54 protein-coding genes, 1 tRNA gene and 1 riboswitch (2 of these 56 cut by a window edge) are annotated in these 56114 nt (G+C 70.3%); of the genes, 25 read left to right on the top strand and 30 right to left on the bottom strand.

Features of this window, described 5'->3' with window-relative positions; translation table 11 throughout:
* The 4 genes in view from ABGB11_RS27200 to ABGB11_RS27185 are tightly spaced (each overlapping or abutting the next) and all read right to left on the bottom strand, a layout consistent with a single transcriptional unit that may run on beyond the window.
* Positions 1–606 carry the 5' end (the start) of a D-alanine--poly(phosphoribitol) ligase gene (locus ABGB11_RS27200; RefSeq protein ID WP_347637104.1) on the bottom strand. 990 nt of this gene lie to the left of the window's left edge, so 606 of the gene's 1596 nt are visible here — the first part of the coding sequence; the start codon lies at positions 604–606; its stop codon lies beyond the left edge, outside the window.
* Entirely contained in the window at positions 603–2534 is a 1932-nt protein-coding gene (locus ABGB11_RS27195; protein ID WP_347637102.1) for an aminotransferase class I/II-fold pyridoxal phosphate-dependent enzyme, read from the bottom strand. The genes ABGB11_RS27200 and ABGB11_RS27195 overlap by 4 nt, the downstream gene beginning before the upstream one ends.
* Positions 2531–2791: an acyl carrier protein gene (locus ABGB11_RS27190; protein ID WP_347637100.1), complete on the bottom strand. Its 261-nt coding sequence runs from the start codon at positions 2789–2791 to the stop codon at positions 2531–2533. The genes ABGB11_RS27195 and ABGB11_RS27190 overlap by 4 nt, the downstream gene beginning before the upstream one ends.
* The gene (locus tag ABGB11_RS27185; protein WP_250357312.1) at positions 2788–3036 is read right to left on the bottom strand and encodes a phosphopantetheine-binding protein; all 249 of its coding nucleotides are present in this window, start codon (positions 3034–3036) and stop codon (positions 2788–2790) included. The genes ABGB11_RS27190 and ABGB11_RS27185 overlap by 4 nt, the downstream gene beginning before the upstream one ends.
* Before the next feature lie 623 nt (positions 3037–3659).
* Between ABGB11_RS27185 and ABGB11_RS27180 the strand changes: the two genes are divergently transcribed.
* The 4 genes from ABGB11_RS27180 to ABGB11_RS27165 all read left to right on the top strand — a co-directional run bounded on the left by ABGB11_RS27180 (position 3660) and on the right by ABGB11_RS27165 (position 8640).
* Positions 3660–4379: a response regulator transcription factor gene (locus ABGB11_RS27180; RefSeq protein WP_347637097.1), complete on the top strand. Its 720-nt coding sequence runs from the start codon at positions 3660–3662 to the stop codon at positions 4377–4379.
* A 234-nt stretch (positions 4380–4613) separates the two neighbouring features.
* Entirely contained in the window at positions 4614–6173 is a 1560-nt protein-coding gene (locus ABGB11_RS27175) for a cellulose binding domain-containing protein (protein ID WP_347637095.1), read from the top strand.
* Positions 6174–6503: 330 nt separating this feature from the next.
* On the top strand, positions 6504–7517 hold the full coding sequence (locus tag ABGB11_RS27170) for a chitinase (RefSeq protein ID WP_347637093.1): 1014 nt from the start codon (positions 6504–6506) through the stop codon (positions 7515–7517).
* Positions 7518–7527: 10 nt separating this feature from the next.
* Positions 7528–8640, top strand: a complete 1113-nt coding sequence (locus ABGB11_RS27165; RefSeq protein ID WP_347637091.1) for a chitinase — start codon at positions 7528–7530, stop codon at positions 8638–8640.
* Positions 8641–8852: 212 nt separating this feature from the next.
* Here the strand turns inward: ABGB11_RS27165 and ABGB11_RS27160 are convergent, their stop codons facing one another.
* Complete coding sequence (locus tag ABGB11_RS27160; RefSeq protein ID WP_347637089.1) at positions 8853–9503, bottom strand: nitroreductase family protein; 651 nt, start codon at positions 9501–9503, stop codon at positions 8853–8855.
* 144 nt (positions 9504–9647) lie between these two features.
* Between ABGB11_RS27160 and ABGB11_RS27155 the strand changes: the two genes are divergently transcribed.
* The gene (locus ABGB11_RS27155) at positions 9648–10919 is read left to right on the top strand and encodes an acyltransferase (RefSeq protein WP_347637087.1); all 1272 of its coding nucleotides are present in this window, start codon (positions 9648–9650) and stop codon (positions 10917–10919) included.
* A gap of 5 nt (positions 10920–10924) precedes the next feature.
* Here the strand turns inward: ABGB11_RS27155 and ABGB11_RS27150 are convergent, their stop codons facing one another.
* Both ABGB11_RS27150 and ABGB11_RS27145 read right to left on the bottom strand, forming a co-directional pair.
* Positions 10925–11449, bottom strand: a complete 525-nt coding sequence (locus tag ABGB11_RS27150) for a hypothetical protein (RefSeq protein WP_347637085.1) — start codon at positions 11447–11449, stop codon at positions 10925–10927.
* Positions 11450–11765: 316 nt separating this feature from the next.
* Positions 11766–13187, bottom strand: coding sequence for a DHA2 family efflux MFS transporter permease subunit (locus tag ABGB11_RS27145; RefSeq protein ID WP_347637083.1), 1422 nt, complete (start codon positions 13185–13187; stop codon positions 11766–11768).
* Between the two features lie 150 nt (positions 13188–13337).
* On the opposite strand from ABGB11_RS27145, the gene ABGB11_RS27140 reads away from it, so the two are divergent.
* A complete protein-coding gene (locus tag ABGB11_RS27140; RefSeq protein WP_347637081.1) occupies positions 13338–13910 on the top strand; it encodes a snapalysin family zinc-dependent metalloprotease in 573 nt (190 codons plus the stop codon).
* 140 nt (positions 13911–14050) lie between these two features.
* A complete protein-coding gene (locus ABGB11_RS27135; protein WP_347637079.1) occupies positions 14051–15997 on the top strand; it encodes a SpoIIE family protein phosphatase in 1947 nt (648 codons plus the stop codon).
* On the opposite strand, the gene ABGB11_RS27130 is transcribed toward ABGB11_RS27135, so the two are convergent.
* On the bottom strand, positions 15994–16845 hold the full coding sequence (locus ABGB11_RS27130; RefSeq protein WP_347637077.1) for an NAD(P)H-binding protein: 852 nt from the start codon (positions 16843–16845) through the stop codon (positions 15994–15996). The two genes, ABGB11_RS27135 and ABGB11_RS27130, sit on opposite strands and share 4 nt — an antisense overlap.
* 86 nt (positions 16846–16931) lie before the next feature.
* Between ABGB11_RS27130 and ABGB11_RS27125 the strand changes: the two genes are divergently transcribed.
* Positions 16932–17609, top strand: a complete 678-nt coding sequence (locus ABGB11_RS27125; protein ID WP_347637075.1) for a helix-turn-helix domain-containing protein — start codon at positions 16932–16934, stop codon at positions 17607–17609.
* Between the two features lie 117 nt (positions 17610–17726).
* Positions 17727–18392, top strand: a complete 666-nt coding sequence (locus ABGB11_RS27120) for a hypothetical protein (protein ID WP_347637073.1) — start codon at positions 17727–17729, stop codon at positions 18390–18392.
* A 58-nt stretch (positions 18393–18450) separates the two neighbouring features.
* On the opposite strand, the gene ABGB11_RS27115 is transcribed toward ABGB11_RS27120, so the two are convergent.
* Together ABGB11_RS27115 and ABGB11_RS27110 are read right to left on the bottom strand one after the other, a co-directional pair.
* Positions 18451–18645, bottom strand: a complete 195-nt coding sequence (locus tag ABGB11_RS27115; protein ID WP_347637071.1) for a DUF397 domain-containing protein — start codon at positions 18643–18645, stop codon at positions 18451–18453.
* Positions 18642–19469 (bottom strand): helix-turn-helix transcriptional regulator, encoded by an 828-nt coding sequence (locus tag ABGB11_RS27110; protein ID WP_347637069.1) that lies wholly within the window; start codon positions 19467–19469, stop codon positions 18642–18644. The genes ABGB11_RS27115 and ABGB11_RS27110 overlap by 4 nt, the downstream gene beginning before the upstream one ends.
* Before the next feature lie 89 nt (positions 19470–19558).
* Between ABGB11_RS27110 and ABGB11_RS27105 the strand changes: the two genes are divergently transcribed.
* Positions 19559–19987, top strand: coding sequence for an ATP-binding protein (locus ABGB11_RS27105; RefSeq protein ID WP_347637067.1), 429 nt, complete (start codon positions 19559–19561; stop codon positions 19985–19987).
* A 256-nt stretch (positions 19988–20243) separates the two neighbouring features.
* Here ABGB11_RS27105 and ABGB11_RS27100 read toward each other — a convergent pair whose 3' ends face one another.
* The 3 genes from ABGB11_RS27100 to ABGB11_RS27090 form a co-directional block, all read right to left on the bottom strand.
* On the bottom strand, positions 20244–20519 hold the full coding sequence (locus ABGB11_RS27100; RefSeq protein WP_347637065.1) for a hypothetical protein: 276 nt from the start codon (positions 20517–20519) through the stop codon (positions 20244–20246).
* 2 nt (positions 20520–20521) lie between these two features.
* Positions 20522–21595: an EcsC family protein gene (locus ABGB11_RS27095; protein ID WP_347637063.1), complete on the bottom strand. Its 1074-nt coding sequence runs from the start codon at positions 21593–21595 to the stop codon at positions 20522–20524.
* A 456-nt stretch (positions 21596–22051) separates the two neighbouring features.
* Positions 22052–22546 (bottom strand): macro domain-containing protein, encoded by a 495-nt coding sequence (locus ABGB11_RS27090; protein WP_347637061.1) that lies wholly within the window; start codon positions 22544–22546, stop codon positions 22052–22054.
* Between the two features lie 65 nt (positions 22547–22611).
* Between ABGB11_RS27090 and ABGB11_RS27085 the strand changes: the two genes are divergently transcribed.
* Positions 22612–23367 carry a hypothetical protein gene (locus ABGB11_RS27085; RefSeq protein ID WP_347637059.1) on the top strand — a complete coding sequence of 252 codons (756 nt, stop codon included), beginning with the start codon at positions 22612–22614 and terminating at the stop codon, positions 23365–23367.
* A gap of 2 nt (positions 23368–23369) precedes the next feature.
* On the top strand, positions 23370–23936 hold the full coding sequence (locus ABGB11_RS27080) for a DUF1877 family protein (RefSeq protein ID WP_347637057.1): 567 nt from the start codon (positions 23370–23372) through the stop codon (positions 23934–23936).
* Here ABGB11_RS27080 and ABGB11_RS27075 read toward each other — a convergent pair.
* The 6 genes from ABGB11_RS27075 to ABGB11_RS27050 all read right to left on the bottom strand — a co-directional run bounded on the left by ABGB11_RS27075 (position 23920) and on the right by ABGB11_RS27050 (position 28440).
* A complete protein-coding gene (locus tag ABGB11_RS27075; RefSeq protein ID WP_347637055.1) occupies positions 23920–24174 on the bottom strand; it encodes a hypothetical protein in 255 nt (84 codons plus the stop codon). The two genes, ABGB11_RS27080 and ABGB11_RS27075, sit on opposite strands and share 17 nt — an antisense overlap.
* Before the next feature lie 2 nt (positions 24175–24176).
* A complete protein-coding gene (locus ABGB11_RS27070; RefSeq protein ID WP_347637053.1) occupies positions 24177–25427 on the bottom strand; it encodes a hypothetical protein in 1251 nt (416 codons plus the stop codon).
* Positions 25428–25508: 81 nt separating this feature from the next.
* Positions 25509–26543, bottom strand: coding sequence for an SRPBCC family protein (locus tag ABGB11_RS27065; protein ID WP_347637051.1), 1035 nt, complete (start codon positions 26541–26543; stop codon positions 25509–25511).
* A 128-nt stretch (positions 26544–26671) separates the two neighbouring features.
* Complete coding sequence (locus ABGB11_RS27060) at positions 26672–27988, bottom strand: HEAT repeat domain-containing protein (RefSeq protein ID WP_347637049.1); 1317 nt, start codon at positions 27986–27988, stop codon at positions 26672–26674.
* 77 nt (positions 27989–28065) lie between these two features.
* Positions 28066–28293 carry a hypothetical protein gene (locus ABGB11_RS27055; RefSeq protein ID WP_347637047.1) on the bottom strand — a complete coding sequence of 76 codons (228 nt, stop codon included), beginning with the start codon at positions 28291–28293 and terminating at the stop codon, positions 28066–28068.
* 15 nt (positions 28294–28308) lie between these two features.
* Positions 28309–28440: a hypothetical protein gene (locus ABGB11_RS27050; RefSeq protein ID WP_347637045.1), complete on the bottom strand. Its 132-nt coding sequence runs from the start codon at positions 28438–28440 to the stop codon at positions 28309–28311.
* A 61-nt stretch (positions 28441–28501) separates the two neighbouring features.
* Here ABGB11_RS27050 and ABGB11_RS27045 point away from each other — a divergent pair, with 61 nt between their 5' ends.
* Complete coding sequence (locus ABGB11_RS27045) at positions 28502–28630, top strand: hypothetical protein (protein WP_347637043.1); 129 nt, start codon at positions 28502–28504, stop codon at positions 28628–28630.
* 99 nt (positions 28631–28729) lie between these two features.
* On the opposite strand, the gene rarD is transcribed toward ABGB11_RS27045, so the two are convergent.
* The 6 genes from rarD to ABGB11_RS27015 form a co-directional block, all read right to left on the bottom strand.
* Positions 28730–29713, bottom strand: coding sequence for an EamA family transporter RarD (gene rarD / locus ABGB11_RS27040; RefSeq protein WP_347637040.1), 984 nt, complete (start codon positions 29711–29713; stop codon positions 28730–28732).
* Positions 29706–30626, bottom strand: a complete 921-nt coding sequence (locus ABGB11_RS27035; RefSeq protein ID WP_347637038.1) for a branched-chain amino acid transaminase — start codon at positions 30624–30626, stop codon at positions 29706–29708. The genes rarD and ABGB11_RS27035 overlap by 8 nt, the downstream gene beginning before the upstream one ends.
* Positions 30623–31678 (bottom strand): Ldh family oxidoreductase, encoded by a 1056-nt coding sequence (locus ABGB11_RS27030; protein WP_347637036.1) that lies wholly within the window; start codon positions 31676–31678, stop codon positions 30623–30625. Before ABGB11_RS27030 ends, ABGB11_RS27035 begins: the two co-directional genes overlap by 4 nt.
* Before the next feature lie 47 nt (positions 31679–31725).
* Entirely contained in the window at positions 31726–32727 is a 1002-nt protein-coding gene (locus tag ABGB11_RS27025; protein ID WP_347637034.1) for a diiron oxygenase, read from the bottom strand.
* A gap of 24 nt (positions 32728–32751) precedes the next feature.
* Positions 32752–33486 carry a TauD/TfdA family dioxygenase gene (locus ABGB11_RS27020; protein WP_347637032.1) on the bottom strand — a complete coding sequence of 245 codons (735 nt, stop codon included), beginning with the start codon at positions 33484–33486 and terminating at the stop codon, positions 32752–32754.
* 255 nt (positions 33487–33741) lie between these two features.
* A complete protein-coding gene (locus tag ABGB11_RS27015; protein ID WP_347637030.1) occupies positions 33742–34470 on the bottom strand; it encodes a hypothetical protein in 729 nt (242 codons plus the stop codon).
* A 59-nt stretch (positions 34471–34529) separates the two neighbouring features.
* Here ABGB11_RS27015 and ABGB11_RS27010 point away from each other — a divergent pair, with 59 nt between their 5' ends.
* On the top strand, positions 34530–35303 hold the full coding sequence (locus ABGB11_RS27010) for a DUF2249 domain-containing protein (protein WP_347637028.1): 774 nt from the start codon (positions 34530–34532) through the stop codon (positions 35301–35303).
* A gap of 77 nt (positions 35304–35380) precedes the next feature.
* Here the strand turns inward: ABGB11_RS27010 and metH are convergent, their stop codons facing one another.
* The 4 genes from metH to ABGB11_RS26990 form a co-directional block, all read right to left on the bottom strand.
* Positions 35381–38992 carry a methionine synthase gene (gene metH, locus ABGB11_RS27005; RefSeq protein WP_347637026.1) on the bottom strand — a complete coding sequence of 1204 codons (3612 nt, stop codon included), beginning with the start codon at positions 38990–38992 and terminating at the stop codon, positions 35381–35383.
* A 24-nt stretch (positions 38993–39016) separates the two neighbouring features.
* Positions 39017–39099, bottom strand: a riboswitch (S-adenosyl-L-homocysteine riboswitch).
* 183 nt (positions 39100–39282) lie between these two features.
* Complete coding sequence (locus ABGB11_RS27000) at positions 39283–39663, bottom strand: DUF6221 family protein (RefSeq protein WP_347637024.1); 381 nt, start codon at positions 39661–39663, stop codon at positions 39283–39285.
* A gap of 50 nt (positions 39664–39713) precedes the next feature.
* Entirely contained in the window at positions 39714–40967 is a 1254-nt protein-coding gene (locus ABGB11_RS26995; RefSeq protein WP_347637021.1) for a lipase family protein, read from the bottom strand.
* A gap of 139 nt (positions 40968–41106) precedes the next feature.
* Positions 41107–42258 (bottom strand): glycosyltransferase, encoded by a 1152-nt coding sequence (locus tag ABGB11_RS26990; RefSeq protein WP_347637019.1) that lies wholly within the window; start codon positions 42256–42258, stop codon positions 41107–41109.
* A gap of 83 nt (positions 42259–42341) precedes the next feature.
* Here ABGB11_RS26990 and ABGB11_RS26985 point away from each other — a divergent pair, with 83 nt between their 5' ends.
* The 9 genes from ABGB11_RS26985 (at position 42342) to ABGB11_RS26945 (ending at position 51507) form a co-directional block, all read left to right on the top strand.
* Positions 42342–43709: a type I restriction-modification system subunit M gene (locus ABGB11_RS26985; protein WP_347637017.1), complete on the top strand. Its 1368-nt coding sequence runs from the start codon at positions 42342–42344 to the stop codon at positions 43707–43709.
* Entirely contained in the window at positions 43702–44739 is a 1038-nt protein-coding gene (locus ABGB11_RS26980; RefSeq protein ID WP_347637015.1) for a hypothetical protein, read from the top strand. Before ABGB11_RS26985 ends, ABGB11_RS26980 begins: the two co-directional genes overlap by 8 nt.
* 69 nt (positions 44740–44808) lie before the next feature.
* A tRNA-Leu gene (locus tag ABGB11_RS26975) sits at positions 44809–44880 on the top strand.
* A 20-nt stretch (positions 44881–44900) separates the two neighbouring features.
* A complete protein-coding gene (locus tag ABGB11_RS26970) occupies positions 44901–47057 on the top strand; it encodes a transcriptional regulator (protein ID WP_347637013.1) in 2157 nt (718 codons plus the stop codon).
* 504 nt (positions 47058–47561) lie between these two features.
* Positions 47562–48083, top strand: a complete 522-nt coding sequence (locus tag ABGB11_RS26965) for an ATP-binding protein (protein WP_347637011.1) — start codon at positions 47562–47564, stop codon at positions 48081–48083.
* The gene (locus ABGB11_RS26960) at positions 48080–48937 is read left to right on the top strand and encodes an SAM-dependent methyltransferase (protein WP_347637009.1); all 858 of its coding nucleotides are present in this window, start codon (positions 48080–48082) and stop codon (positions 48935–48937) included. The genes ABGB11_RS26965 and ABGB11_RS26960 overlap by 4 nt, the downstream gene beginning before the upstream one ends.
* Positions 48938–49050: 113 nt before the next feature.
* Positions 49051–50097, top strand: coding sequence for a hypothetical protein (locus tag ABGB11_RS26955; RefSeq protein WP_347637007.1), 1047 nt, complete (start codon positions 49051–49053; stop codon positions 50095–50097).
* Between the two features lie 26 nt (positions 50098–50123).
* Positions 50124–50885, top strand: coding sequence for a class I SAM-dependent methyltransferase (locus ABGB11_RS26950; RefSeq protein ID WP_347637005.1), 762 nt, complete (start codon positions 50124–50126; stop codon positions 50883–50885).
* 10 nt (positions 50886–50895) lie between these two features.
* Positions 50896–51507 (top strand): class I SAM-dependent methyltransferase, encoded by a 612-nt coding sequence (locus tag ABGB11_RS26945; protein ID WP_347637003.1) that lies wholly within the window; start codon positions 50896–50898, stop codon positions 51505–51507.
* On the opposite strand, the gene ABGB11_RS26940 is transcribed toward ABGB11_RS26945, so the two are convergent.
* Complete coding sequence (locus ABGB11_RS26940) at positions 51504–52322, bottom strand: exodeoxyribonuclease III (RefSeq protein ID WP_347637001.1); 819 nt, start codon at positions 52320–52322, stop codon at positions 51504–51506. The genes ABGB11_RS26945 and ABGB11_RS26940 overlap by 4 nt on opposite strands.
* Positions 52323–52546: 224 nt before the next feature.
* On the opposite strand from ABGB11_RS26940, the gene ABGB11_RS26935 reads away from it, so the two are divergent.
* On the top strand, positions 52547–53692 hold the full coding sequence (locus tag ABGB11_RS26935; RefSeq protein ID WP_347636999.1) for an FKBP-type peptidyl-prolyl cis-trans isomerase: 1146 nt from the start codon (positions 52547–52549) through the stop codon (positions 53690–53692).
* Between the two features lie 211 nt (positions 53693–53903).
* Positions 53904–56114, top strand: partial view of a transglycosylase domain-containing protein gene (locus tag ABGB11_RS26930; protein WP_347636997.1) — the 5' portion only. It continues 420 nt past the right edge of the window; the window shows 2211 of its 2631 coding nt (coding positions 1–2211); its start codon is at positions 53904–53906; the stop codon falls past the right edge of the window.

Below are 56114 nucleotides of genomic sequence, written 5' to 3'. Positions count from 1 at the left end.
CAGCTCGCGGCGCGACCAGCCGGTGAACGCCGTCAGGTTGCGGTGCGAGATCTTCACGCCCTTGGGCGCCCCGGTGGAGCCCGACGTGTAGAGGATCGCGGCGAGGTCGCCGGTCGTCACCCGCGGCGGTCCGGCCTTCCCGGCGCCGTCCAGGAACGCGCCCCACTCGACGACCAGGCCACCCGCCGCGGTGCCGCCCGCCACGACGATCGCCTTGACGGACGGCGGCGGCTCCGCGCCGGACAGCAGCGCGAGGTGGCGGGCGTCCGTGAACAGCACGACCGGTTCCGAGTCCCGCAGGATCGTGTCCGCCCGTGCCGCGGGCTGGCCGCCGTCGATCGGCACGTAGGCGCACCCGGCGCGCAGGGCGGCGAGGATGGCCTCGGCGTACTCCGGCCCCTTGTCCATCCAGACGGCGACGCGGTCGCCGAGGCGGGCGCCGAGCCCGAGAATCCCGGCGGACGCCCGCTCCACGGTCGCGGCCAGCTCCCGGTAGGAGACGGTCCGCCGCCCGAGGAGGGCCGGGCGGGCCGCGTGCTCCGCCGACTCCACGTCAGGGAGCCCGGCGAGGCCCTCGTCCAGGATGCCGAGCCGCCGCGCGCTCACCGGTCCGCCCCCCGCGGCAGGACGCCGGTCTCGCGCGCCGCGTCGACGAAGATCTGCGCGGCGAGGGCCAGGTCCTCGGGCGTGTGCTCGGAGGTGACGCTCACCCGCAGCCGGGCGTCGCCGAGCGGCACCCCGGGGAACACGACCGTCTGGCAGAACAGGCCGCGGGCGCGCACCGCCCGGCCCATCTCCATCGCCCGGCGCTCGTCCCCGACGACGATCGGCAGGATCGCGCTCTGCGTGTTCTCCAGGTCGAACCCGGCGTCGATGAGGTCGGTGCGCAGCCGGCGGATGTTCGCCCAGAGGGCGGTGAGCCGCTCCGGCTCCTCCTCCATGACGTCGATCGCCGCGATCAGCCCCGCCGCGACCCCGGCCGGGATCGTCGCCGCGAACACGTACGAGTTGGAGTAGAAGCGGAGGTACTCGATGACCTCCTCGTCGCCGGCGACGAACCCGCCCATGCCGGCGAGGGTCTTGCTCATGGTGCCGAGCTCCAGGTCGACCTCTCCCTTGAGGCCGAAGTGCTCGGCGGTGCCGGAGCCGCGCTCGCCGAGCACGCCGGTCGAGTGCGCGTCGTCCACCATGACCCGGGCCCCGTACCGGCGCGCCAGCCGGACGATCTCCGGCAGGTCGCACACGTCCCCGTGCATGCTGAACACGCCGTCGGTGACGATGAGCTTGCCGCGCACCTGGTCCCGGCACCGCTCCAGCACCCGCTCCAGGGCCCGCATGTCGTTGTGCCCGTAGATCTTGCGGACGCCGCCGGACAGCTTGCAGCCGTCCACGATGCTCATGTGGTTGAGCTTGTCGACGATCACCGCGTCGTGGCTCTTGACCAGCGCGGACACCGCGCCCAGGTTGGCCGGGTAGCCGCCCGGGTAGACGATGCAGGCGGGCCGGCCCTTGAACGCGGCGAGCCGGCGCTCCAGCTCCTTGTGGAGGTGGTTGGTGCCGCCGATGATGCGGCAGCCGGTGTTGGTGGCCCCGTAGGTCCGCGTCGCCTCGCAGACCGCGTCGATGACCCGCGGGTGGTTGGCGAGCCCGAGGTAGTTGTTCGAGGCGAACATGAGGAACTCGCGGGTGCGGCCCGTCAGCTCGTCGTGGATCCGCGCCCGGTTCGGGCACCGCGACCGCAGGGGCATCCCGTACCAGTACAGGTGCTCGGCCTCGCGCCCGCGCAGGTAGGAGGCGAACCCGCGGGCCTTCGCGAACAGGTCGGGGTCGCGGTCGTCCATGAAGTCGCGCATGGACCGGTCGTCCCACGTCGCGCTCGGGGCCGGCCGGACGGGGTCCAGCTCGCCGACCGCGAGCTCGCGCGGGCCGGGGTCGTCGGGAACCGGGGCCGCCTCCGCGGGCTCCGGGCGGGACGCGTCCCCGGCCGCGCGGTCGCGCAGCTCGGCGATGAGGGCGCGCAGGTTCGGCACCGTGAGCTCCGGCGCCGGGCCGGGGAGCCCGAGCTCCTCGGTGGCGTCGGCGATGATCGAGGCGAGCACCACCGAGTCGATGCCGAGCTCGGCCTCCAGCTCGGCGTCGAGGTCGAGCTGGTCGCGCCGGTAGTGGGTGTGCCGCATGGCCGCCGTCATGACCGCCTCGGCGAGCCGCGCGCCGTCCGGCGCGGCCTGGACGGTGCCGGCCTGGACGGGGGTGGCCGGGACGGGGGTGGCCGTGGCGGGGACGGACGCGGCGAGCGAGCGCTCCACCGCGTCGATCAGGTCCTGCGGCGTGGCCGCCTCGCGGGGCAGCCGCACGTCCGGGCCGAAGCGGTCCCGCACGTCGCCGAGGATCGCGTCCAGCACGGCCGCGTCGACGCCGAGCTCGCCCTCGAGGTGGCTCTCGGGCCGCAGCTGCGAGACGTCGTAGAGGGTGTTCGAGGCGATGATCTCCAGCACCTGCCGGCCGGCCGGGGCGCTGTGGGCCAGGTCGGTCATCGGACGCTCTTCTCCTCCTCGTCCAGGCGGCCGACCAGCGCGGCGATCGCGCCGACCGACCCGAAGTTCGCGGGCGTGATCTCCTGGAGCGGGACGGTGACGCCGAACTCGGCCTGCAGCGCGTGCACCAGGTCGAAGATCGCCGCCGAGTCGATGATGTTCAGGTCGAGGATCGGCGTGTCGGCGCGGAGCCCGCCGGCGTCCCCGCCCATCCAGGCGTCGGCGATGTATCCGATGAGGAAGTCCGCCGTGGTCACGGCGAGGCCGCCGTCGTGATCTGCCGCTCGATCAGCTCGGCCGCGCGGCCGATCGTGTCCGAGGGCGACACCAGGTCCTCGCCGATCTCGGCGCCGAACTCGGTCTGGGCGACCAGCAGCAGTTCCACCAGGAACAGCGAGTCGACCTCCAGTTCCTGGAAGACGACGTCCGGTCCCACGGCCGTCCGGTCGACCTCGAAGCGGTCCACCAGCAGATCGACCAATCGGTCGTACACGTCACTCACGACTTCCCCCTATGCCGTGTGAACGGCGTTGGAGATCAGCGGACGGTCCCGACTGTCGTGCATTGCGCTGACGGCCGCGCTGACGAACCACTGACCGGGCCTTGATGGCGACGACCACCTGGTCAGCCGCCCTTTGGCAGCGACTGACTTCTCGTCCGGGGCGCGCCGGCCCGGCAATTGCCCCGACCAATTGACAAGGAATCCATTAGCGGCGGCGCGGTCCGGCCGCCGGCGATCCGTGGAAGCACGGAACGGGCGGGTGCGAACCCCCGGTTTTGGGCCCGCCCGCCCCGCCTCGGCCACCAGGGAAGCGCATGCGCCCTGTTCAGCGGGATGAATTCATGATCGTTCACGTTTTCTTCGGCGGCCTTCGGGTTGCCACGGAAGGGCCCAAGGATAAAGACGTGACAAATAGGCCCCAGAGCCCACCGCCATAGGCCCGATACGTTGTCATAATGAAGCGTTCGCCATCATCGGGGTACGATTGGTAAGTGACCATATTCGGAGAGTGAACACCCGTAGAGCGGATGAATCTTCAACCACCGACACCTTCGCTCCCCGCCCCCTCCGGTGGCCGGAGCCCGATTCTCGAAGCACGACCGGGGGTCAGGAATCCACATGCAGTGTTCCGCCGGCAGCACACCAGCACGACGTGGCGAGAAGGTCCGATGGGATTAAAGCAAAGGCTGCTCCTCTGCTGCGATAAGCCGCTCTTCGCCGACGGCTTCTCCGCGCTTCTGGAAAACGAGCCGGAGATCGAGATCATCGGACACACCACCGGCGACCTGGTCCTGCGGGACGCCGCCGAGAACTGCCCCGACATCACGCTCGTCGTCGCTCCCGCATTGACCCTCGTGACCCATCAGCGTGAACTCGCGGAATTGGCCGGCATCTCCAAGGTCATCCTCATCGCCAAAGCGGAGAACGTGCACCGGTCGGTCGAGGCGATCGGGCTCGGCGTCTCCGCCGTGCTCTCCCTGGACACCTCGTCGGACCAGCTGATCCAGGCTTTGCGCCTGGTCATGGCCGGGGAGACGCTGCTCATCCCGGAGAGCGCCCGGCACGCCCTGTGCCCGCGCCCCGAGGCCGCCCCCAAGGAGTCCGGACACTCGCTGAGCGCCAACCTCACCGGCCGCGAGAAGGAAGTGCTCCTGCTGCTCGGCCGCGGCGCGTCCAACGTCGAGATCGCGCGGGAGCTTTCCATCTCCATCACGACCGTGCGCACCCATGTGCACAACGTCCTGAAGAAACTGGACGTCGGAACACGCGGGCAGGCGGTCGCGGTCGCCTACAAGAGCGGCCTGATAACGCGGATCGGGACGGAAAGCACCATCGACGACTGATTTCGGCGCTTCCGCCGGAGCCATTCGGCGGGTGGTCCGGCCCGGCACCTGGGGTGGTCGGCGCGCGGTCCGGCATGCGCGCGAGCGGGCGCGTTCCCCGGGGGTTGCAGGATGCCGTCCGGGTGGTTACCGTTCAGTCGAGTTTATAGGAAAGTTTCCTATTAGATCACCGCGCGACCGTCTCGGGGTTCGGGGGATGCCCGCTCGTCCACGTCTTCCTACCCGGGAGTGACCTTGCGAAGAAGACGCCTCCTGCCCGGCCTGCTGCTCACCGCCCTCTGCTCCCTGCTCCTCGCCCTGCTCTCCCCCGTCCCGGCCAGTGCCGCCTCGGTGACGGCCACCTTCACCAAGTCGTCCGACTGGGGCTCCGGCTACGAGGCCAAGTACACGATCAAGAACGACACGGCCACCGCGGTCCCCGGCTGGAAGGTGGAGTTCGACCTGCCGTCCGGCTCCTCGGTCGGGACCTACTGGGACGCGCTGCTCACCCCGTCCGGGCAGCACGCCACGTTCACCAACCGCGAGTACAACGGCTCCGTCGCCGCGGGCGCGAGCGTCTCGTTCGGCTTCATCGTCAGCGGGTCCGGGACGCCGCAGAACTGCACGATCAACGGTTCGTCCTGCTCCGGCGGCGGCAACCCCGGTGCGCCGTCCGCGCCCGGAACGCCGAGCGTGACCGGGAAGACGAACACCTCGCTCACCCTGTCGTGGTCCCCGTCGTCCGGGTCCGTCACCGGCTACCGCGTCTACGAGGGCTCCGCCGTCCGGGCCACCGTGACCGGGACGAGCGCCACCGTCGGCGGGCTGGCCACCTGCTCGGACCACACCTACACGGTGCGGGCGTACAACTCCGCCGGGGAGTCCGCGGCGAGCGGCTCGGTGACGGCGACCACGAGCGGCTGCACGAACCCGCCGGCCGGCACCAAGCACGCCGCGCCCTACCTGTACATGGGCTGGGGCGAACCGCCGAACCCGGCCACGGTCATGAACGCGACCGGGATCAGGTGGTTCACGATGGCGTTCATCCTGTCCGGCGGCGGATGCAACGCGGCGTGGGACGGGAACCGCCCGCTCAGGGGCGGCGCGGACGAGCAGGCCATCGCCCAGATCCGTGCGGCCGGCGGTGACGTGCTGCCGTCCATCGGCGGCTGGTCGGGCAACAAGCTCGGCCCGAACTGCTCCTCCCCCGAGGCGCTCGCCGGCGCCTACCAGCAGGTGATCGACGCGTTCGGGCTCAAGGCCATCGACGTCGACATCGAGAACAGCGACGAGTTCGAGAACGAGGCCGTCCAGGACCGCATCCTCGGCGCCCTGAAGATCGTCAAGCAGCGCAACCCCGGCATCCAGACGATCCTGACCTTCGGCACGAGCACCACCGGCCCGAACTACTGGGGCACCCGCCTCATCAACCGGGCCGCGGCACTCCAGGCGAACGTGGACGTGTTCACGATCATGCCGTTCGACTTCGGCGGCGGCGCGGACATGTACGGCAACACCGTCAACGCCTCCGAGGGCCTGAAGAACGCGCTCACATCGGCGTTCGGGTGGTCGGACGCCACCGCCTACTCCCACATGGGCATCTCCGGCATGAACGGCCTGTCCGACCAGCAGGAGCTGACGTCCCCGGCGACCTGGACGCGGATCCGCGACTGGGCGAGGTCGCACGGCCTGGCCCGGCTGGCCTACTGGTCCGTCAACCGCGACCGCCCCTGCCCCGGCGGCGGCGTGACGTCCAACTGCAGCGGCATCGACCAGCAGAACTGGGAGTTCACCAGAATCACAGCCGGCTTCTGATCCACCTCTGGCAGGCGCGGATCGTCCACGTGGACGATCCGCGCCTTTGCTGTTACCGCGCGCGCCAGAAGCGCGGCGTGATTGGCGAGATCTGCCGGCGACGGGCGCGTTCTTGGGCGTCGATCGCCGATTTTTCAGAGCCGGGGTCGGTGGTTCGGTCCTCGAACTGGACTGGTTGCGGCGGGCCGATCAGGCCATTTCGGAAGGGCCTTGCCCGGCTGTGGCCGGTGGCCTACTGTGGCCAATTAGACAGGAAACCTTCCTATCTATAAAGCGAACGACACGGGTTTCGGGGGAATCCGTCGGCAACCAGACCCAGGGAGTTCCCCCTTGCGCCCCCGCTCCGCTCTCAGCGTCCTCGCCGCCCTGCTCCTTCCCCTCGCCGTCGCGCCCGCCGCACAGGCCGCGACGATCGACGCGGCGCCCGCCAAGCCCTCCGCCACCGCGGCACTGCCCGAGCATTTCCTGACCGGTTACTGGCACGACTTCGTCAATCCGGCGGAGGAGCTCAAGCTCTCCCAGGTCCCGGACGAGTACGACCTCATCGCGGTCGCGTTCGGCGAGGCCACCACCCGCGCCGGCGAGGTCACCTTCCGGGTCGACCCCGAGCTGTCGACCGCGCTCGGCGGCTACTCCGACGAGCAGTTCAAGGCCGACATCGCGGCCCTCCAGGCCGGCGGCAAGAAGGTCATCCTCTCGGTGGGCGGCGAGAAGGGCGCCATCCAGGTCTCCGACGACGCCTCCGCGCAGCTCTTCGCCGACTCCGTCCACGGGCTGATGACCGAGTACGGCTTCGACGGCGTCGACATCGACCTGGAGAACGGCCTGAACCCGACGTACATGGAGAAGGCGCTCAGGTCGCTCCGCTCCGCGGCGGGAGACGGCCTGATCATCACGATGGCGCCGCAGACGATCGACATGCAGTCCACCGCCGGGACGTACTTCGACCTCGCACTGAAGATCAAGGATATCCTCACCGTCGTCCACATGCAGTACTACAACTCGGGCTCCATGCTCGGCTGCGACCAGAAGGTGTACGCGCAGGGGACGGTCGACTTCATGACCGCGCTGGCGTGCATCCAGCTGGAGAACGGCCTGCGCCCGGACCAGGTGGCGCTGGGCCTGCCCGCCGGGCCGGGCGCGGCGGGCGGCGGCGTGGTCGAGCCGTCGGCGGTCACGAGCGCGCTCGACTGCCTCGCCAAGGGCACCGGATGCGGCTCGTTCACACCGGCCCGCACCTACCCGGACATCCGCGGCGCGATGACGTGGTCCATCAACTGGGACGTCACCAACGGCGGCAACTTCGCCGGCACCGTCGGCCCGCACCTCGACACGCTGCCGTAGGGGGACCGCCATGACGAAGATCCGGGTTCTGGCGGCACTGGCCGCCGTGCTGCTGATCGGGGTCACGAACCCCGCGCTGGCGAGGGGCGCCCCCGCCGCCGCCGACCTGCCGAAGCACGCGCTGATCGGGTACCTGCACGCGAGCTTCGCCAACGGGTCCGGCTACGTGCGGATGGCGGACGTCCCCGACGGGTGGGACATCATCGACCTCGCGTTCGGCGAGCCGACGTCGCCGACGTCCGGTGACATCCGGTTCACGCGGTGCCCGCAGAGCGAGTGCCCGAACGTGGAGAGCGACGAGGAGTTCATCGCCGCGATCCGCGCGAAGCAGGCGCAGGGCAAGAAGGTGCTGATCTCGATCGGCGGCCAGAACGGCCAGGTGCAGCTCACGACGGCGGCCGCCCGGGACGCGTTCGTCCGGTCCGTCTCGGAGATCATCGACCGGTACGGGCTGGACGGCCTGGACATCGACTTCGAGGGCCACTCGCTCTACCTGGACCCCGGCGACACCGACTTCCGCAACCCGACCACGCCGGTGATCGTCAACCTGATCTCGGCGCTGAAATCGCTGAAGGCCAAGTACGGGAGCGGCTTCGTGCTGACGATGGCGCCGGAGACGTTCTTCGTTCAGGTCGGCCACCAGTTCTACGGCGGCGCGGGCGGCGGCGACAACCGCACGGGCGCTTACCTGCCGGTGATCGACGCAATGCGGGACGACCTGACCGTCCTGCACGTCCAGGACTACAACTCCGGTCCCGTCATGGGCCTGGACGGCCAGTACCACACCATGGGCGGCGCCGATTTCCACATCGCGATGACCGACATGGTGAAGGCCGGCTTCCCGATCGCGAACACCGGTCACACGTTCCCCGGGCTGCGGCCGGAGCAGATCGGCATCGGCCTGCCCGCCGCCGTCAGCGCGGGCAACGGGCACACGCCGCCCGCCCAGGTGCAGCAGGCCGTGAACTGCCTGGTCAAGGGCCAGGACTGCGGGTCGTACTCGCCGCGCGGCGGGACGTCCCCGGCCCTGCGCGGGCTGATGGCCTGGTCGATCAACTGGGACGGCTACTACGGCTGGGAGTTCACGAACAGCCACGAGCCGTTCCTGAACGGCCTTCCGTAACCGCGATCCCGGGGCCGGCGCCGCTCCCCCGCTCCCGGCGCCGGCCCCCTCCAGGCCCGGGTCGGTGGGCCCCGCCCGGGGCCGGCGACCCCGCCTCCCGCACGGCGCGCTGACGGGGGGCGGGGCCGCCGGGGCTCGGCGACCCCGCGACCTCGACGATAGAACCTTATTGGCGCTGCGGCAATAGCTATTGGCTATCCGCCAATAAACCGTCACCAGGCGTCGATGTGGAGCACCTCGTCCAGCGGCACGCGGGGGGCGGGACGGAAGGTCTCGCCCGTGTAGTACGCGGTCGGGACGAGCGCGCCCTGCCGGACGTCCTCGGGCAGGCCGAGCAGCTCCGCCACCTCCCGCTCGTACGCGAGGTGCAGCGACGTCCACGCCGTGCCGAGCCCGCGGGCGCGGGCGGCCAGGCAGTAGTTCCACGCGGCCGGGAGCAGCGAGCCCCAGAGGCCGGCCTGGTTGCCGTCCGGCAGCTTGCCGCCGTGCAGCCGCAGGCACGGGATCACCAGCACGGGCACGTCGCCCATGCGCTCGCCGAGGTAGGCCGCGCTCTCCCCGACCCGGCGCTGCACCTCGGCGCGCTCGGGATCGTCCTGGTAGAGGCCGGCGGCGGTCCCCCCGCCCTGCGCGTACGCGCTGAACGCGCGCCGGTAGTACTCGCCGATCTCCGCGCGCTTGCCCGCGTCGGTGACGACGACCCACTGCCAGCCCTGCCGGTTGCTGCCGCTCGGCGCCTGGAGGGCGACCTCCAGGCATTCCCGGACGAGCTCCATCGGGACGGGACGTTCCAGGTCGAGTCGCTTGCGGACGGTACGGGTCGTGGTCAGCAGCTCATCAGGGCTCAACGGGAGTGTCGTCATCCCCTCATCGTGCCGAGCGGCCCGGAGCCGCCGGAAACCGGGGACCTCGGACATCCGTTCTCGCCTATTTCACGGTGAATATCCGATTGGGGCGTGACCCGGATACAGCGGTACGCCTGAGGCATGAGCGTCTAGTCTGTCGGAATGATTCCCGCCTCGGATGTTTCTTCCGCAACGTCCCGACTTGGGTGGCTTGATGCGCTGCGGGGCGGGGCGGCCCTCGCGGTGGCGCTGCATCACGCGAGCTATGTGTATCTCCCAGGACTACGTGTGCGGATGGCTGACTGGTTCGATCCGGGCCTGGTGGGCGTGCTCGTGTTCTTCCTGGTCAGCGGGTACATCGTGCCCGCGTCGCTGGAGCGGCGGGGCAGCGTGCGCGGGTTCTGGATCGGCCGGTTCTTCCGCATCTACCCGCTCCTCGCGGTGACGTGCCTCCTCGCCGTCCTGCCCTTCCTGCTGGGTGTGCTGGGATTGCGGGCGGGGCTGGAGACGTACTCCCCCGCGACGGCCGTCCTGGCGCACATGACGATGCTCCAGGACGTCCTGAACGTCCCGAACGCGATGAACGTGCTGTGGACGCTCTCCTACGAGATGGCCTTCTACCTGCTGATCGTCGCGCTGTTCGTGGTCGGCGGGCACCGCCGCTCGGCGCCCGCCGCCGTCGTCATCACCGTGGTCGCGCTGGTGGCCGTCACGCTCACGGCGGGCGGGCTGCTCACCGGTGCGCACGCGCCGGCGGGGCTGCTGTCGCGCACCGTCGGGACGGGCCCGGTGGTCGCGGTGACCGCCGCAGCGCTGGTGGTGGCGATCGGCGCGGCGATGTCCCGCCGTCCCGCGACGCGGACCGCCGGCGGCCTCCTCGGCGGCCTGCTCGCCGCCGCGCTGGTCACGCTGAACGGCCGGATCAGCGCGTGGGAGGGGCTCGTCATGCTGGCGATCATGTTCCTCGGCACCGCGATCCACCGCGCCGAGCACGGCCAGATCACGCGGCGCGCCGGCACCGCGGCGGGCGCGGTGGTGATCGGCGGCGCGCTCGTCGCCGGGACGTGGAACGCGGCCCCCTACGGGCGGAACGCCCAGCTGGTCTGGTGCGGCGCGGTCGTGGCGGCGGCCCTGGCGTTCGGGGCGGCCTATCGCCTGCGCCATGCCCGCTTCCCCGGCTGGGCGACCGGCCTCGGAACCATCAGCTTCTCGGTCTACCTGCTGCATCCGCTGCTGCTGATGGTCGCGGCGCAGTTCCTCGGTGTCTCCGGACGCGAGGACGTGGTCGGCCTGGGCTTCTTCCTCCTCGCCCTGATCGTGCTGAGCTGGGCCTCGCAGCGCTGGATCGAGGCACCCGCCCAGCGGCTCGGCCGGCGCCTCGCCCGCCCGCGCGCCCCGGACCCGCGGCTGGAACCCCAACCGGCGGTCACCTGAGGCGCCTAGAGCTTCTTGGCGCAGACGTACTCCACTTCCTCCAGCGGGTCGGTGGAGCTTCCCAGCAGCGACGTGGGAGTGAACTGCTCGGACGAGGCGGGGCACTTCGGCCCCTTGGTGCGCGGCGCCGTGACGATCTTGACGACCCGGTAGGCGGAGCCCCGCTTGGCCTTGGCACAGGGCACCTCGTTCCCCATGACGAGCCGTGCGATCACGCCGAGATCGTCCTCGCCGACCGTGACGCAGTCGCCGACTCGGGCCCGCGGCCCGCCTCCGCGGCCGGGGTCACTGGGATGGGGCGGCTTTCGGAGGCGCAGGCACGCGTACCCTTCATCGCCTCCATACGTGCCGAGCACGCCGAGGCTTTCCCGCATGTCCACCAGCAGGTCGGTGTCGTCGTGGCACTCGCTCGCGGTGATGGACGGAACCCTCTCCACCAGGTACCTGGACAGCACCTTGGCGTAGGCCCGGGGGTCGGCGCAGTCCACCTCGGGGTAACCCGTCCCGCCGCCGACCTTCACCTTCCGCACGCAGTCGTCCGCGTCGAGGTAGACCCCGCCCCGGACGGCCGGTTCCGTGGTCGCCGACGGCGACGGGGCACGTGCGGAGGGAGTCGTGGACCGGGTCCCCTCTCCCCGGGGGCCGCTCTCATCACTGCCCCCGCACCCGGCCGGGAGCAGCAGGCACAACGCCATCAGGGCAGCCGATCGCCGACGCATCCGAGGCTCCCCGGATCAGGAGGTGGGCCGGTCTCGATTGTCGTCGACCGAGCGGCGGGAGTGCCAGACCGCGTCCACGTCCGGTCGCCGGCAGAGCGCCCGCGCGCTGCCGGCGACAGGTCCGCGGTCATGCCTTCGCGGGAGCCTCCTGCGGTGCGCGGCCGGGCTTCGGCAGGAAGGGGACGACGGCCGTGCCCACCGTCGTGACGACCGCGGCGACCACGAAGGCCGCCGAGTAGCCGTCCACGAGGTCCGGTCCGGCCTTGGCGGCGACCGTGCCGAGGAGGCTCAGGCCGATCGCGCCGCCGATCGTCCGGGACGTGTTGACGACGCCCGCCACCGCGCCCGCCTCGGATCCCGCCACCCCGGAGGTCGACGCCTCTACCAGCGGGGTCATCAGCAGGCCGAAGCCGAGGGCCATGGTCGCGCCGGGACCGAGGATGGACGTCAGGAACGTTCCGTCGGCGTCCAGCACGATGCTCTGCCAGGCGAAGCCGGCCGCGGTCATGAGCCCGCCGATCCCGGCGAGGAGCCGGGCGTCCATCCGGGCCATCAGGGTCGGGGCGAGCCGGGAGCCGATGATGATGCCCGCGGTGTGCGGCAGGAACGACAGACCGGTCCGGACGGCGCTGTAGTGCAGGACGTTCTGCATGTACAGCGACAGGAAGTACCAGAGCGCGAAGCCCGCCATCGTCCCGACGAGGGTCGCGAGGTTGCCGACCGCCACGCTCCGCAGCCGGAACAGCCGGAGCTGGACGAGCGGCTCCGCGGCGCGCGACTCCACGGCGACGAACAGGGCGAGCAGGCCGAGCCCGGCGGCGAGCGGGAACAGCGCCGTCCAGCCGTGGTTCTCGGCCCGGCTGATGCCGAACGCCAGCAGCCCCACCCCGGCGGTGACGAGGACGGCGCCGGGCACGTCCAGGCGGCGGTGCCCGGCGGTGTCGCGGTCGCCGCGCAGCCAGCGGGCGGCGATCACGGCGACGACCGCGCCGACCGGGACGTTGATCAGCAGCACCCAGCGCCAGCTGAGGTAGTCGGTCAGCAGCCCGCCGACCAGGCCGCCGGTGGCGCCGCCCGCGGTGCCGACGGCCGTCCACATGGCGATCGCCTTCGTCCGCGCCGGCCCCTCGGGGAACGTGCCGGTGATCAGCGACAGCGTGACCGGCGCCAGGATCGCGGCGCCGAGGCCCTGCGCGGCGCGGGCCGCGATCAGCATGCCGCCGTCCGGGGCGAACCCGCCGACGAGGCTGGCGACGGTGAACAGGCCGAGGCCGGTGATGAAGACGCGCTTGCGCCCGTACAGGTCGGCGGCGCGCCCGCCGAGCAGGAGGAACCCGGCGAACGTCAGCGAGTAGGCGTTGACGACCCACTGCAGGCCCGTGGCGCCGAGGCCGAGGCCTTCCCGGATGTGGGGCAGGGCGACGTTGACGACGGAGATGTCCAGGACGACGAGGAACTGCCCGACGGACGCCGCCAGCAGGGCGGCCCAGCCGGGCGTCGCCGCGGCCCGGCGGGCGGGGGCCTCGGCGGTGAGCTCTGGAGTGGTCATGGGTCCATGCTGGTCGCCGGACCGGGTCGCGCGCGTCGGTCGCCGGTCCTGGTCCGCCACGTCCGTTCGGCCTAGGACCCTCCGGCGGTGGCAATGTCCCGGCGCTTGGTCGATAGTCGAGACGACCCCCCGCTATCACAAGGAGTCTGCATGGCTTCCAAGCTCCTACGGGCCTGCGCCGCGCTGCTGCTCGGCCTGGCCTTCCTCGTCGGCACGAGCCTGATCGGCACGGGTGCGGCCGCCTCGGCGTCGCCCCGTCCTGAGACCGACGCCGTCCGGACGGTCACCTACGACGCGAGCCAGGCCGCCGAGTTCCGAGCGGCGGTCGACGAGGGTGCCCGGATCTGGAACGAACACGTGAGCAACGTCCGGTTCGTCGCCGGCACCCCCGCGGACGTCGTCGTGTACGCCGACGACGGATGGCCCCGCGCCCAGCCCACCGGCCTCGGCAGCGGCAGGGTGTGGATGGGACGGCAGGCCGTCCAGGAAGGGCACTACCCGGTCCGCATCGCCGCGCACGAGCTGGGCCACATCCTCGGCCTGCCGGACCGGCGGACGGGGCTGTGCACGGACCTGATGTCCGGCGCCAGCGCCGGGACGTCCTGCCGCAACCCGAACCCCAACTCCGCCGAGGTCGCCGAGGTCGAACGCAACTTCCAGAACGGCCGCGGCGCCGTCGTCCCCGGCGTCACGATCAGCGAGGCTCCCGCCCTCGCTCGCTGAGCCGTCCGCGGCACACGGGGCGCCCGCCCGCTCCCGGCGGGCGCCCCTCTGGGCCCGGTGCGCGCGGCCGTCCCGCCCCGCAGGTGTGAAACAGGACGAGCCGGAAACAAGGGACGCACGACGGCGACGCTGGAGGTTCGGTGCACGACCCTGAAGAGGAGGAGGCGTACGCGGCGCGCACCGGCGACGCCCGCACGGTGCGGGAGATCTTCGAGACCGCGCCCGTCCCGATCGTCGGTCTCGGCACCCCGGACCACACGGTGGTCGCCGCGAACGCCGCCTACCGGGAGTTCGTCGGGCGGCAGGACGTCCTCGGGCGCAGGCTGCGCGACGTGCTCCCCGAGACCGTCGGGCAGCAGCTGCTCGGCGCCTTCGACCGCCCCCTCGCCACCGGCGAGGCCGAGCCGATCAGCGAGTGGCGCGTCCAGCTCGGCCGCGACGAGGACGGCGAGCGCGGGGAGATCTACATCGACGGCGTGGTCCTGCCGCGCCGCGCCCCCGACGGCTCGGTGACCGGCCTCGTCGCCCACCTCCAGGACGTCACCGAGCGGGTCCTGGAGCGCAGGTCGGGGCGGCGGGAGGCGGGGCGGCACGACCCCGCCGACGCGCTCCGGCGGCACCTGCTCCCGGAAGGCCTGCCGATCCTGCCCGGCCTGCGGCTCGGCGGCGTCCACCTGCCCGCCGGCGCCGGCGACACGGCGAGCGGCGACTGGTTCGACGCGGTCCCGCTGCCGGACGGCCGGACGGCCCTGCTCGCCGGGGACGTGGCCGGGCACGGCGCCGCCGCGGCGGCGGCGATGGGGCGGCTCCGGGCCGTCCTGGAGGACCGGCTCGACCACAGCGGCGACCTCGGGGAGGCGCTCGCCGCCGGGGACCGGCTCGCCGTCCGGTCCGACGCGGCGCGGGCGGCGACCGTGTGCGTCGCGGCGGTGGACCCGGCGGACGGGCGGCTGACGTACTGCACGGCGGGCCATCCGCCGCCGCTGCTGATCCCGTCCGGCGGGCAGGCCCGCTACCTGCCGTCGACCGGCGGCGGGCCGCTCGGCACCGGCTCCCGCTTCCCGCTCGCCGAGGCGCGCCTCGGGCTCGACGACCACCTGCTCCTCTACACCAACGGGATCATCGAGCGGCCCGGCGTCGGGCCGGCGGGCGGCACCGTGGAGTTCGCGCGGGCCGCCGCGGACGTCGCCGCCGGCCGCGCGATGCGCGAGGAGTGGCTCGCCCCCGTCGACCGGCTGACCACGCAGACGCTGGAGCTGCTGGTCCGGGTGACCGGCCACCGCGACGACATCGCGCTGCTGGCCGCGCAGCGGACCCTCCCGCCGTCGCCGCTGCTGCTGGAGATGCCGGCCGGGACGGAGGCGGTCCCCGCCGTCCGCAAGGCCCTGGACGACTGGCTGCACGATCTCGGCACCCGCGCGGAGGACGTGATCCTGCTGCGGCACGCCGTCGGCGAGCTCGTCGGCAACGTCGTCGAGCACGCCTACGCCTCGCCGCCCGGCACCGTGCGGGTCCGGGCGGAGTGCACCGGGGACGGCTCGGTCGAGATCGAGGTCGCCGACGAGGGCCGCTGGCGCGAGCACATCCCCGACCTGGAGATCGAGCGCGGCCGCGGCCTCGCCATGGCCACCGACTTCGTCGGCCACCTGCGCATCGAGACCGACCCGTCCGGGACGACCGCGACCGTCCTGCACCGCCTCACCCGGCCGGTGCGGCTGCTGTCCGCGGGCGAGATCACGCCGCCGGCCGCCCCGCCACCGGACATCCCGGAACTCCTGCTGATCTTCGAGCAGCCGTCGGAGGGGGCCGTCCCGCGGATCCGGGTGGACGGCCCGGTGGACGCCGCCACCGCCGGGGAGCTGCGCGAGGAGCTGCAGATGCGCACCCGCGGCGGCACCGCCGCCCTCACCGTCGACCTGACCGGCGTCACCCACCTGGGCAGCGCCGGCGTCGCCGTCCTCCACGAGGCCTGCGCCCATACCGACGCACTGGGCCGCCCGCTCCTGCTGTACGCGCCGGCGGGCAGCCCGGCCCAGCACGTCCTGTCCCAGGTCGCCCTCCCCCACACGACCACCGACCCCGGCTAGAGCGCCGCCTTCAGGACGTCGCGCAGCGGCACCGGCGGGCGCCCGAGCAGCTCGGCGAGCGCCGGGTCGACGCCGGCGAACTCACCGTTCCGGCTGGCGGCGAACATGCCGACGAGCATGTCCGCCGCGTCCCCGGGCACACCGTGACCGACGAGACCGGCCCGGTACTCCTCGTCCGGGACGACCACCCGGCGGATCGTCCGCCCGGTCACCTCGGACGCGATCGCCGCGACCCCGGCCATGTCGATCGCCTCGCCGCCCGTCAGCGCGGGCGTCGGGCCGTCGAAGGGCACCTGGGCCAGGATGATCGCGGCGGCCTCGGCGAGGTCGGCGTGGGCCGTCCACGAGACCGGACCGTCCTCGGGCACGGCCAGCACGCCCGTCTCCAGCGCCGCCGCGAGCAGCCTCTCGGTCGTGGACGCGTAGAAGCCGTTGCGCAGGGCCGTGTACGCCGGCCCCGACTCCCGCAGCGCGGCCTCCGTGGCGGAGTGGTCGAGCATGGGCGGGAAGGGCGAGTCCGGGTTCACCCCCATGTGGCTGGTGTAGAGAACGCGCCGCGCCCCCGCCTTCTCCGCGGCCTCGATCGCGGCACGGTGCGCGCCGACCGCCGCCTCACCGATCATGTCCACGGACACCACCAGAACCTGCGTCGCCCCCTCGAAGGCCTCGACGAGGCTCTCGGGCTCGGCGAAGTCGCCCCGCCGGACGCGGATCCCCCGCTCGCGGAACGCCCGCGCCTTCTCCGGATCGCGGACGCTCACCACGATCCGCTCCGCGGGCACCCGCTCGGCCAGCCGCTCGACGACCTCCCGTCCCAGCCGCCCGTTCGCTCCGGTAACGACGATCATGATGCCTCCTCGGTATCAGCGCTAACACCTTGACGCTAACACTGATACCGAACCAACGCTAACCAGGTTTTGTTATCGTCGTTCCCATGGACGCCGCCCGCGATCGCATCCTCGCCGCCACCACGAAGCTCCTCGCCGAGGGCGGCCGGGAGGCGGTGTCGACCCGCGCGGTGAGCGCCGCCGCCGGCGTCCAGGCCCCCACGATCTACCGCCTGTTCGGCGACAAGCAGGGCCTCCTCGACGCCGTCGCCGCCGAGGGCTTCGCCACCTACCTGGACAGCAAGACCGCCCGGGAACCCACCGGCGACCCCGTCGACGACCTCCGCGCCGGCTGGGACCTGCACATCGAGTTCGGCCTGGCCAACCCGGCGCTCTACCTCGTCATGTACGAGCCGCGCCCCGGCGCCGTCCCCCCGGCGGCCCTCGCGGGCATCGAGATCCTCGCCGGCCACATCCGCCGCATCGCCGAGGCGGGCCGCCTGCGCGTCACCGAGGAACGCGCCATGCACCTCGTCCACGCCGCAGGCTCCGGCACCACCGTCGCCCTGATCGCCATGCCCCCCGACCAGCGCGACCTCGGCCTCTCCACCCTGGCCCGCGAAGCGGTCATCGCCGCCATCACCACCGACACCCCGGCCACCCCGACCCCCGGCCCGGCCGCCGCCGCGACGGCCCTCCGAGCCCACCTCCCAGAAACCGAAGCCCTCACAGAAGGCGAAAAGACCCTCCTCAACGAATGGCTGACCCGCCTGGCAACCCAGTGACCGACACCAGGTCTCAGATTGACGACGGTCGCGCCGGTGGTGATGGTCTACCGTGAGCGCCTGGCTACGGGTGATCAACAGCCTCACCAGAGCATGCGGACAGCAGGAGGAAGGACCATGAAACAGACCCTGCTGTGGACCGTCCCCTTGGGGATTCTGCTGTTCGGAGTCACAGAGTGGGCTCTGCTGGCGAACCCCGGAGGACGGCTCGTAGGGCTGGTCTTGCTCTCCATACTGCTGGGATTCGTCGGCGTGTTCGCGCTGGCGCCTGTCACCTTCGCGGCCGGCGCCGTGGCCGACCGGTGGGGCAACGCCGCTGCGGTGGTCTTGATCGGGGCGTGCCTGTCGGTGGGAGTTCTGGCGATCATCGGCTCGATCGAGCGCGCCAAGCCCGGATACGTCTGGAAGTACGGCGAGCCGACCCGAGTCGCCATCCCCTACAAGAGGGCCTGCACGTTGTCCGGCTACACATGTGGGGGCGACTGGACGGTGGATGGAAAGAGGATGCATGGCGGGGTCACCATGTCCCGGGCCGAGTACCGCTCCCTCCGCCAGTCGTCGGGGACGGCCCCGGACAACGCGCACCACTTCGACGCGCGCGTCCTGGGGAACCGCGCCAGCACCGTCGGCCTGCATGTGAAGCCCGCGAGTTCCGTGACGCTGGGCAGGGTCCCCGAATGGACGGGCTGGACAGCGGGTGCGGTCGGGCTCGGCACCGTCCTGTTCGCGATCGTCTTCCCCCGACGCACGCGGCAGGAGCCTGCCGCCACGCAGCCGGCCTGAACTCCACCGGGCGGCGCTCGCAAGAACGCCGATGACGGTATCAGGCCGGACGGGACGGTCAGCGAGTCGGGTACTGCTTGACCTGCTCGATCAGGCTGGCGAACTGCGCAGCGGACAGGGCAAGGTGACCCCCATCCGGGTCCTTGCTGTCCCGCACACCAATCTCGGCCCCTGGCGCAAGTCGTCCCAGCTCAACGCAGTGCTCATCGTCCGCTCCGCCACTGTGGCTGCTCTTGCGCCACTGCATGATCATTCGTAGCTCTCCACGTACCGCTTGATGATCTCGCGCGAATCCTCCAGGGAGGCCGCCTTCGCGCCGATACGATCGAACTTAACCGACAATTCGCGAACCTCGCCAGGCGTTTCGATCAAGCGGCCACCGTTCTGGGCGCCCGAATAGGCGATGTCGCGGCTCTCCAGGCTGAGAATCTGGAGCGAGCCGTCAACACCAAGGTGAGCACCCGACTTGAACGGGACGATACGTAGGCTGACCTGCGGAAGGTCAGCCATGGCCAGCAAGTGGTTCAACTGCGCCTTGTGCACCTCCGGGCTTCCGACCTCACGCGCCAACACGCTCTCATCGATCGTTGCCCACAACTCGACCGCAGTCCCCCGCTCGAAGAAGGAGCTCTTTCGAGCAACGCGCCTCTCCATCGCGGCCTCGAAGTCCTTCGGTGTGCCGGACTTGACGTAGGCCCAGGTGTATTCGTCGGTCTGGAGGGCGAGCGGGATGACCTGGCCGTGGTAGGCCTTGATCAGGGTTGCTTCCTGCTCGTACTTGACGAGTTGCTTTCCCCAGTTGGGATCGTGGGCCATTCGGGCAAACCAGAGCAAGAGCTGAAATAGCAATCCCGTCCCGAAATGTCGGTCCAGCGCCCGAACGTGGTCGTCTTGCAGGCGCCGCCGCCCTGCCTCGAAGTTGGATACAGTGCCCCGCGTTACTCCCATGATCTCCCCGCACTGGGTCAGCGAGAGTCCCGTCTTCTCGCGCCAAAACCGCAGGTAGAAGGCGAGAAAATACCACATCGAAACCTTCGGATCGAGAGGTTCTCGAACGATCGGCATTGCGTCCTCCATGTATTCATCTTCGATGACTACAGGCAAAACGTAGAACCCCTCCGTGATCCTTGTCACAGGAAATCGGAATCTTGAGCAGGGACGGGACGATGGCGATGACGGCGACCGCAGAGCCGATCATGCCCCTCATGGGCACACCTTCCGCAGTGGGGCTGGCGCGCACTTTTGTGGATGCTCAAATCCGCAAATGGGACTACTCGTGCATTCTCGACAGCGCGCTACTCATCGTCTCGGAACTCGTCACCAACGCGGCCCGCCAGACGCCGGGCAAGGAGATCCGTCTCCAGCTCAGCCGGGACGCTCACGGGATCATCATCGCCGTCTGGGACGCCGACCACGAGCTGCCCAAGGCCAAGCCGATGACCGAACTCACCCTCGAAGACCTCGACCTGTCAGAGGAGGCGTTCGACGACAACGGCGGCTGGGGCCTGCACATCGTCCAGGCCCTGTCAGCCAAATGCGGTGCCACCGCCGACCCGGCCGGCGGCAAGTGGGTGTGGTCCCGCATGTATCCGTAGCGGTGCCGCTCGACGGAAGGTAGACGAGCATGACCATTGCCGATCAAAGGGCCACGGCGGGGCGGCGTCCGTTCCTGGCCGCTCTCGGTGAGGCGGTGCGCAGCCACGGCGGGATGTCGTGCGGCATCGTCCAGCGCAGCGGCACGCCCGTCCTGTACGTGATCAACTCCGCGACACCCAGCAGATTCACGGAAGTCGGCGCCCGACTACATCAGGGGCGCCTGGGTGTTCACCTGGGCCGACACCGGCGCCACGATCAGCGCCGCCGACGTCCCGACCACCGCAGCCGACAAGATCTGGCAGTTCTTAGCCTGAGCGAGAACACGAGGTCAGCGGAGCATTCACAGGGCCGTGCGCCCCGCGGGTGCAGCGTGATGAGTCCGCGCTCAAGCCCGGCGAAGAACAGTGCGAGGTCGCCGGCGTCGAGCGCATTGTCCGTGGGATTCAGTTGACCGGTGCTCATGAAGTCGGGGTTGTCGGCGTAGAGCTCAGCCGACCCTCGCTGGAGCAGCTCGGTGAAGTCGTTCAGCAAGCTCACCCACGCTCGCCGCCTTCCGCACCGGGCATGGAATCGTGGCGCTCGCGCTCGTCGTCGTCCTCGACGATCTCAGCGTCGACGATGTCAACGATGTCGACGTCTTCATCGGAGTCCGCATCGGCGGCGACCGGGCCGGACTCCGCCTCGAGGCCGTAGCGGTCGCGCAGGAACCGCTCCCGGTACAGGTACTCCGCGTCATCCGTGATGCGCTTCAGAAATCGCGTGTTCATCCCGGCACCGATCGCGATGCCCACGACCGGTACCGCCTGCCCCAGCTTCGCCTTCGTAAGACGGAACCCGAGGCGCGTGAACACCTTCTCCACCACCTTGGTGACGACGTTCTGATTGAGCTGGTCCCACGTCGCATTCCGCGCGAGTGCTTGGACGAGCTTGTTGATTTCCGCGTAGGCAACGACTTTCCCCGCCTCGGAGGCCGTGCCGAAGTTGAGGAGGCTGAGCATGAAGAGCTGCTCGTCAGGGTGCTCGGGGTCGTAGCCGTAGTACGCGCCGATGTGCGCGATGGCACGCTGGCCGGCGAGCAGGACCGCCGCGGAGTCGGCCACCAGCGTTCCGAGCACCAGAGCCGCGCCGGGTGCGGCACCGGCTCCGGCGCCTGCGACGGTGCCTCCAGTGGCGAGCAGTCCGCCCCCGGAGGCGGCGAAGCCCGCTCCCGCACCTTCGGCGCCTGCGAAGGCGGTGTAGCGAAGGCCGAGCCGCGGCTTGACCTTGTCGATCAGCGCGAGGTCGAGCTTCTGGATGTCCTCGAGTTCTTCTACCTCGGCGTCGTGCTTTCGATACGCCTTGACAATGGACTTCTTCGGGACGGTCGCGACCGCCGTCCGGCCTCCCAAGTCCACCAGTCCTTGGAGCGACTTGAGAAAGATGCTCTCGAAGTCCGGTAGGCCGGGCACGGCCTCAACACGGGTGCGGACCTTCTGGCCGACATCGCGGATACGCTCCCGCGCGCCTTCCGGCAGGGCGCGCCGCGTACGCGCGGTCAGACGCTTATCGCGCCAACCCTCGATCTGATCCCACGCCTTGCGGTCGTACGGCGTCATCTCACCGGCCATGTGGTCCCCCCCGTTCATCATGTCCCTGTGGCACTTTCGAGGGACTCCACGCCTTCCGAACGGCCCCAAATGGGTGCCCATCGGTAGAGGCCCGGCCGATCGTAGAAGCCTGCAACGCACCGCACAATAGCGCGGCTAACTCCGGCCAGTTCGGCAAAAACCATGCGAGTGGACCGCTCGTCCTCAACGCATCGAAGAGCGACTTCACCGACACGTTGAGCGAGACCATTCCGCCTATTTGATCATCGTTGGTGACCACACCCTGGCGACGGGCCCACCACGCAAACACGGCGCAATTCCGAAGACGACGACGAGGCCGTCCAGCCGGACGTTCTCCCCCGACAGCCGGTGGGTGGCGACCAGCGTGCCGCAGGTCAGGCGGCAACCGCCGCCATCGCGCCCCCACTCGCGTCGTTGTCTGCGTACGTGGGGGCGACGTTCCGGCGGATGCGCTGGTCAGCGGGTTGCGGGAGGTGGTGGGGTCGCCGTGTTCGGAGGGTAGAGGTGGACGTCCACGTTCAGGGGGCCGAGTGTGGTTGTGATCAGGGGGCGGACGGTGGCCCAGTCGAGGCCGCCGTGGCCGCAGCCCAACGGTGGGACGGCCACGCTGGTTATGTGTCGGTCGTCCAGGACGCGGGTTAGGGCCTCCAGGCCGGTCTCGATGTCTTCGAGGCGCGACTTGCTGCGCCAGTGTCGTTTGGTCGGGAAGTTGAGGATCCAGCGGTCGTCCACTGGGACGCAGAGGATTTCTCCCGGGTGCAGGCGGCCTTCGGCGCACGCTTTGGCGTAGGCGGTGAAGTTGTCGGGGTAGGCGCGCTTGAACTGGAGCGCGAGGCCCTTGCCCATGGCGCCCGCCGTGTTGACGGGGTTGACGAGCGCCTGCGCGTCGTCCCGCAGGAGGTCTCCCGTTCTCTCGATGATCAACAAGTCCCCCGATCGAGTGGTGTCCACGCTGGCGGAGCGTAGCGACGGCCTCCGACATCGCATGATCGGGTCAAGATCGATAACGTGCCGGGATGGTCGAAGTGAGTCCCCGACATGTGCTGTGCGTGCTCGGAACCGGGTTGGATCTGTCGGAGATCGAGCGGGTCGCGTCCGGGTTCGGCGGTTTCGTGCTCGATCGCGAGTACTCCGAGACGGAGCCTGATCCTCGGATGCCCGAGGCGTTCGAGGCGTGCATGGCCGCGGCCTCGTTCGACGATGCGGACTGGGCGGCCGTGGAATCCCACGACACCGTCGCGTACCTGCTGTCCATGCCGATGATGCGGAAGATGGCGGCCGACACCTCGCGGCGGCTGCTGGCGGCGACGGCCACGCTGCTGGAGTCGGGTGCCACCGCGGTGAAGAACGAGAGCAGCGGGATCGCGCACGGCCGGGAGCGCTGGCTCGCGCTGGCCGAACGAGCGTCCGGCGCCGAGGCGGAGGATCTGGCCGACACGCTCATCAGCGCCTGGGTGAAGCGGCCGATCTCCGATGGGAAAGTGCTCTACAGCTGTGGCATGCACCTTCTGGGCGCGCCGGACGTGGAGATCGAGGCCGACGCGTCGCAGCTGACCAGGGATGATCTGGCCGATCTGGTCGTGCACCTGGACACGCTCGCGATCTACCTGCTCACCGACCCGCGCGCGGAGGAGATCGAGGACGGCGCCGGGTTCCGCCTGACCGAGGACGCCCCGCGCTGGGTGCTCCGCACCGGCGCGTGCGACCGCTATGACGAGGACGACTTCTTCTACAACCCCTACGGCTACGTCCGGCTGACCGGGCCCAACTAGGCATGGGCTACTGGATGTGGCTGAGCAGGTACGACGGCGCCGAGGTCGCGGCCGTGCTCGACCATCCGCACGGCTTGGACGCGGGGCTGAAGCGGTTGCGAGACGTCTGGGAAGACCTGCCGAACGGCACCGGATACGACCCGTCCGGTTCCCTGTGCAAGCTTGAGGATGTGGACACGCACCGGACGTGGGAGGCCCTCCACGTCCTGCTTACCGGCCTCTCCGACGAGCACCTGGAGCACGACCTTGGGGACCCTCCCGCCGCCGACGTGATACTGGGCGGGCTCGTCATGGGCGAAGGGACGATCTTCAGGGTTCCGCGCCTCCTTCGCCCCGACCAGGTGCGCGCCGTTGACGGCTTCCTGCGCGAACTCGATCGCGACGCCTTGATTCGTGAGCGTTACGCGTTCCTGAAAGAAGTCCGGCCCTACTCATTCGAGGGCTGGGGAGGGCCGCCAAGCGTGGACATGGTGGAACATGGTGTCCTCGCGAGGGTCTTCTCCACCGTCCGCGATTTCTACGCCCGCGCGGCCGCCAATGGCAATGCTGTCATCAAAGAGATCGGTTGATGCCCAGTTTCGCGGCGATGGCGTAGTCGACTTCGACGTCGCGGTACGTGACGTGCTCTTCCACCCTGTCGGGGAGGTTGGTGCGCCGGCTTCCGGACGCGGCGTCGGCGTTCTCGGTGAACTCGACCGAGTTCTCGGGGGCGGTCTCGAAGCGGAGTTCGTCGGCTTTCACCTTGGCCGTGAAGAGGATGTCCGCCGCGCGGCGGAGCTCAGCGTCGGGGAACTCGTCATGGGCCATGATCACTCCTTGCCTGCACGGGACCGCTCGGAGATCACTCGGAGCAATGCCCGTCCCAGGTCGCGCACGGATTCCTCGGTCTCGTGGAAGGCGTTGCGAATTGTCGTTTCCTCCTGCTCGCCGCCGGGGCTCGCCTCCGCGCCCTGCTGACCTTCTGATTCGTCCTCCTGGTTGGAGCCGTCACCGCCGGTGACGTCCTCAGTCGCCTCGCCCACCTTGTCGGTGGCGTCCTCGGCTGTCTCGCCCGCCTTGTCTGTGACGTCTTCGGCCGCCTCGGCCGCCTTGCCGGTGACGTCCTTGCCGGTGGCCTCCGCCGCCCGGCCCGCGCCCTCGGCGGCCTCACCCGCGCCCTTGCCGGCCTCCTCAGTCGCACGCCCGGCACCTTCGCCGACGTCGCTGACTCCCTCGCCCACTCCCTCGGCTGCACGCCCGGCGCCCTTGCCGACATCGCTGACGCCTTCGCCCACTCCTTCAGCCGCACGTCCGGTGCCCTTACCGACGTCCTCGACCGCGCCGCCCGCGCCCTTACCGACCTCGCCGACGCCCTCACCTGCGCCCTTGCCGACCTCCTCGGCCGCACGCCCGGTGCCTTTCCCGACATCCTGAACGGCGCCACCGGCACCCTCGCCGACGCTCTCGACCGCGCCGCCCGCGCCCTTGCCGACGTCCCGGACGGCACCTCCGGCACCCTCGCCGACGCTCTCCACCGCACCACCGGCGCCTTCGCCGACGCTCTCGACCGCTTGGCCGGCGCCGCGGCCGACGTCCTCGACCGCTCCCCCGGCGCCCTTGCCGACCTCGCCCACCGCGGTCCCGGTGCCGGCGCCGATGCTCCGGGCCGCCGACTCCACGCCGCGTCCGATGTGCTGGAGTATCTCCGGATTGCGGTCGAGGGTCGTCAGGACGCGGTCGACGATGACGGCCACGTTGTCGAGCCGCACCTCCAACTGGGCCTGCGCCTCGACACCCTTGATCTCCAGCTTGACCCTGCCGAGGAACACGTCCGCGCCCACGTTCAGCTTGAGCAGATCGAGGACTTCGGCAACAAGCGAGACGTGCGCGTCCAGGTTCTCGACTTCGAGGGAAATCTCGTCCACCTTGACCAGCGGCACGTCCAGGTACACGTCCGGCCCCTCACTCGGATGCGGACGTTTGCCCGGTGTCAGGGTCCTGCCGGTCAGGCCGTTCGACTCGGCGGATTCGTTCCGATCGCGATCACGCTCAGACCTGTCGGACGTGCTCTCGTCGCCCATCGTTCCCCCCGATGCTCCGTGTGCCCCGCCCCATGACTTCCCGGATCCACGGGTGAACATGCGGCCTCACCAGCGGAGACGTCAGACCTTGGCGCCCTCGGCCTTCTCCTTCTCCTTGTCTTCGGCCTTCGCGGAGCCGTTCTCGCCGCCCTCGCCTTCTTCCTGCTCCTCGGCGGTCTGGTCGCGCTCGCCTTCCTCGGGCTCCCGGCCTTCCTCGCTCGCCTGGTCCTCCTCGCGCTCCTGGCCCTCCTCGCGGGACTTGGCCTCCTCTTCCTCCTTGAGGGCGTCCTCGTGGGTCTTGACCACCTCGCCGTCGCGGATCTCACCGCGCCAGCCCTCGACCTCCTCCTGCTTCAGCAGCGTCTGCGTCATCATGTGGCGCTTGATGTGCTTGAAGTCGAGGCGGAGGCGGCGGCCCTGGGCGCGCCAGAGGTTCGCGGTCTTCTCGAAGAAGCCGTCCGGGTGGTACTCGGCCACCAGCAGGATCCGCGTCATGCTGGGCGCGAGCTCGTGGAACGTCACCGCACCGTCGACATAGCCCTTGGGGCCCTTGGACCTCCAGACGATCCGCTCGTCGGGCACCTGCTCGATGATCGTCGATTCCCAGGTGCGGTGGGACAGGAAGATCTGCGCACGCCAGTTGATCTTCTCGTCGGACTCCTGCTCGACGCTCTCCACCTTCTTGGTGAAGCTCGGGTAGTCGGCGAACTGCGTCCACTGGTCGTAGGCGATGCGCCGCGGCAGCCCCACGTCGAACTGCTCGCTGATGTTGGTGACCTTCAGCTTGCCGCCGCCACCGCCCTTCTTGCCGCCGCCGCCCTTGCCGCCCACGGCCTCCTTCACCTTCGCCTTCGCGCCGGCCGCGCCCGCGCTGAGGCCCGCCTTGACCGGCGACTCGCCCTCGGCGAGCTTCTTCACACCGGCGGCGGCCGCCTGCTTCCCGGCTCCCCCGCCCTCCGCGGCGTCGTTCAACCGCTCGGTCAGTCCCGCGATCCTGCCGCCGGCCTGCTCCAGCGTCCGCACCATGAGCGCCTGAACGAACTCCCGGCCGGCCTTCTTGAGCTCCTCGACCGGAAGGTCCTGGCTCTTACCGCCGCTGCTGCCCGTCTCCGTCATGATCAGCCTTCGCTCTCTACGCCTATGTGCCGACTCCCGGGACATAGCCCGACAGCTCGCTACAAAACGGATGAAACGCTCACTGACCAGCAAAAAAGGAAGATCTACCGCCTGTATACGCGGACCGTTCAGATGTCGAGGGCGCCCCGGGGGTGGCCACGCTCCCGGCCGCACGGGGTCAGGGCCACGACGCCATGCCCCTGGACGTCCGTCTCCGGGCCCAGCGCGGACGGGTCGACCGAGGCGCGGGCGGCAACGGTCGTCGCATGGGCGTCGTCAGGAATCGCGTGGTCTTTCTTGACCTGGAGATAGCGGGCCAGGAACGCATCGCTGTCATTGATGCCGACGCCTGCGAAGGCGTTATCGGGGAATGCGTCGATGTGCGGGAGGACGTACCCGTCCTCGGCGGGGTGCGAGCCGACCTGCTCGTCCGGCTCCTCAAGGTCGTAGTAGCGGACGATCTCGCCCTTCTCGGCGAGGCACCAGCCCGTCCAGCTGTCTCCGCAGCTCGCGCCGTACCAGTGGGCCGCACCGAAACGCAGGCTCAGCTCACGGCAGTGGTCCTGGACGGCGGCGGCATCGATCTCCTCGTCGTGATAGTCGAAGGGATCACCGAAGAGGAGTGTCCAGCCGTCCAGTTGCGGCGTCACGTAGATCCGGCGGCACGTACGGTGCTCCCCGGTAAAGGCGTGGTGGTCGTGGATCCAGGCAGACGCGCCCAGCCGCATCGTGACGGCCTCCGGATCAGAGAGACCGGCGGCATCCAGAACGGCAGCCTGATCACCGGTGGGGACGGCGTACCAGGTACCGCACAAATGCATCGGCTCGGGCGTCTCGGTCGCGAGCTTGACCCGGATCAGACGCCGGATGAGCTCCCGGTCCCGGTCGTCCAGGGCGGAAGGGCCACCGACCGCAACAAGGGCCTCCAACGCACGCCGGCGAAGCCGCCCGGACGAGCGCCGCACGTCACGCAAGGACGAAAGCGCCCCAGGCCCGATCTCCTGCAGCGCCCAAAGGACCCGCCGCCGCACATCCTCATCGGGATCATCCAGAAGAGCGATCAGGTCGGGCACATACGGCAGAGCGGCCGCCCCCTTGACCTGGAGCACATAGGCCGTGTTGCCCCGGACCATCGGGTGCGGATGACTCAACCCGGGGACGAACGCAGAAAGATCGTCGATCTCAAGCCCGCAATGCGCCCACCGGCAGCGCCGCGCCACCTCGGCGGAGGATGCCGTGACCATGGCCTCGATCAGCGGATCGAGCGCGGGAAGCCCGATGCGGCGCAGCACCACCGCACTGGTAGACCAGTCGACCGGCGACTCTTCGTCACACAGAACGTCCAACACGGGCCGCACCGCCGCCTCACCAAAGGCAACGAGAGCCTCCACCGCGGGCCGCTGCTCAGCCCCAGCCAGCCCCTCAACCAGCTCCTCGATCTCCACGGCCAGAATGCTCGCACACCCCACCGACAACCGGCCCGGTGCCACTCACCCGACCAACGAGCGGCACCGGAAAACCGTCACGCGAAAAGCGCACCGGCATCTCGGACGACGACGGCGCGCCGAAGCCATCGCTCAAGCTGGTCGGCGTCGGTGCAGTTGTTGACGCGCTCCAGCTCATCTTCTCCGAGTTTGATCCCGCAAGCTCGCAGCACATACATCAAGGCCACAGCCAGGCCCTTCGCATATCCTGCGGCGCTGTACCGCCTGGCGTGGTCCGACGACCATTCGCGATCGTGGCTGTACATCTTCTCGTGAAAGAACTACTCGACATCAGGGCCGAAGGCAGCCGACATCATCCACCGCTCGACCAGGTACTGGTCGGCCAGACTCATGAACCGCTGCCGGTCTTTCTCCGAGACCTCGATGCCGCGTGCCTCCAGCACGATCAGCACTGCCTCAACCTGCCCCCGATCGAATCCCTCCTTGTAGTAGACCTCTGCGTAGGGCGCCGTCATGTCGATAAAGGCGCTTTCCCCGCGGCGTGAGGCCGGGGTCCGGCAGCGGATCGAGGAGATCCGCGAGCAGATCGCCGGGTTGGAGTCACGGCTGGAGGTCGAGGAGGATCAGCTGTCTCGGCTGTGATCACACAGGAGACGGTGGAGGAGGTCTTGGGCGGGGCCGCCCCGCCGGTGGCGGTGCCCGCGGGTGAGGGCGGAGTCGCCGAACCGGTGGCCGGGACACTCACGCACGACCACCTGGAGGAACTGCTCGTGGAGCAGGGCTGCACCCATCGCCGTTGGCAGGTCGGTTGCTGATTGTGGACCTGTGAGCGGTTGGAGGAGCCGGAGTACTAGAGGCATGCCGTCGCACTGCGTCCACACCGACGACGGCGAGCGCTGTCCATATGAAGAGGAACCCCAGCCACCGGCTGGTGGGCATCGCCTCGTGCAGGAGCAGCCAGCCGATTAGGAACTGGAGCACGGGGGCCAGATACTGCAACATTCCGAGCACGGTCATAGGAATCCGGACGGTGGCCGCGCTGAAGCACAACAGCGGCACAGCGGTGACTAGGCCACAGCCGATGAACAAGAGATCCTGACCGATCGAAACGTGTCCGAATCGCCCTTCCCCCTGGGCCTCGAGAACGAGCAGATAGCCGAGCACCGGAACCAGCATCACCAGTGTTTCGATCGTCACGCTCTCGGGACCGTCCACCCCAGCACGTTTTTTGATGATGGCGTATCCGCCAAATGTTCCGGCGATGGCCAGAGACACCCACGGCACCTGCCCATAGTCGGCCGTCAGGATGGCAACGGCGACGACGCCGAGCGCAACACCTGTCCATTGAGCTGGGCGCGGCCGTTCCCCATAGAACGCCACGCCCGACATGACGTACACCAGCGGAAGGATGAAATAGCCTAGCGACACCTCAATAACGCGCTGCTCGTTGACGGCGTAGATGTAGATGCCCCAGTTGACCGAGACCGCTATCGCGGCGAGTGTCAGCAGCACGACCTTCCGCATTCCCAGAGTGCGGATCCAGGCCCACCGTTTTGTGGCTGACACGACGGCCCCGACCATCACCAGAGACCAAAGAATCCTGTGGGCCAGGATCTCGATCGCGCCAGCCGGTTCGAGAAGGGGGAAATACAGCGGGGCGAGGCCCCACAGAACGTAGGCGGCAAACCCGTATACCACACCTCGGCGCTCGACTGGATCAGACAAATGACAGCCATTCCCTGTACTGGACCGAACGCCCGGACACCACGCTTCTGAACGACTCGATCAGGCTCTTGCTGACGGGACCGTCCGTGCCGTGTGTCATCGGCCTGTCGTCGACCGAGACCACAGGCATGATCTCCATCGCCGTTCCGGTTAGGAAGACCTCGTCGGCGACATGGATCTCGCTCAGCCCGAAGCTCCGTTCCTCCACCCGGTGGCCCAGGTCGCGAGCCAGCGTTATGACGCTGTTCCGAGTGATGCCCGGTAGGATCCCATCGCTTATCGGCGGCGTGACCAGGACTCCGTCGACGACCATGAAGACGTTGGAGGCCGAGCTTTCCGCGACATGCCCGTGCAGCGAGAGCATGAGCGCGTCGTCATAGCCAGCACGTAGGGCACCCACCTTGGCGAGCGATGAATTGACGTAGGCGCCCGTTGCCTTGGCCGTCGCCGGGACGGATTCCGGTGCGTTGCGCCGCCAAGCGCTCGTCACCAGTCGGCACCCACCCGATTCTGCCTGCGCACCCAGATACGAATCCCATTTCCAAGCGGCGATAGAAACGCGGACTGATGACAGGTCCGGTGCCACGCCCATTGAGCCGTAGCCGAGATAGACGATGGGCCGCACGTAGCAGGAGTCCAGATCGTTGGACTGAATGAGGGCGCGAACCGCGTTGGCCAGCTCCGCATCACTCCATTTTACGTCCATCAGGTACACGCGTGCGGAGTTCCGAAGCCTTTTCAGGTGAGTGGAGAGTCGGAAAACCGCAGTGCCTTTTGGAGTCGCGTAGCAGCGGATGCCTTCATAGACCGCCCACCCGTAGTGCAGCGAAGGTGTCAACACATGGACCTTCGCCTCCGGCCACGGTACGAGTTCGCCGTCCATCCAAACGTAGGGCGTCGGATTCAGCTTCATCGGCGCACCCGCTCGGCTCGGCCGGATGGCAGGCCGGGCGCAAATTCGATCCCGAGACGCTCGGCCAGGGCCTCCAGCGCCGAGGTGGTCGTAGGATCCAGCGGGATCCCGAGGCGCAGATGACGGTCACGCGAGATGCGTTCGGGGTCACCGGGGACCATCACTGGTTCCTTTCCCGCGGGCACGGCTTGCCGGGTGGTGTTCAGAAGGGAACTCAGCCCGGCCTTGAACGCGGCTCCGCCGCCCAAGGCATCCGGGTCCACACAGAGCACGAAATGAGCGACCTGCCGACCGTTACCAGGCGTGGACTCGCCGATATGCTCCAGTTCCCAATCCAGCGGAGCACCCGCGAGGACAGCGGTGAGAAGCGTCACCGCCATGGCAATCCCTTGTCCCTTGTAACCACCGAGCGGGGATAGGGCATGCGCATTGTCCGGGGCGAGGGTGGGCTTTCCCGCGGCGTCCGTTGCCCAGCCAGTGGTCAGTCGGCCGCCATCGCGACCAAGCGCCTTGATGGCTCCGAAGCACACCTGGCTCGTGGCCATGTCGAGAACGAATTCCCCCCATTCCCCACCCGCCGCCACGCTGATCGGGTTGGTGCCGAACAGCGGCTCCACCCCGTTGAAGGGTGCGACCCGCGCCGCCGCCGATGTCATGACGATCCCGATCAACCCGGCCGCGCTCAGCCGTCGGCTGTACACGGAGGCGGCCCCGAAGTGGTTCGAGTTGCGGACACACACAAGGCCAACGCCGTACTTCCTGGCGAGCCTCTCGGCTGCCGTCGCCGCGGCCATGCCGGCGACGACCCCTAGCGCGGCGTCGGCATCGAGCGTGACAGCCGCTCCGCGGCTCCGGGCGACGGTGATGGCAGGGTGTGGCTTGGCGACCCCTTGGTCGAGCTCGTTGAGGAACTGCGGAAGCAGCCGCAGGCCATGGGTCTCGATGCCGCGCAGCGACGTCTCGACGAGCGCATCGGCCACCATGTCCGCGTCCGCCCGTGGCACGTCGTGCGCCTGGAGCGCGGAGGAGGCGATCTCGCGGGCGGTGTTCACCGAGATGAACCCGGCTCCCGTCCGGACGTCCCTGGAGCTGCCCTCCATCACTTCGGTTGCCCGTCTCGGCGGATCTTCACCGTGGACCAGTCGAAGTCCACTTGGTCGAGGACGTCCATCTTCTCGAACAGCGCGTGGACGCCGGTGAAGTCGCGGACGAGCAGTTTACGGCCGGCCCGCTCGCATTCCTGCAGCATGTCGTGGCCGCCTGGCACGTCCACCAGGTCGACGATGCGGTGCCAGATCGAATAGTCGTTTGCGGCATACGCCTGTAGCCCTTCGCACATGGCGTGGACGAAGAACCGCTTCTGCTCGCCCTCCAGTCGCGGATACACCACCTGTGCCAGTTCGTCGGCGATTGAGGCATGGCAGTATTCGTCGCGGTTGTGGAGCGCGGCGGTGGCCTGATTGATGGGCTGAACGTTCGGATTGTCCGCGAGCAGGTCGAGGTATGCTCCGATGCCGATCTCGGAAACGGTAGAAAAGGCCAGCGTCGTCAGGCTCGCCTGCCATCGCTCCGTTGCTTGCGCGCACATCTCCTGGTGCCGGACACTGTGGTGTGGTAGAGGCAGCGCTGAGTCGGGCATGGCACGGTCCCGTTTCCTGCGTGTGACAGCGCTGGCGTTGATGTGCATGAGCGTGTGATATTGCTCGTCGACCATGGCTTGAAGCAAGCAGGTTTCCAACGCCTCGCCCGCGAGTCCCGGATACTCACCTGATATCACCAGCCCGAAGGCCGGATTTGCGACTGTCAGTTCCGCGACTACCGTGTTGCGGTTGAAAGCGATGATCGCCCAGGAGAGGAGTTCTTGTTTCTTTGCTTGATCAAGGTCCTGGTACGCGGGATGGTCTCCGAATGGAAGGATGTCCTCCGGGTAGTCGGGCCGGTCCATCTCGAAGAGCCCTTCGAGATCAAGTTCCGGGCGTTTCACACTGGCGCGCCGATACCAGTTGTCGGCCAACCGCCTGATGACCGCGCTCTCGACCTCGTTATCTTGCCGGTAGTCGATCGCTCCGGGCCCCGATTCGATTGCCGTCTGGTCGGACACCGTCTCCTCCTCGGTCGTGCCGCGCTAGCTTAGCCAGAAACGTGTGAGGTGTCGCCGTGCGTCCTTGTATTCGGCGCGGGCATGCAACATCCGGTGGTTGTTCCAGACGAGCAGGGCGTCCTCCGGTATGAGGGTGCGGATACGGTGCTGGGCGAAGAACTCGGCCGCGAGGCGGGACAAGACCGGGCCGAACTCGCCCAGCGCCGTGGCCCGGGAATCCGGGGTGCCGTTCACCTCGGCCTCATAGGCACCGAAAGAGAAAAGATTAGAGCTGAACCTGATGACCTCGCCGATGCCGTCCTCAAAGGAGACGACGCCGCGGCGGATGGGGAGCCGCTCATCGTCAGCGCCGGGAGGTGGAAAGTCCACGAGATGGCTCTGGATCAGGTCTCGGTCGGATGTGCCCAGGGTGGCGATGAATTCACGGCCGTCGACCAGATCGGTATGGCCGCCTCCGCACCTGGCCATGGTATGGCAGTAGAGCGCGACAAGCCGTGGCGGCGGGTCGGTACCGGGTGCTTCGGTGTGCACCGGGATCCCATTGGTGCTCTTTGTGAATCGAAGCGACTCGAAGCCATGCCTGGCCTTCACTTCGTATAAAAGCCGACCATCGGCATGCGGAAGCATCTCGCCCAGAAGGGAGAGAATCCGGTGAACATGCGGCAAGCCGCCGACTTCGGTGAGTAGAGAGTAACCCTGGGAATCCAGGCAGCCTCTCATCGTCTCCATCTCGTGCTGGCGGCTCTTATTCCCAGCCACAGAATCCCCCTGGTCGGAGTCACTACCGATTTCTTAGGTCGATCCTCGGGAAGTGGGAAAGTGGCCTATCAGCGAATGATCTTCATCAAGAATTATTTGATCAATGCTCGCCTGGCAAGTCAAGGGGAAGTTTTGTTGTGCGACCGGTGGGCCCGTGCCGACCTCACATCGATGAAGCCGACCACCTCCTCGCCAACCTGATCGGAACCGGAGCCCCCGCATAGGCACCCGCCTATTTGTGCCGGCCGGGACAAGTCAACGTTTCCCGCGGTCGCGCCGTCTGCGGGCGGCCTGGATCTCGGCGTCGGCGGCCAGCAGGCCGCCGACGGCGAACCCGAGGCCGGGTACGGCGAGGCGCAGGGACCAGCGGGCGATCCGGCCTGTGCCATCCACTACGCGGGTTCGCAGGACGGTCGGCCACAGTGTGAACAGCGTGCCGAGGACCGCCAGCCCGCCCCAGCCCAGGATGTTGACCTGCGCGTACGCAGCGCGCATCGGCTCGTGCCACTCGGACACGCGACCGGACGCCATCAGCCCGCCCAGTGTTCCGCCGGTGACCAGCGCGGTGCCGGCCCACAGGTACCAGGTGACGACGTGCGCGAACCGTCCGCCGAAGGCGTTGCGGACCAGCAGGGACGCGTGCAGCAGCACGAGAGGCGCGTACAGGACGGGGTGGTACGGCAGCCGCACCCGCAGCACCGCGGGCAGGATCACCGGCGCGTGCCCGAAGACCATCGACATCACGAAGCCGAGGAAGACGGCGTGCAGGGCGGCGTCGTACAGGCCGCTGTTCGACGGCCGTCCGGCGGCGAGCCGGATGGTCCCTGCGACGGCGAGCCACAGGTATCCGGCGAGCAGGCAGGCGGCGGCGTAGCAGGGCAGGCCCGGCGAGCGGACGGTCCGGCGCGCGACGCGCGGCGTCCGAGGAAGGCGACGCGGGCGAGTTCGAGGCGCTCCCCCCGCGATCGTGATCCTCCATGCCATCGATTATAAATACAAGTAGTGTTGTAAAAAATGCCCCGGCACCGAGGAGTGGAATGCTCATGGCCACATCGACCGCGAGCCCGCAGCAGGAGACCGTGCGGGCGATCCTCGACCACCACGGGCGCCTCGGCCGGACGATCGCCGACCACGCGCTCACCGTCTCCCGCGCCGTCGACCAGCTCGCCGCCCCCTACGAACGTCGCGACACGCTCGTGGCGTTCTGCCGGGACGAGGCCCTCCCCCACGCCCTGGCCGAGGAGGGGACCCTCTACAGGGCGGCGGAGAAACTGCCCGAAGCCCGCCTACTGCTCCGTTCGATGCTCCGCGAGCACGCCGTCCTGCGCGAGAGGGTCGCCGAGCTGGAGGCGGCGCGGACGCCTGGAGAGGCGGTCAGCGGGGCGGCGGCGGTGAACGCCCTCTTCCAGTCCCACCTGGAGAAGGAGAACGACCTGCTGCTGCCCGCCCTGGTGGACGCGGGCGTCGATCTCGGCGCGCTCCTCGCCGGAATGCACGAGATCCTCGGCGGCCAGGAGCCCGCCGGCGGCCACCACTGCACGTGCGGGGGGCACGACGACCCCGGCACGCCGGGCGCCGCGGCCGAAGTCACCGAGGACGGCGTGCTGGACGTCCGGGCGCTCGTCCCGGCACAGCGCCATCAGCGGATCTTCGCCGCGTTCGGGGCGCTCGCGCCGGGGACGGCGTTCGTCCTGGTCAACGACCACGACCCGAAGCCGCTCTACCACCAGTTCGCCGCCGAGCACCCGGGCGGATACACCTGGGACTACGAGGAAGCCGGCCCGGAGGTCTGGCGCGTCCGCATCGGCCGCCCCTGACGAAACCGCCGGAACGCACCTGGCGGTCGCGGCGCGGGCGGCCGCCAGGTGTTTTTACAATCCGTTCTGGAGAAACGCTACGACGGGTCGTAGGCGAGGTTCGGGGCCAGCCAGCGCTCCACCTCCGCCACCGGGAGGTCGCAGCGGCGGGCGTAGTCCTCGATCTGGTCCTTGCCGACGCGGCCGACCGTGAAGTACCGCGACTCCGGGTGCGCGAAGATCAGGCCGCTGACGCTGGCGGCCGGGGACATCGCGTACGACTCGGTGAGCTTCACGCCGATGCGGCCGGCGTCGAGCAGGTCGAACAGCGTCCGCTTCAGGCTGTGGTCGGGGCTCGCCGGGTAGCCGAGCGCCGGGCGGATGCCGCGGAAGCGCTCGGCGTGCAGGTCCTCCAGGAGGGGGTCGGCGTCCGGCTCGAACCAGGCGCGGCGGGCCTCCAGGTGGACGTACTCGGCGAACGCCTCGGCGAGCCGGTCCGCGAGCGCCTTCACCATGATCGACTTGTAGTCGTCGTTCTCCTCCTCGTACTTCGCGGCGAGGTCCTCGGCGCCGAGGATCGTCACGGCGAAGCCGCCGAGGTGGTCGCCGGACGGGGCGATGTAGTCGGCGAGGCAGCGGTTCGGGCGGCCCTCCGGCTTGGACGTCTGCTGGCGCAGCATCGGGAACCGCGGCCCGTCGTCCAGGAGGATGTCGTCGCCCTCGGAGTGGGCGGGCCAGAAGCCGTAGGCGCCGCTGGCCTCGAACGAGCCGTCCGCGATGATCTGGTCGAGCAGCGCGTTGCCGTCGTCGAACAGCTCGCGGGCGACGGGCTGGTCGAGGATCGCCGGGTACTTGCCCTTCAGCTCCCAGGCCAGGAAGAAGAACTGCCAGTCGATCATCTCGCGGATCGCGGTCAGGTCGGGCCGGACGATCCGGACGCCGCTGAAGTCCGGGACCGGAACGTCGCCGAAGTCGACCCGCTCCTGGTTCGCGCGCGCCTGCTCGATGGTGAGCAGGGGGCGGCGCTGCTTGTTCTCGTGCTGCTCGCGGAGCCGCGCCTGCTCCTCGCGGTTGGCGGCGTCCAGCGCGGCGGCGCGGTCCTCGTCGAGCAGGTCGGAGACGACGCCGACGACGCGGGAGGCGTCCAGGACGTGCACGGTCGTCGCGTCGTAGGCGGGCGCGATCTTCACGGCGGTGTGCTGCCGGGACGTGGTGGCACCGCCGATCAGCAGCGGCAGCCGCATCCCGCGCCGCTCCATCTCGGCGGCGACGGAGACCATCTCGTCCAGCGACGGGGTGATCAGCCCGGACAGCCCGATCGCGTCGGCGTTCTCGGCGATCGCGGTGTCGAGGATCTTCGCGGCGGGCACCATCACGCCGAGGTCGATCACGTCGTAGTTGTTGCAACCGAGGACGACGCCGACGATGTTCTTGCCGATGTCGTGCACGTCGCCCTTGACCGTCGCGAGGACGACCTTGCCCTGGCCGCGCTCGGTGTGGACGCGGCCGGCCCGCAGCGCCTCCTCCTTCTCCTTCTCCATGAAGGGCTCCAGGTAGGCGACCGACCGCTTCATCGCGCGGGCGCTCTTCACCACCTGCGGGAGGAACATCTTGCCGGAGCCGAAGAGGTCCCCGACGACCTTCATGCCGTCCATCAGCGGGCCCTCGATCACGTCGAGGGGGCGGGCGGCCTTCTGCCGGGCCTCCTCGGTGTCCTCCTCGATGAAGTCGACGATGCCGTGGACGAGGGCGTGCGACAGCCGCCGCTCGACCGGCGCGTCCCGCCAGGACAGGTCGACCTCGCGCCTGGTGGCCTCGCCCTTGACGTTCTCGGCGAACGACACGAGCCGGTCGGTCGCGTCGGGGCGGCGGTCGAACAGCACGTCCTCGACCAGTTCGAGCAGGTCGGCCGGGATGTCCTCGTAGACGGCGAGCTGCCCGGCGTTGACGATGCCCATGTCGAGGCCGTTGCGGACGGCGTGGAACAGGAACGCCGAGTGCATCGCCTCGCGGACGACCTCGTTGCCGCGGAACGAGAAGGAGAGGTTGGAGATGCCGCCGCTGGTGCGGGCGCCCGGGCAGCGCTCCTTGATCAGGGGCAGCGCGTCGATGAACGCCTTGGCGTACCCGTTGTGCTCGGAGATGCCGGTCGCGACCGCGAGGACGTTCGGGTCGAAGACGATGTCCTCGGCGGGGAACCCGGCCTTCTGCGTGAGCAGGTCGTAGGCGCGCCCGCAGATCTCGACCTTGCGCTCGGTGGTGTCGGCCTGGCCGGTCTCGTCGAAGGCCATGACGACGACGCCGGCGCCGAAGTCGCGGATGCGGCGGGCCTGCTCCAGGAAGGGGCCCTCGCCCTCCTTGAGGCTGATCGAGTTGACGACGCCCTTGCCCTGGACGGTCTTCAGGCCCGCCTCCAGGACGCTCCACCGCGAGCTGTCGATCATGATCGGGATGCGGGCCACCTCGGGCTCGGTCGCGATCAGGTTGAGGAACGTCGTCATCTCCCGCTCGCTGTCGAGCAGGTCGGCGTCCATGTTGACGTCGAGGAGGTTCGCGCCGCCGCGGACCTGCTCCAGCGCCACGTCCACCGCGGCCTGGTGGTCGCCCGCCTCGATCAGCTTGCGGAACCGCTTGGAGCCGGTGACGTTGGTCCGCTCGCCGACCATGATGAAGCCGGTGTCGGCGCCGATCTCGAACGGCTCCAGGCCGCTGAACCGGCTGGCCTTCGCGGGCCGCGCGACCTCGCGGGGCGCCGCCCCGCGGACCGCCTCGGCGATCTTGGCGATGTGCGCGGGGCCGGTCCCGCAGCAGCCGCCGACGATGTTGACCATGCCGGACGCCGCGAACTCGCCGAGCTTGGCGCCCGTCTCGTCCGGGGTCTCGTCGTAGCCGCCGAACGCGTTCGGCAGGCCGGCGTTCGGGTGGGAGGCGGTGTAGGTGCCGGCGATCCGCGCGAGCTCCTCCACGTGGGGGCGGAGCTGGTCGGCGCCGAGCGAGCAGTTGACGCCGGCGACGAGCGGCTCGGCGTGCTCGATCGACCGCCAGAACGCCTCGACGGTCTGGCCGGACAGCGTCCGGCCGGACAGGTCGACGATCGTCACCGAGATCCACAGCGGCAGGTGCGGGGCGACCTCGCGGGCGGCGGCGATCGCGGCCTTCGCGTTCAGCGTGTCGAAGATCGTCTCGATCAGCAGCAGGTCGACGCCGCCCTCGGCGAGCCCGGCGATCTGCTCGGCGTAGGTGTCCTTGACCCGGTCGAACGTGACGGCGCGGTAGGCCGGGTCCTCGACCCGCGGGGACAGCGACAGCGTGACGTTCAGCGGCCCGACGGACCCGGCGACGAACCGGTTGTCGTACTCGTCGGCGGCCTGCCGGGCGAGCTCGGCGCCCCGCACGTTCATCTCGCGGACGAGGCCCTCCAGGCCGTAGTCGGCCTGGCCGATGCTCGTCGCGGTGAACGTGTTGGTCGTGGTGATGTCGGCGCCGGCGTCGAGGTACTGCCGGTGGACCTCCAGGATCACGTCCGGGCGGGTCAGGTTGAGCAGGTCGGGGTCACCGGTGACGTCCTTCGGATGGTCACCGGCGATGCGGTCACCGCGGTAGTCCTCCGGGGTCAGGCCCGCGCCCTGGAGCATCGTGCCCCAGGCGCCGTCCAGCACCGCGATCCGCTGCTCAAGAAGCTCACGCAGGTCGTTCTGCCGGTCGGTCATTGTCTCCGAGCACCTCCCAAGGTCATCTGGGAGGCGCCCTTGCGGAATCAGATCTCTTGGCAGCCGAGCGTGGCGGGCTCTCGCCCGTTGCAGCGCCTCTCGGCCACATGTCGAGGTTACCGTCCGATGGCCCGATGTGTCAGGCGCGCCCCAGGATGCGGGCAGGATGAACTGATGCGCGCACGACCGATCGCACCGTCGCTCGTGGTGAAGGACGTGTCGGAGCGGATCGCCGCCCTTCCCAGAAACAAGATGGACGACCCCGCGCACCCGGCGCTGGTCACCGACGTCTAGGGGCGCCATTCCTCCTGGTAGGCGGGATGGGACGCGTAGGGAAGGGCGAGCAGGCGCAGGACCTTCTCGCGGACGGACTGGGCGGCCTCCAGCTCGGGCGTCCGATGCCCCTGCCCGAGGATCCAGGACTGCTTCTCGTAGTCGTCGAGGATCTGGCGCCTCGCCGCGACCTCGGCGAGCGCGCGGGACGGGTCGTGCCGGGCGATGTGCTCGGCGTACGCCTCGTTCTCCGCCGTCGCCACGTAGGCGGGCTCACCGGTGCCGGGGTCGGTGCTGACCGTTCCGGAGGGTGTCGCCAGCCAGGGGGCGCCGGAGCAGGCACGGGCCGTCTGCTCGTCCCTGTCCAGCCGGGCGCGGAGGAACTCCACCAGATCCATAGGGCCATCCTGCCCCGGGTAGGGGCGGGATGGCCCTCGGAGATGATCCATCAGGCGGCGCAGTTGCCGGTGACCGGCTTGCCCGCGAAGCGGTCGGCGAGGAACGCCATCGCGTCCGGTTCGCTCCAGAGCATGCCGGTGGCGTGCTCGGCGAAGGTGTAGGTCTTCCACGTGACGTTGGCGCCCTTGGCGCACCACGCCTTGTGGAGGGCGTCGGCCTGCGCGAACGGGATGATCTCGTCGTAGACGGCCTGCGTCTGGAGGACGGGAGCGCCCGGCGCGGTGGAACCGAGCTTGTTGGCGTTGAGGCGCGCCTGCCATGCGGGCGTGCCGAGAGGGTCGCTGGTCGTGTAGTCGCTGATGTGCTTGAACGCGGTCTCCACGACCGTGAGGGGGCCGTCGAAGCTGACCAGGCACATGTCCTTGGCCTTCTCCAGCAGCTCCCGGCCGTTGTCGTTCAGGTACTTCTCCAGGTCGAGCTCGGGGTAGGCGGCGTCGTACCCGACCGCCGCCATGAACATGAGCGCGATGAACGGGGATCCGTCGAGACTCTTGGCGACGGCCTCCAGGTCCGCCGGGACACCGCCGGCGAACGTGCCCTTGATCGCGAGATCCGGCGCGTAGGTCGCGGCCAGTTCCGCCGCCCAGCCCGAGGACGTCCCGCCCTGCGAGTAGCCCCAGAGCCCGACCGGGCTGCCGCCGAGGCCCGCGTCCGGGAGGCGCTGCGCGGCCCGCGCCACGTTCAGCAGCGCCTTGCCCTGGGAGCGGCCGACCTCGTAGGTGTGCCGGCCGGGCGTTCCGAGGCCCTCCATGTCGGTGACGGCGACGGCCCAGCCGCGGCTGAGCGCGTCGGCGATGAACAGCTCCTCGTAGTCCAGGCCCTGCGTGAGCGTGTAGGACGGGGCGCACGCGTCGCCGAGCCCGCGGGTCCCGACGGCGTAGGAGAGGAGCGGGCGCCTGCCCTGGCCCGTCCAGGCCTTGGTCGGGACGAGGATCATGCCGGACACGGCGGTCGGGCCGCCGTCGGCGGTCTCCGACCGGTACAGCACCTGCCAGGACTTCACGCCCCCGTACGGCGCGTGGCCGATCGGGTCCACGGTGAACACCGCGGGGCGCGAGCGGATGACGTCTCCTGGGGCGCCGTCCGGGAGCGGGGACGGCGGCTTGTAGAACGGGTCGTCGGCGGGTGTCGGGGGAGCCGGCGGCGCCGCGGCGGCCGGGGCCTGGAGCGCGGCGGCCGTCATGGCGATCCCGATGCAGGACGCCACCGCGGCGCGCACCAGCCGGCGGACGGTGATGGACATGGCGGGTAACCCTTCGTCGTCGCCCCTGCCGTCGACGTGACGGCCACCCGACCGTAACGTAATTAGACACTTACTCCAATGAAGATGGGCGCGCATCGCGGGGGCCGGTTTGTCACCGTCCTGACAAAAGCGGCCTGACTCACCTCTTCAGCGGCGTCGCGGCAGTGCGGCCCTTCCACGCGCCGCCTTGACCGGCCCGGTGCCTGCGCGCGGAGTCGAGGGTCATGGCGGCGTACATCAGCGCCACCAGCGGCAGCGCCGGGGCCCGCAGCGGCGACAGGCCGTAGAAGCGGAGCATGGGCGTGTACGTGAGCGCCATCAGCGACCAGCCGAGGGCCCCGGCCGCGAGGACGGCGCCGTCCCCGGCGGCCAGGCCGGCGCCCGCCGCGGCGGGCGGGACCGCGTACAGCAGGACCAGGCCGAGGACGGTCCCGGCGAGCAGCGCGGGCGAGTAGCGGAGCTGGTGGTAGGCGCTGCGGGCGATCATCGCCCAGAGGTCGGCGAGGCGGGGGTAGGGGCGGCGGCTGACCACGTCGCGGGCGAGGTCGAGGCGGCAGCGCCCGCCGGCGCGCTTGACCAGGCGCCCCATCGCCACGTCGTCGATCAGCGCGTCGCGGATCGCCGCGAGACCGCCGGCCTCGGCGAGGGCGGCGCGCCGGACGAGCATGCAGCCGCCCGCCGCGGCGGCGGTGCGCGCCCCGTCCCGGGTCACGCGGCGGAACGGGTAGAGCTGGGCGAAGAAGTACACGAACGCCGGGACGATCACGCGCTCCCAGCGGGTGCGGGTGTTCAGCGTCGCCATCAGGGAGACGAGATCGCGCCGCTCGGCGGCGGCCACGCGGACGAGCCTCATCAGCGTGCCGGGCCGGTAGGCGATGTCCGCGTCGGTGAAGAGGAGGTGGCCGGGCTCCCCCGCCGCGCGGACGCCCTCCGACATCGCCCACACCTTGCCCGCCCACCCCGGCGGACGCTCGCCGGCGGCCACCACCCGCAGCCGGGGGTTCCCGTCCGCCAGCCGGACGGCCGCCTCCCCGGTGCCGTCGCCGCTCCCGTCGTCGACCAGCACGACGCGGAAGCGCCCCGGATACTCCTGGGCCAGCAGGGTCGGCAGCGTGTCCGGCAGGACGGCCGCCTCGTCGCGGGCCGGGACCACCGCCACCACATCGGGCCAGGCGTCCGGGTCCGCCGCGTCCGGAAGACCGGGGCCGGTCCTCCAGAAGCCGCCATGGCCGAACGCCAGATAGAGCCAGCCCGCCAGTGCCGCCACGGCCAGAACACCCACGACCACCACGTCCCGCAGCCTCGCACCGCACCGGCGCGGCCGTCCAACTTCATGAACCCGCTGGCGAGGCGGGGCGCGCTAGAGTCGCGCGGGTGGACGAGGTCCTGTGGAAGGCGGCCGCCAAGCTGCGCGGATCCGTCGACGCGGCACGGTACAAGGACTTCGTCCTCGGGCTCGTCTTCCTCAAGTACGCCTCCGACGGGGCCTTGCCGGTGCCGGCCGGGGCGCGGTGGGCGGATCTCGCCGCGGCGTCCGGGCCCGGCACGCTCGGTGAGCGGATCGACGCCGCGATGGACACGATCATGCGGGCCGATCCGTCCCTGGACGGCGCGCTGCCGAAGATCTTCGCCGGGGTCGACCAGCGGCGCCTCGCGGACCTGGTCGGGCTGATCGGGCAGGTGGAGTTCGGCGGGCGGTCCGCGCGGGACGTGCTCGGCGAGGTCTACGAGTACTTCCTGGAGCGGTTCGCGCGGGCAGAGGGGAAGCGCGGCGGCGAGTTCTACACGCCTTCGAGCGTGGTCAGGCTGCTGGTGGAGATCCTGGAGCCGTTCAAGGGGCGGGTGTACGACCCCTGCTGCGGTTCCGGCGGGATGTTCGTGCAGGCGGAGAGGTTCGTCCTCAGCCATCGGGGGCGGCTGGACGACATCGCCGTCTACGGGCAGGAGGCGAACGAGCGGACGTGGCGGCTGGCCAGGATGAACCTGGCCGTGCACGGGATCGCGGGCGACATCCGCCTCGCCGACACGTTCGCCGAGGACGCGCACCCCGGGATCGAGGCCGACCACGTGCTGGCCAACCCGCCGTTCAACATGTCGGACTGGTACCGCGACGCCGGCGATCCGCGCTGGCGGTACGGCGTCCCGCCGGCCGGGAACGCCAACTTCGCCTGGATGCAGCACATCGTCTCCAAGCTCGGGCCGCACGGCCGCGCCGGCGTCGTCATGGCGAACGGCTCGATGTCGTCCCGGCAGTCCGGCGAGGGCGGGATCCGCGCGGCGCTCGTGGAGGCGGACCTGGTGGCGTGCGTCGTCGCGCTCCCCGACCGGCTCTTCCGCAGCACCCCGATCCCCGCGTGCCTGTGGTTCCTCGACCGGAACAAGGGCATGCCGGGCCGGGTGCTCTTCGTCGACGCCCGCGACATGGGCACGATGGTCGACCGCACGGAGAGGGTCCTCACCGGCGACGACATCGCCCGGATCGCCGGCGCCTACCGGTCCTGGCGCGCCCACGACCACACGGACGTCCCGGGGTTCTGCCACTCGGCGAGCGTGGACGAGATCAGGTCCCATGACCATGTCCTCACCCCCGGCCGCTACGTGGGCACCGCCGAACCCGACGCAGGCGACGAGCCCGCGGCCGACAGGGTCGAGCGCCTCACCAAGGAACTCCTCACGCATCTTGAGGAGTCGGCGCGGCTCGACCAGATCGTCCGGACGGAACTCGGGCGCCTGGATGGCTGACGGGCACGTACCGCTGAGCGACCTCGTCACGTTCGCCAACGGCCGGTCGCACCCGGCGGAGGGCTCCGCCTATCCGACGTACGGCGCCAACGGCGTCATCGGCTCGTCCGGCGGCTACAACGCGAAACCCGGCTCCACGATCGTCGGACGCGTCGGGTCGTACTGCGGCGCCGTCCATCACAGCCCCGGCCGCTGCTGGGTCACCGACAACGCCATCATCGCCACGGCCCGGGACGGGGTGAATCCCCGGTACGTCTACTACCTGCTCAAACGGCTCGGCCTGAACAGGTACCGCATCGGATCCGGGCAGCCGCTCCTCACCCACGGCATCCTGAACCGGCTCACGACCCGGCGCCTGAGCCGGGCGGAGCAGGACAGGGCGGCGTCGGTCCTCGGAGCCCTGGACGACAAGATCGCCGTGAACGGGCGCATCGCCTCCTGCGCCGACGCGCTCCTGCGCGCCCGGTACGAGGAGACGCAGGCGACCTCCCTCATCCCGATCGGCGAGCTCGGGCGGCTGGTCCGCGGGAACGTGCCGCCCGCTCTGATCGGCGGGGACGAGAACTACATCGGCCTGGAGCACATGCCGAAACGGCACATGTGGCTGTCGGCATGGGCGGGCGCGGCCGGGATCACCAGCGCGAAACGGCGGTTCACGGCCGGAGACGTCCTGTTCGGCAAGCTCCGCCCGTACTTCCACAAGGTGGGGCTCGCCTTCGTGGACGGCGTCGCGTCGACCGACATCCTCGTCGTCCGCCCGGAGGACCCCGCCCACCGCGGCTGGCTGCTCGCGGCCCTGGCGAGCGACGAGGTCGTGGCGCACGCGTCCGCCGTCGGCGACGGGACGAGGATGCCGCGCACCGGCTGGCCCGACCTCGCCGCCTACAAGGTCCCCTGGCCCGGAGACGACGAGGCGAGGAGGTTCGGCGCGTTCGCGGCCACGCTGGCGCGCCGGGTGGAGGCGGCCACGGCCGAGACCGCGGCGCTGGCGAGCCTCCGCGACGCCCTCCTCCCCGAGCTCGTCCCCTGACGGCACGGCGGGCGGCGGCCGGGTAATGCGTTGCGGCGGGACCACGCGATCTTTACCGTGGGCCCTCGACAGCGTGTAGCTCAGCAGCAGAGCGCCGGGCTGAGGTCCCGGAGGGCGCGGGGGCGGAACCCGCCACGCTGGCGTGAACGAGGACGCAACGGGTGAACCCCGGTTACGCGGCCGACCAGATGGCCAAGGCGCTCGTGACCGCGCTGGCCCACGAGGACGCCGCGACGCGGCGGCGCGCCGAGGAGCGCCTCGGCCGCTGGGAGCGCGTCGTCTCGGGGATGAAGGACGGCTCGCTGGACATCGGTTCCAGGACGCCGGTCGCCGGGCTTCCGGCGTGGGTGACACCAGAGGTCGTCCGGGGCGGGTTCGCGACCGGGAACGCCGCCGCGGGCGGGCCGCTGCTCGACCACGAGGTGGAGGCGGCGCGCCGCGCCCGGGTGCCCGCCGCGCGGCAGGCCCTCTTCGCGTACTACCTGACCGACGCCGGGCTGGACGAGCTGTACGGGCTGCTCGACAGCGGCCGGTACGAGGTGGCGCTGCCGGAGGAGGCGGCGCTGCTCGTGGTGGCGTGGCTGCTGCGGGCCGGGGACCGGGCGGCGGCCCTGGACGTCCTGGACGCCATCGGGCCGTTCGCCGGCCGGCTGCGGTTCCTCCCGAGGCCCGCGCGGAGCCCCGGCGACCCGTCGCTGGCGCGCCGGGAGACGGCCGGGCAGGTGCGCGAGCGGCTCGCGGCCCGGCGGCCGAACCGGGCGGTGGCCGCGATGAACGAGGCGCTGTCGGTGTGGAACCCGTTCGCGGACGAGCTGCTGGCGCACTGGCTGGAGACCGTCCGGGACGGGCGGGTCCTCGCCGCCGAGCCCGACGGATGGCGAGCGCGGGGCGCCGCCCTGCTCGACCGGTACGCGGAGCTGGCGGCACGGCACACCCTGTGCGGGAAGCACCGCAACCGCAGGTCGAACCCGGCCGTCCTCCGCACGTCACTCGAAGAGGTGCTGGCGGGGCGGCGTCCCTCCGGACTGCTGCAGCACGCCGTCGACTCGATGGTCGCGAAGCGCGGCGCGCCGGGCGGGGAAGTGCATGCCGCGCTGCGGGAGCGGCAGGCGGCCGAGGCCGCGCGGCCGACGCACCACGCGCTCGCCCAGGCCGCGGCGGAACGGCTGGACGCGGTGCCGCAGGACGCCGGGGTGCCGTCCATCGAGCCGTTCGTCGAGCCCGTCACCACCGACGGGCAGACCGCCGAACTGCCCGAGCGGCTTCGCCGGGTGGTCGAGAACGCGCTGGAGGCGCCGGTCAGCACGCTCGTCGAGCGCGGGGTCGTCCCGTCGGCGGAGGTGCTCGCGCGCCTCGTCCCGCAGCTGGTCGCCGCGGCGTCGGCGCAGTCCTACCCCGATGACGCGCTGAGGGGGCTGATGGCGGCCGTCCACAAGGCGTTCCGCAACCGGCGTTCCCTGCTGCTGCTCGACCTGAGCCACCAGGTGCGGCAGGACGAGCTTCCGTGGGTCGCGGCCGTGGCCGGGTACCGCCGCACGACGGGCGCCGCGCAGGCGAACGCGCACGCCGTGCTGGTCCAGCTCGGCGAGCTGACGCTGCGGTCCTTCCCCGGGACCATCGTCCCGAACCCGATGCTCAGGGAGCTGAGCACGCTGGCCGAGCGCGCCGGTGTGCGCGTGCCGTTCGTGGAGGAGCTGGCCGCCGACATCTTCATGGGCAGGTTCTCGCCGAAGTTCCTCCAGGCGGCGCAGCTCGCGGGCGAGGTCATGGAGGGGACCCTCTACGCGCGCTACTACGGGATCGACTACGCGGCCGTCCGGCGGCTCCGGGACGGCTTCGGCGACCTCTGCGAGGAGCGCGCCGGGGAGCGCCCGGGGTCGTGGGTCGTGGGCAACGGGATGGTGATCGAGCAGGCGCAGATCCTCACCACGCACAACCTGGCGGCGCTCGCGCACCCCGTGGGGATCGAGCCGGCGGACGGATGGGACGGTCTCGCGCGGCGCGCGTTCGCCGTCGCGTGCCGCCTGGTGCGGCGGGTGCAGGGGAACGAGTTCCCGCACAGGAACATCAAGGACGCCGCCTACGCGTGGCGGCAGGCCCTCTTCTACCTCGCGCTGTGCGGGCTGAAGGAGCAGATCTCCGCCATCGCCTGGATGCAGGAGGAGCTCGACCGGCAGCCGGCCCATGCCGTCCGGCGCCTCGACCCCGTGCTGGCGGGCCTCCGGCACGTCCTGACCGGCGGCGACCTCGACGCCGGGCCGGCGCCGCACGGCCGCCGGTTCCTCGGATGGTCCGCGGGCGGCCACTGGATGATCTGAGGGCACTCCCGGGCGGTCCCGGCTTGTGGCCGTCGATCTGCGGACCGGCGAGCCGCGCTGGACCGTCGACAGCGGCTACCCGCTCCGGGGCGGTTCTTCTCCGTCGACCCGCCCGCCCGCGCCGGCGAGAACGCCCGGTACCTCGCGCTGGACGGCGACGGCCGGCGGCTCGCCGCGAACCTCCCCGGCAGGCCCGCGGACCTCGGCGGCGGCTACGCCGTCCTCATGCCGTACGCGCCCGTGCAAGGGGCGGTGGCGGGGCCGGCGCAGACCTTCGCCGTCCACCGGTTCCAGGGGTGATCCCGCGGTCCGTGTCGGATCTTGCACGAGAGGTGAGAGTCCGCAGGACACGGCAGGGTCCTTGCATGCGCGCAAGCGTTGGTGACTGGTTCGCCTGCCCTGCGTCAGAGTGTGTGTTGTTTCACTTCCACGTCCGAATTCGACCAGGCCGAAGAGCACATGTTCGCTTACAGCCCGACACGGAGACGTGAAACCAACGCCGCCATGAATGCATCGAACGCGTGGTCCGGGGTGCCCGTGCTGGTCCCCGCGCCCGCTCCTTCCCTGGAAGTCGGAATCCCGTCCGCCCTGAACAACGGCAAGTCGTCCGGGCGCCTCATCGGCGAGATCGACCTCGCCGCAACGCCGCCCGCCGTCCGGCTCGCGCGGTCCTACGTCCGCGAGCTCGTCGGCCAGCACTTCGGCGCCGACCGGTCCGAGCTCGGCGACCTGGAACTGCTGACCAGCGAGGCGGTGACCAACGCGGTCCTGCACGCGCGGCCGCGCAAGGACGGAACGATCACCCTGTCGGTCCTGCACGTCGACCGGTACGTCCGGGTCGAGGTCACCGACGGCGGTGCCTCGCCGGGGCGGCCGCGGCCGCCCGAGGACCCGCTGCCCGCGCACGGCCGCGGGCTCGTCCTGATGAAGGCGCTCGCCACCGACTTCGGCACCTGCCGGGGCAAGAACGGGGCCTCCACCTTCTGGTTCGGGGTGGGCGTCCGGGAGGGCTGGCGGCTGCCGTGACGCCTGGGTCGACGCTGGACACGGCCCGCCGGGCCGACCAGGCCCCTCTCGGGGAGGGAACGAAGTTCAGCACGTCGACCGCGGGCGTCGCCCGCATGTGCAACTACTTCCTCGGCGGCAAGGACAACTACGCCGCCGACCGCGACTCCGCCGAGCGGGTGCTGCGCCGCTGCCCGGTCGTGCTGCGGCTCGTCCAGGCGAACAGGGGCTTCCTGGACCGCGCCGCCACGCTGCTCGCCGGGGCCGGGCTGCGCCAGTTCGTCGACATCGGCTGCGGGCTCCCGGCGGACGACAACCTCGGCGACATCGTCCGGCGGACCGACCCGTCCTGCCGCGTCGCCTACGTCGACAACGACCCGATGGTGGTCGCGCACGCGCGTGCCCTGCTCGCCGTCGACGCGAACACCACCGCCTTCGCGGGAGACGTCCGGGACACGGAGGCGCTGCTCGCCGACGCGGGGCTGCGGAGGCTGATCGACTTCGGCGAGCCCGCCGCGGTGTTCCTCCTCGGCGTCCTGGACTTCCTGCCCGACGAGGCCGGCCCGCGCCGGATCGTGGACGCGCTGGCCGCCGGCCTCGCCCCCGGCAGCCACGTGGTCATCAGCCACGCCGAGCGGACGGCGGAACTGGCGCCGATCGCCGGGCCGCGGCCCGGCGTCGACACGCCGTTCCACCCGCGCGGCGAGGACGAGATCGCGGACATCTGCCGGAGCCTGGAGATGGTCGAGCCCTACCCGGCCCGGCTGCCGCAGCCGCGGGCCGCCGCCCGCGGCACCGGGCCGCTGCCGCTCTTCGGCTGCGTCGGCCGTGTGCCGGGTGACGGGCGGCCATGGCCGGGTGACGGACGGTCATGACGGTGCTCATCGCCAAAGGTGACAGGACGGGCACATCTGCGGATCGCCCGTTCCGCACGCCCGGCGCTTCGCTACGATCGGAACGTCAGCAAGTGCCACATCTAGGGCAAGCGATGACAGCGGACGGCGAGCCGAAGTCTCTCTCGGACATCACCAAGGACATGGGGCTCAACATGTCCGACGTGGCGGCCTTCTCCGGGCTCGACGAGAGCACGATCTTCCGGCTGTGGGACAACGAGGAATGGCTCGACCGGGTCAGCGGCCGGTCGTTGCAGAGCCTCATGTCGTCCGTCCCCGGGATCGCCGAGTACTCGATGGCGCACGCCGTCCGGAAGAGGCGGGACGGGCTCGTCGCCGACCTGCAGCGCGAAGGGCTCGCCGTCGACCTGGCCGCCCTGGAGAACTCGCCGGTCGCCAAGCAGCACCTCCTGAACGCGCTCGAGGCCGCCGTGCACATCATGCGCGGCCAGGCGACGCAGAAGACGTCGTCGTTCATCGCCCGCTTCTGGGGGCGCGAGCAGGACACCGCGCTGGAGGCCCTGTACTCGACCGAGTCCGGCCACGGGCTCCTGGTCGACCCGCAGAAGCTGTTCGACTCGACCATCGAGCTGGCCCCGCGCCTGAACCGCAAGACCTACTCGTTCCACTCGATCCTCGCGCTGAACATCCTGACCCACCAGGTCAGCAAGGTGACCGGGGAGCTGGAGGCCGACCTCGGGTTCGAGATGCCGGGCCGCCAGACCGCGTTCATGATGCGCGGGGTCGTGATGGGATGCCTGATCAGCTCGAACGACTTCGAGCTGGCGGAGCGGTACCGGCAGGAACTCGACGCGACGCCCGTGTACGCGGCACTTGAGGAATGGGCCTTCCCCACCTACAGCAAGGACGGCCGGATCAGCAGCGACTTCACCCTCCCGAGCTCCCTGTCGCTGCGCAACACGGCCGTCGAGGTGCTGCGCGAGATCATGGTGTACAGCGACGCCTACCTGTACTACCTGGCGTCGACGTACATCCCGCTGGCGCTCAAACGCGACCCCGCGTTCGGCGGAAAGCTCCCCGAGCTGATCCAGGCGCTGCGACTGCGCGGAGCCGACTGCCGGGACAGAAAGACCAGACAGACCTGCGAAGCACTGGTGCGGCGGCTGAAGAGCCTCGCCTGAACCAGGTACCGAAGAATGGGGAGCCGGTGGAGGACACGGCGCAAGCCATCGCGAACCTGACGCGGGAGCGTTGGGAGGCGAACGCGCAGTACTGGGTCAAGGTGATCAGAGAGCGCCGCGACCGGTACCGCACGGAACTGACCGACGCGGCGGTCCTCGACGCCGTCGGGCCCTGCGCGGGCCTGCGCGTCCTGGACGCGGGATGCGGCGAGGGCTACCTCTCCCGCACGCTCGCGTCCATGGGAGCGGACGTGACCGGGGTCGACGCGGCGCAGGGGCTGGTCGACGCCGCCGCGTCCCACCCGTCCCGCCCGGAGAACACCCGGTTCCTGCGCGCCAGCGTGGAGGACCTGCCGCTGGAGGACGACGCGTTCGACCTCGTCCTGTGCAACCACCTGTTCAGCCACCTGCAGGACCCGACCCGCGCCATCGGCGAGTTCGGGCGGGTCCTCACGTCCGGCGGGCGGATGATCCTGCTGACGCTGCATCCCTGCTTCTACGTGGAGAACGCCGAGCAGGGAGCCGCGAACAGCGTCCCGGCGGCGGAGTACTTCGCCTCGCGCGGGATCGACCAGCACTTCCTGGTGGACGGGCTGGAGTCCCCTTCGATGATCACAAGCTGGCTCCGGCCGCTGGAGTACTACGCTGGAACGCTCCGGGACGCCGGATTCGTCATCGCCGACCTGCGCGAACCGCACCCGTCGGAAGAGCAGCTGCGGGACGACCCGTGGTGGCGCAAGGGCTTCCCGACGGCCATGTTCATGCTCCTCATCGCGGAGCGCCGTTAACCTCGTCCCCATGGACGACGTGGCGCCGGAGCGGGTACCCGCGGAGCTGGCCGAGCACCCGGACAGGCTCCGGTGGAACGCCAAGTACGCGGGCGCGGAGGCGGGCGGCGACGCCCGGCCCCCGTCCGCGCATCCGCTGGCGGAGCGGGCGCTGTCGCTGGAGCTGCCGGACGGCCCGGTGCTCGACCTCGCGTGCGGGCCGTCCGGCAGCGCCCTGCAGGCCGCCGCGACCGGACGCCCCGTGACGGCCGTGGACATCTCCGAGATCGCCCTCGCGCGGCTCGGCGAGCAGGCCCGGCGGCGCGGGCTCGCGTCGCTGATCACGCTCGTCCAGGCCGATCTGGCCGCCTGGCGGCCGGACGGCCCGGGCTACGCGCTCGTCCTGTGCACCGGGTTCTGGGACCGCGCCGTCTTCGGCCGGGCCGCCCTCGCCGTCCTGCCGGGCGGGCTGCTGGCCTGGGAGGCGTTCACCGAGGAGGCCCGGCGCGACCGGCCGCACCTGCCCGCCGCGTGGTGCCTCGGCGCCGGGGAGCCCGCGTCGCTGCTGCCGGGCGGCTTCACCGTCCTCGAACAGGCCGACGACGCCGGCAAGCGGCGCTTCCTCGCCCGCGCCGGGAGCTAGTCCAGGTCGACGACGACCGGGGCGTGGTCGGACGGGCCCTTGCCTTTGCGGGCCTCCCGGTCGACGTAGGCGGACCCGACCCGCCTGGCGACGGCCTCGCTCGCGTAGAAGAGGTCGATGCGCATCCCCAGGTTCTTGTGGAACATCCCTGCCCGGTAATCCCAGTACGTGTAGGGGTGGGGGCCCTTCATGGGCGTCGGGACGACGTCGTGGAGGCCGAGGTCGCGCAGTTCGGCGAGTGCCTGCCGCTCGGCGGGCGTGACGTGGGTGGAGCCGACGAAGACGGCCGGGTCCCAGACGTCCTCGTCCGTGGGCGCGACGTTGTAGTCGCCGCACGCCACGAGCTGAGCGTCGTCGACCAGCTCGGCGCGCAGGGCGTCCCGGAGGGCGGCGAACCACGCGAGCTTATAGGCGTAGTGGGCCGACTCGGGGGTGCGGCCGTTCGGCGCGTACAGGGACCAGACCCGGACACCGCCGCACGTCGCGCCGACCGCGCGGGCCTCCGGGACGAGCGTGACGGGCTCGTCCAGCTTCATCTGGCCCTCGGCCTCGCCCTCGTAGGCGGGCTCCCCCGGGAAGCCGTTGGAGACGTCCTCGACGCCGACCCGGGAGAGGATCGCCACGCCGTTCCACCGGCCGTCCCCGTGCGCCGCGGTCTCGTAGCCGAGCTCCGCCACCTCGGCGGCGGGGAACTGGTCGGCGCGGCACTTGGTCTCCTGGAGGCAGACGACGTCCGGCCTCGTCTCGTCCAGCCAGGAAAGAAGGCGCGGAAGCCGTGCCTTGACCGAGTTCACGTTCCACGTGGCGAGGCGCATCCCTCCAGGGTGCCACCCGCCATCTGGCCGCAGGGCGTGAGCCGGACGGCCGGCGGGGATATCCTGGCTGCTTCCCTGTCCCCTGCCAGACGGCTTCACCCCTAGCCTGTGACCGGTAGATTGCGGGTCGGCCGCCTTTACACGGTTTTCACGCTGTGCTTAGCCCGGCCCTGGAACAGTGGTCACGTTCGTGGTGTCGTCGAACCCGTCGCGAGTGAGGAAACATGGCCGAGGATGACAAGCCCCGGGGCAAGCCGGCGGTCAAGGCGAAGATCCCGAGCGCCCAGAACATCCGCAGCCCGGAGTTCACCCCGCACGGCATCAGCGCGGGGCGCGGCAGCGGGCTGAACCGGCCGTCCGGGCTGACCGCCAAGGACGCCAAGAAGCGCCGGCTGAAGGTGATCGCCGGGGTCGTGGTCGCCGCACTGGCGATCTCCGGCGGCGTGTACTGGTGGGTGAACCGCCCCGATCCCGAGATCCAGGTGACCGGCAAGTTCGCCGCCGAGCCCAAGGTCGAGATCCCGACCAAGCTGGCGCCGACCAAGTCGCTCAAGGTGAGCACCCCGATCAAGGGGGCCGGCCCCGCGATCGCGGACGGCGACACCGTCTACGTCCAGTTCGCCACGTACAAGTGGGCGAAGGACAAGGACGAGGAGAACTCGCGGGTGAAGAGCTCCAGCGAGAAGGTCCGCTCGTCCTACGAGGAGGCCGCGCAGAACCCGCAGGGCGGCGGCCCCATGCACCTCGTCGTCGGCAAGAGCGGGCTGAAGAACATCGACAAGAGCCTCGTCGGCAAGACCGCCGGCAGCCGGCTCGTGCTGCAGCTGCCGCCGTCGAAGGAGCTCACCCAGCTGAGCCCGCAGCAGATCTCGGCCAAGGACGCGATCCTGTTCGTCATGGACATCCAGGCCGTCGTCCCGAAGAGCCAGCAGCCGCAGGGCACCGAGAAGAAGCTGGACGACAAGGCGCTGCCCAAGGTCGAGGACAAGGGCGCCGGCAAGGAGCCGAAGGTCACCGTCCCGGACAAGGGCGCGCCCGACAAGCTCCAGGTGAAGACACTCGTCGAGGGGTCCGGGCCCGCGCTCGCCAAGGGCGACGAGGCGGTCGTCAACTACACCGGCAAGATCTGGAAGACCGGCAAGAAGTTCGACTCCAGCTGGGACAACAAGCAGCCCGCGACGTTCCCGATCGGCAGCGGGCAGACCATCCCCGGCTTCGACAAGGGCCTCACCGGCGCGAAGGTCGGCAGCCGCGTGCTGCTCGTCCTGCCGCCGGAGGAGGGCTACGGCAAGAAGGGCAGCCCGCCCACCATCAAGGGCGACGACACCCTGGTGTTCGTCGTGGACATCCTCGCCAAGGTCTACAAGTAGGGCGCAAGGCGCGGACGCGAGAGCGGCGGGCACCCGGGACGGGTCCCCGCCGCTCGGCGTTTGACAAAGGCCGGCAGATGCGACATCCATCACGACAACCGGCGAGGCGCATTGCCCGTCCTTCTATTGGGAGGCCACGAGATGCGCATTGGGCGGCCGGCGCACGGATCCCCTCAGGTATCGTCGGTAACGCATTGATCACGGGGGGCTTGTGAGCGACAGCGAAAAGGTTCCGGAGGGCGAACGTCCCACCGGCACGGGCGAGGTGGAGCGGCTCGACACCGAGGCCGGAGCGCCGGCCGGCACCGACGGTCCGGCGACCGCGACGCTGACGGAGGACGCCGGAGCGGGCACCGGAGAATCCACCCACGACGCCGAATTCACCGGCGAGGGCGACATATCTCGGAACGGCGATAAGAACGCCGGAGAGGCGGGCGGGGCCGAATCGTCCGCGGCCGATAAGACCGGAACCGAAACGGCCGCCGAGGCCTCCGCCGAATCGCCCGCCGCCGGGGGCGCGGTCGAGACCTCCGGGTCCGGAACCTCCGCCGAGCAGGGCGCGGCCGCGGATACGACGGTGTCGGATGGTGTCGGCGAGGCGACGACGGGTGATACCAAGACCATGGCCGCCTCGCCCGAACGCGGAGCGCCGCCGCCGGGCGCCGGGTCCGGCCGCGGCGGAGGCGGCGCGGGCGGGGGCAAGGGTCCCCGGAAGGCGCGGAGCCGCAGATCGCGCTTCTTCCGCCGGGTGCTGTTCACGCTGCTCGGCCTCATCGGCTTCTGCGTCGTCGCGTTCGCCGTCGCCTACCTGTTCACGCCGGTGCCGTCGCCGCAGGAGCAGGCGATCGCGCAGGGCCCCACGTTCTACTACTCCGACGGCAAGACACCGATCGCGAAGACCGGCGTGAACCGCGACGCCGTCAAGCTCGACCGGATCCCCGAGAGCACCCGCGACGCGGTGATCGCGGCGGAGAACCGCAGCTTCTACGACGACCCGGGGGTGTCGGTCCAGGGCACCACGCGGGCGGTCTGGTCCACGGTCACCGGCCGGCAGCTGCAGGGCGGTTCGACGATCACCCAGCAGATGGTCCGCAACTACTACGGCGGCATCGGCAAGGAGCGCTCCGTCACCCGCAAGCTCAAGGAGGTCATGGTCTCCCTGAAGGTGGGGCGGGAGAAGTCCAAGGACTGGATCCTGGAGCAGTACCTCAACACCATCTTCTTCGGGCGCGACGCCTACGGGGTGCAGGCCGCCGCCCGCGCCTACTACGACAAGGACGTCTCGCAGCTGACGCCCGCGGAGGGCGCCTACCTCGCCGCCGCGATCCAGCAGCCGAGCAACTTCGCCGACCCGACCGGCCCCCAGCGGGTCTACGCCGAGCAGCGCTGGCGCGCGGTCGTCGGCAACATGGTCCGGGACGGCGCGCTCACCTCCGCCGAGGCCGCGTCCTTGAAGTTCCCCGTCCCGGTCAAGGCGAAGATCACCGACGTCCTCAAGGGCCAGAAGGGCTACATGGTCAACGTGGCCAAGAAGGAGCTCACCGAGCGCCGCGGCTACAGCGAGGACGAGATCAACCGGAGCGGCCTGAAGATCACCACGACGTTCGACAGGCGGCTGATGGACGCGTTGAAGCGGTCCGTCGCCCAGAACACCCCGCAGGGGATGAGCAAGAAGATCCGCACCGGGGCGGTGTCGGTCGACCCGTCCACCGGTCAGGTCCTCGCGTTCTACGGCGGCCGCGGCTACCTCGACGAGGCGCTGAGCAGCGCCTTCGGCGACTGGGCCCAGGCCGGGTCCGGGTTCAAGCCGATCGCGCTCGCCGCGGCGCTGGACGACGGCAGGTCGCTCAGCACCACCTATGACGGCAGCTCCCCGCAGTACTTCGCCGGCTCCGACATCCGCAACGACAGCAACGAGAGCTTCGGCATGGTGAACCTCGCCACCGCCACGCAGCACTCGATCAACACCGCGTACGTCAACCTCGGCCAGGACATCGGCAACGAGAAGATCGCCAGGATGGCGGAGAAGATGGGCATCCCGGCGTCGCAGATGAAGCCGGAGCAGCGGTCCGCCGCCACGTTCCCGCTCGGCATCGTGTCGCTGCACCCCGTCCAGCAGGCGGGCGTGTACTCCACGTTCGCGTCCGAGGGGCTGTACCGGGAGCCGTTCGTCGTCAAGTCCGTCACCGACAACGAGGACCACAAGCGCACCTTCACCGAGAAGGGCAAGCGGGCGTTCAGCCAGCAGAACGCGCGGGACGCCACGTACGCGATGCAGCGGGTCGTCCAGGGCGGCACCGGGACGAACGCGCAGCTGCCCGACGGCCGCGACGTCGCCGGCAAGACCGGCACGACCGACAAGGGCCGCGCGATCTGGTTCAACGGGTTCATTCCGCAGATGGCGACGACGGTCGCGATGTTC

The organism is Actinomadura sp. B10D3, assembly GCF_039871695.1.
In the GTDB taxonomy this organism is placed as follows: domain Bacteria; phylum Actinomycetota; class Actinomycetes; order Streptosporangiales; family Streptosporangiaceae; genus Spirillospora; species Spirillospora madurae.
This window is presented reverse-complemented; position numbering and strand designations above follow the sequence as displayed.

Excerpts from the sequence above, each read along its gene's own strand:
- ABGB11_RS27195 (WP_347637102.1), bottom strand. The coding sequence starts at position 2,534 with ATGACCGACCTGGCCCACAGCGCCCCGGCCGGCCGGCAGGTGCTGGAG.
- ABGB11_RS27165 (WP_347637091.1), top strand. The coding sequence starts at position 7,528 with ATGACGAAGATCCGGGTTCTGGCGGCACTGGCCGCCGTGCTGCTGATC.
- ABGB11_RS27160 (WP_347637089.1), bottom strand. The coding sequence starts at position 9,503 with ATGACGACACTCCCGTTGAGCCCTGATGAGCTGCTGACCACGACCCGT.
- ABGB11_RS27155 (WP_347637087.1), top strand. The coding sequence starts at position 9,648 with ATGATTCCCGCCTCGGATGTTTCTTCCGCAACGTCCCGACTTGGGTGG.
- ABGB11_RS27145 (WP_347637083.1), bottom strand. The coding sequence starts at position 13,187 with ATGACCACTCCAGAGCTCACCGCCGAGGCCCCCGCCCGCCGGGCCGCG.
- ABGB11_RS27140 (WP_347637081.1), top strand. The coding sequence starts at position 13,338 with ATGGCTTCCAAGCTCCTACGGGCCTGCGCCGCGCTGCTGCTCGGCCTG.
- ABGB11_RS27130 (WP_347637077.1), bottom strand. The coding sequence starts at position 16,845 with ATGATCGTCGTTACCGGAGCGAACGGGCGGCTGGGACGGGAGGTCGTC.
- ABGB11_RS27125 (WP_347637075.1), top strand. The coding sequence starts at position 16,932 with ATGGACGCCGCCCGCGATCGCATCCTCGCCGCCACCACGAAGCTCCTC.
- ABGB11_RS27120 (WP_347637073.1), top strand. The coding sequence starts at position 17,727 with ATGAAACAGACCCTGCTGTGGACCGTCCCCTTGGGGATTCTGCTGTTC.
- ABGB11_RS27115 (WP_347637071.1), bottom strand. The coding sequence starts at position 18,645 with ATGATCATGCAGTGGCGCAAGAGCAGCCACAGTGGCGGAGCGGACGAT.
- ABGB11_RS27110 (WP_347637069.1), bottom strand. The coding sequence starts at position 19,469 with ATGGAGGACGCAATGCCGATCGTTCGAGAACCTCTCGATCCGAAGGTT.
- ABGB11_RS27105 (WP_347637067.1), top strand. The coding sequence starts at position 19,559 with ATGGCGATGACGGCGACCGCAGAGCCGATCATGCCCCTCATGGGCACA.
- ABGB11_RS27095 (WP_347637063.1), bottom strand. The coding sequence starts at position 21,595 with ATGGCCGGTGAGATGACGCCGTACGACCGCAAGGCGTGGGATCAGATC.
- ABGB11_RS27085 (WP_347637059.1), top strand. The coding sequence starts at position 22,612 with ATGGTCGAAGTGAGTCCCCGACATGTGCTGTGCGTGCTCGGAACCGGG.
- ABGB11_RS27080 (WP_347637057.1), top strand. The coding sequence starts at position 23,370 with ATGGGCTACTGGATGTGGCTGAGCAGGTACGACGGCGCCGAGGTCGCG.
- ABGB11_RS27075 (WP_347637055.1), bottom strand. The coding sequence starts at position 24,174 with ATGGCCCATGACGAGTTCCCCGACGCTGAGCTCCGCCGCGCGGCGGAC.
- ABGB11_RS27070 (WP_347637053.1), bottom strand. The coding sequence starts at position 25,427 with ATGGGCGACGAGAGCACGTCCGACAGGTCTGAGCGTGATCGCGATCGG.
- ABGB11_RS27065 (WP_347637051.1), bottom strand. The coding sequence starts at position 26,543 with ATGACGGAGACGGGCAGCAGCGGCGGTAAGAGCCAGGACCTTCCGGTC.
- ABGB11_RS27055 (WP_347637047.1), bottom strand. The coding sequence starts at position 28,293 with ATGTACAGCCACGATCGCGAATGGTCGTCGGACCACGCCAGGCGGTAC.
- ABGB11_RS27045 (WP_347637043.1), top strand. The coding sequence starts at position 28,502 with ATGTCGATAAAGGCGCTTTCCCCGCGGCGTGAGGCCGGGGTCCGGCAG.
- ABGB11_RS27035 (WP_347637038.1), bottom strand. The coding sequence starts at position 30,626 with ATGAAGCTGAATCCGACGCCCTACGTTTGGATGGACGGCGAACTCGTA.
- ABGB11_RS27015 (WP_347637030.1), bottom strand. The coding sequence starts at position 34,470 with ATGGCATGGAGGATCACGATCGCGGGGGGAGCGCCTCGAACTCGCCCG.
- ABGB11_RS27010 (WP_347637028.1), top strand. The coding sequence starts at position 34,530 with ATGGCCACATCGACCGCGAGCCCGCAGCAGGAGACCGTGCGGGCGATC.
- metH (WP_347637026.1), bottom strand. The coding sequence starts at position 38,992 with ATGACCGACCGGCAGAACGACCTGCGTGAGCTTCTTGAGCAGCGGATC.
- ABGB11_RS27000 (WP_347637024.1), bottom strand. The coding sequence starts at position 39,663 with ATGGATCTGGTGGAGTTCCTCCGCGCCCGGCTGGACAGGGACGAGCAG.
- ABGB11_RS26995 (WP_347637021.1), bottom strand. The coding sequence starts at position 40,967 with ATGTCCATCACCGTCCGCCGGCTGGTGCGCGCCGCGGTGGCGTCCTGC.
- ABGB11_RS26980 (WP_347637015.1), top strand. The coding sequence starts at position 43,702 with ATGGCTGACGGGCACGTACCGCTGAGCGACCTCGTCACGTTCGCCAAC.
- ABGB11_RS26965 (WP_347637011.1), top strand. The coding sequence starts at position 47,562 with ATGAATGCATCGAACGCGTGGTCCGGGGTGCCCGTGCTGGTCCCCGCG.
- ABGB11_RS26955 (WP_347637007.1), top strand. The coding sequence starts at position 49,051 with ATGACAGCGGACGGCGAGCCGAAGTCTCTCTCGGACATCACCAAGGAC.
- ABGB11_RS26945 (WP_347637003.1), top strand. The coding sequence starts at position 50,896 with ATGGACGACGTGGCGCCGGAGCGGGTACCCGCGGAGCTGGCCGAGCAC.
- ABGB11_RS26940 (WP_347637001.1), bottom strand. The coding sequence starts at position 52,322 with ATGCGCCTCGCCACGTGGAACGTGAACTCGGTCAAGGCACGGCTTCCG.
- ABGB11_RS26935 (WP_347636999.1), top strand. The coding sequence starts at position 52,547 with ATGGCCGAGGATGACAAGCCCCGGGGCAAGCCGGCGGTCAAGGCGAAG.